This window comes from Variovorax boronicumulans (assembly GCF_030812215.1).
In the GTDB taxonomy this organism is placed as follows: Bacteria; Pseudomonadota; Gammaproteobacteria; order Burkholderiales; family Burkholderiaceae_C; genus Variovorax; species Variovorax boronicumulans_C.
The window spans coordinates 110,912-166,398 of the sequence record NZ_JAUSSG010000010.1 but is presented as its reverse complement, the minus strand read 5'-3'; the positions used below and the strand labels follow the sequence as shown (position 1 = coordinate 166,398).

Sequence of the window (55,487 nt, the reverse complement as noted above, 5' to 3'; positions counted from 1 at the left end):
CACGGCGAGCGTCATGCCCAGCCGGTCCGGCCATTTGTTGCGGTACACGGCAGAGACGATGCCGATGCCCATGCCGAAGATCACCGCCCACACCATGCTGGTGATGGTCAGCATCACCGTCGGGAAAAAGCGCTCGCCGATCTCCGTCGACACCGGCCGCCGCGTGCGGATCGAGGTGCCGAAGTCGCCCTGCAGCATGTGGGTGAAGAAATTCACGAACTGCTGGGGCAGCGGCTTGTCCAGGCCGAGCTCGGCGCGGACCATGGCCACGGTCTGCTCGTCGGCCTCCTGGCCGGCCGCAAGTCGCGCCGGATCGCCGGGCAGCATGTGGACGAACAGGAACACCAGCACCGCCACGATGAGCAGCGTGGGGATCAGGCCCAACAGGCGTTTGAGAAAGTAATTCAGCATGGGGTGCGGATGTCGCGTGCGGGCGGGGGCACAGTGCCACCGCCCGCCGGACAGTCAGTCAGAAAACAAGAAACCAGCGATTAGTTCGACACGGCAATCGCGTCGATGTTGATGTTCGCGTCCGGCATCACGTACACACCCGAGAGGCGCTTGGCGTGCGCCGACAGGTTCTGCTCCGTGACGAGCGGCACGCGCGGCAGGTCCTTGCGGATCTCGTCCTGCGCGGTCTTGTACAGCGCGGCCTTTTCCTTGTCGTCCACCGTGACCAGCGCCTTGGCCAGCGCGTTGTCCACCACGTCGCTCTTGTAGAACGACATGTTGTTCAGCTTCGGTGCCCACGACTCGGAGGCGAACAGCGGGCGCAGGCCCCAGTCGGCTTCACCCGTGGACGACGACCAGCCCGTGTAGTACATGCGCACCTTGGCCGTCTTCGGATCGGGCCATGCATCCACCTGCTCGGTGCGCTGGCCCACTTCGAGCGCCTGAACCTGCAGCTTGATGCCCACCTGCGCGAGCTGCTGCTGCACGAACTGGATGGTCTTCTGGCTGGTCGTGTTGTTGTAGGCGCTCCAGAGCACCGACTCGAAACCGTTCGGGTAGCCCGCTTCGGCCAGCAGGGCCTTGGCCTTCTTCACGTCGTAGGGAATCGGCGCCATCTTCTCGGCGAACTTCACGCCCTGGGGCATCACGCCTTGCGCGGGGAAGGCATAGCCGCCGAACGCGACCTTGGACAGCGCTTCCTTGTTGATCGCGTAGCCGATGGCTTCGCGCACCTTCGGGTTGTCATACGGCTTCACCAGCATGTTGAAGGCCAGGAAGCGCGTGATGATCGAAGGCGAGGCCACCACTTCGAGCTTGTCGCTCTTCTTGAGCAGCTCGGCCTGTTCGTAGGGAATGGGGAATGCGAAATCGGCTTCGCCGGTCTGCAGCATCGCGGCGCGCGTGTTGTTCTCGAGCACCGGCTTCCACTGCAGGTTGTCGATCTTCGGGAAGCCCTTCTTCCAGTAGCCGTCGAACTTCTTGGCCTTCACGGCTTCGGTCTGCTTCCACTCGACGAATTCGAAGGGGCCCGTGCCCACCGGGTGGAAGGCGATGTCCTTGTTGCCCCACTTCTTGAGCGCGGTGGGCGAAATCATCGCGGCCGATGCGTGGGCCAGCGAATTGATGAAGGGGCCGAAGGGTTCCTTCAGCGTGATGCGCACGGTCGTCGGGTTTACCGCTTCGACCTTGCTCACGCGGTTGAACTGGTTGTAGCGCAGCAGCTTGTTGTCCTGGTTCAGCACCCGGTCGAGCGTGAACTTCACGGCGTCGGCGTTGAAGTCGGTGCCGTCGTGGAACTTGACGCCACTGCGCAGCTTGATGGTGTACACCAGGCCGTCCTTGGACACGTCGTAGCTCTCGGCGAGCACGTTCTGCACCTTCAGGTCCTTGTCGAACTGGAAGAGGCCTTCATAGAAGGTCTTGGTCACCGCCGTGGTGATGGTGGTGTTGGTGTTGTACGGGTCCAGCGTTTCCGGCTGGTAGCCGATGGACAGCACCACGTCTTTGGCGGCCAGTGCCGTGCCCGAGGCGGCGAGCGCGGCCAGGCCCAGCAGTGCGGATGCCCATCGCAGGGAGGAAGAAGATTGCTTCATGGAAGAACTCCAGTCGGTTCGTGGATAAAAAAGCAGGAGGGCCTGCGGGTAGAAAACAGTTTGGGAATCAGAAGGTCAGAAGGCGCCGCCGATGGCGTGCCGCGCAACGAAATGCCCCGGCGCAACCTGCACCAGCGGCGGCACGTCGGGCTCGTCGCCCACCGCGCGAATCGGGCTCGGGATTTCGCCTTCGAGCAGCGCGCGCGGCTTGTGGCGGCGCGACGGGTCGGCCACCGGCACCGCGGCCATCAGCTTGCGGGTGTAGGCGTGCTGCGGCGCTTCGAACACGGCGCGGCGCGGGCCGATTTCCACGATCTGTCCGAGGTACATCACGGCCACGCGGTGGCTGATGCGCTCGACCACGGCCATGTCGTGCGAGATGAAGAGAAACGCCACGCCCAGCTCGCGCTGCAGGTCGAGCATGAGGTTGACGATCTGCGCCTGGATCGACACGTCCAGCGCCGACACCGACTCATCGGCCACGACCACCTTGGGGTTCAAGGCGAGCGCGCGCGCAATCGCGATGCGTTGGCGCTGTCCGCCCGAGAACTCGTGCGGATAGCGCTGTGCCACTTCAGGCGGCAAGCCGACTTTCTGCAGCAGCCAGTCGACGCGCTGCTGCGCCTCGGCGCCCTTGGCGATGCCGTGGATCAGCAGCGGCTCCATGATCGAGAAGCCCACCGTCACGCGCGGATCGAGCGAGGCGAACGGGTCCTGGAAGATGAACTGGATGTTCCTGCGCAGCGCCTGCAGCTCGCGCGTGGGCAGCTCGCGGATGTTCTGGCCGCCGAATTCGATCGCGCCGCTCTGGCTCTCGACCAGGCGCAGCAGCGAGCGGCCGGTGGTCGACTTGCCGCAGCCCGATTCGCCGACCAGCGCCAGCGTTTCACCGGGGTACAGGTCGAAGCTGATCTTTTCCACCGCATGCACGCGGCGCTTCACGCGGCCGAAGATGCCGCTGCGCACGTCGAAGCGCGTCACGAGGTCGCGCACGCGCAGGATCGGGCCGGCGTCTTCGCGCACCGTGGTTTGCGGCGTGGTGTTCGTGCAGGGCGCGGTTTCGGGCGTGCCTTCGGTGCGCAGCAGTTCGAACTTGGCCGGCAGGTCGGTGCCCTGCATCGCGCCGAGCTTCGGCACCGCCGACAGCAGCGCCTTCGTGTAGGGGTGCTGCGGCGAGGCGAACACGGTTTCGGAGGCGCCTGCTTCCACCTTGTCGCCGCGGTACATCACGAGCACGCGGTCGGCAATTTCGGCCACCACGCCCATGTCGTGCGTGATGAAGAGCACGCCCATGCGCATCTCCTTCTGCAGCTCGCGGATGAGCTGCAGGATCTGCGCCTGGATCGTCACGTCGAGCGCGGTGGTGGGCTCGTCGGCGATCAGCAGTTGCGGTTTGCACGAGAGGGCCATCGCGATCATCACGCGCTGGCGCATGCCGCCCGAGAGCTGGTGCGGAAAGCGGTCGAGCACGTTGCGCGCTTCGGGAATGCGCACGAGTTCGAGCATGCGCAGCGCCTCGGCACGCGCGGCCGCGTTGCTCTTGCCCTGGTGGATGCGGATGGCCTCGGCGATCTGGTCGCCCGCGGTGAACACCGGGTTCAGCGAGGTCATCGGCTCCTGGAAGATCATCGCGATGTCCGCACCGCGGATGCCGCGCATCGTGCCGTCGCGCGCCTGTGCGAGGTCGAGCACCTCGCCGTTGCGGCGGCGAAACGCCATGCGTCCGCCGAGGATGCGCCCGCCGCCGTGTTCCACCAGCCGCATCAGCGCGAGCGAAGTCACCGACTTGCCCGAGCCCGATTCGCCCACCACCGCGAGCGTTTCGCCATGGTCGACGTGGAAGGAAAGGTTCTTGACGGCATCGACGGTGCGCTCGGAGGTCGAGAAACGCACGGTGAGGTCGTCGACGGCGAGAACGCGGCCGTCCGGCAGGGCGAGGGCAGGGGTGGACATGGGAATGCGAGGGAAAGAGGGGGCGCGCGTCAGGCGAAGATGGCAGTCACGGGGGCTTCGTCGCCGCGCGCGTGGCCGCGATACATGCCTTCGGTGTTGAAGGCGAGGCTCAGGTTGCCGTGGCGGTCGACGGCGATCAGCCCGCCGGTGCCGCCGATGGCGGGCAGCGACTGGTGCACCACCGCGTGCGTGGCCGCTTCGAGCGTCGCGCCGCCGTAGGCCATGCGCGCGCAGATGTCGTGGGCGGCGGCCACGCGGATGAACATTTCGCCGCTGCCGGTGCAAGAGATGGCGGCCGTGCGGTCGTCGGCATAGGTGCCCGAGCCGATCAGGGGCGAATCGCCGATGCGGCCGACGCGCTTGTTGGTCATGCCGCCGGTCGAGGTGGCGGCGGCGAGGTGGCCGTGCATGTCGAGCGCGACCGCGCCGACGGTGCCGAACTTCTTGTCTTCGTCCAGCGGAGGCGTCATGGCCGCGCCTTCGTGGTCGGTGACCACACGGCCAGTGTCGCGCACACGGTAGAGCTGTTGGCGACGCGCCTCGGTCGAGAAGAAGAAGGGCTCGACCATCTCGAGCCCGCGTTCGCGCGCGAAGGCTTCGGCACCCGCGCCGGCCAGCAGCACGTGCGCGCCGTCTTCGAGCACGGCACGCGCGGCGCGCACCGGGCGGCGAACATGGCACACGCCGGCGATGGCGCCGGCGGCGAGCGTCGCACCGTCCATCACGGCGGCATCGAGCTCGTGGGTTTCCTCGTGCGTGAAGACCGCACCGTGGCCCGCGTTGAAGAGCGGGCACTCTTCGAGCAGTTCGACTGCGAGGCAGGTGGCGTCGAGTGCAGATGCGCCCTTGAGCAGCGCAGCTTGCGCGGCACGCACGATGTGCTGCAGCGCGTCGTGGTACGCCTGCGCCTGCGCGGTGCTGGTCGTGGCTGCGCTGATGGTGCCGGCACCGCCGTGGATGGCGATGACGGGCGTGGTGTTCTTCATCGGGGAGCTTTCTTCTTTTTCTTGGCCGTGCCGTTCAGGGCCGCGGCGTCGGATGTGCCGGCGGTGCGCGCGGCGATGCCGTCGATGCGCGGCAGCCCGTTCGCGCCGTGCAGCCAGGGCCGCAGCACCTGCAGCGTGCGGCGGGCGGACTGCACCGGGTCGGGCGCCCGCAGCGCGACGGCGCTGGTCAGCGCCTCGACCAGCGCGAGCACGCTGGTCTCGCAATTCGGGCGGTAGTTGGTTTCGGTCTGGCAATAGAGCGCTACGTCGGCCAGCGGCGCCATCGGCGAGGTTGGCCGGTCGGTCAGCGCGATCACGCTGCAGCCTTGTTCGCGCGCGATCTGGGCGAGCATCACTGTGTCGGTCAGGTAGCGCGGAAAAGTGAGGCCGATGAAAACGTCCTCCGGCCCCGCGTGCATCAGCGCGCGGGCCGCGTGCGTGACGCCGCTCACGCCCGGCAGCAGGCGCACGTCGCGGCAGCTGCTGTCCAGCCCGTGCTGCAGCAGGCCCGCGAGCCAGCCGCTCGCGCCGAAGCCCGCGATGTAGATCGAGCGCGCCTTGCCGATGTGCGTCACCGCGGCCTCGCAGGCGGCGTAGTCCAGCGTCTGTCGCGTCGCCTCGATGTTGCGGCGGCTCTCGTCGAGCGCGGTCGCAAACACTTCGGCCACCGTGCTCGGGTGTTCGAGGTTGCCGCGCAGCCGCTCCACCGGCGCCACCAGCGATTCGAAACCGCGCACGAGCTCGGCGCGGAAGGTGGCGTAGCCGTCGAAGTCCAGCGCGCGGGCGAACCGGTTGGCCGTGGCCACGGAGACGCCCGCGGCAGCCGCGAGCTCGTCGATGGGCAGCGTGGCGACCTGCAGCGGGTGCTCCAGCACGTAGTCGGCCACCTGCCGATGCGAACGCGTCAGCCGCGGCAGGGCCTGCGCAATGCGCTGGGCCACGGTGGTGCCTGGGGTATCGACAGGGGTGCTCATGAAGGTGCGGAAGAGCCCGAAAGTGTGCGGTTTTTGAAAACTGGTTTACAAATATAAGTCAGGACGGAAAATTTTCTGTCATTTTTGATCGGGTTTGCAAGGAACGGGCCAGCGGCGAAGGGGTTTGCAAAAGTGGTGAATGCGCGGTTTTCCCTCTGGGGCGCGCGTTCGACGTTCGCGGCGGGGGCTGCTTCTAGGTGTTTCCCCGAAGGTGTCGCGCTTGCCCATCGGTGCGCGCCATCAGAATCGGGTGATTCGAGGGGGAAGGCGATGACAGAGGAAAAGACGCTTGATCGCGATTCGGCATTGGGCGCACGAATCCTGAAGGTTGATCACGCCGGCGAGCAGGGCGCTGTGAACATCTACAGGACACAGATATTCATGGCGCGATGGACCGCGCCTTCGTTGGTGCCCGAATTGCGCGAGTTCAAGTCCCACGAAGAGGGGCACAGGGCTTTGTTCGCGGCAGAACTGCGGCGCCGAGGTGTTCGCCGCTGCCGCAGCTATTGGCTATGCGGTATCGGCGGTTGGGTACTTGGCCTGCTTACGGGGCTTCTTGGCCGGCATGCGATTTCGGCGACCACTGTGGCTGTCGAGCGCGTGGTGCTCGGGCATCTGAAGGCCCAGCTGCATGAGCTGGCGGGGAAGGACGACGCGGCTGTCCGGGTCATTTCGCAGATCGTCGAGGAAGAGCAGTTGCACCACGACCAATCCGCATCGCACATGCGGTCGAGCCATGTCTGGACGCGCGTGCTGAGTCCGGTGGTTGCGCTATCGACGGAGACCGTTATATGGCTGGGGATGCGTCTCTGACGAGCGTGCGAGCGCGCCGAGAGGTGCCAGACGAGTCGGAGATAAACTCCCCGCCGCACGCCGAAAAACGGCATGCGCGGGATTGGCGTCCCTGAACACCTCTGCGTCATTTCATGGAAGCCAATCATGGTCAGGACTACTCCTTCTCGCACGACATCGTCGGTCGCATTTCCCTATTCCGAAACTGATCCCGAGGTGCTTGTCTTGCGGGCCTGCGACGACACCGACAGTCTTCGAGAGGTGCACAGCGCTTACGCCTGCCTCGAGAAGCTCATCGTGCCGCTCGAACTGGGCGATACCGAAGAACTGAATCCGACACGCAGTGAACTGAGCGCATTGGTGCGCGTGATCAACGACGAACTGAATCGCCGCATCGAGGCGGTCGACAAGGCCGTCCATGCGGTGCATGCGGCGATGGTCCCGAGCGTGTTTGCGCCAAGCCCATCCGGCTCATAAGGCGCAGCGCTACCGGCACATCGAATAGCCGCCGGTCTCCAGATGAAAGTGGTCGCTATGCGCCGCGTTGTAGTCGGGACCCAGCACGCCATCGAAGAACCGGCAGGCGCCGCGATGCGCATCGCGCAAAAACAGGTCTTCTGGATCGCCCCTGCCGGACCAGTCGCGCCGCACCGTGATGCGGCGGCCATCGGCAAGCGTCAGGCCAGCCGCGTCGAACGCATCCGCCGTCGCGTGCCGGCTGCGCGAGGTGCCCGGCACCGCGCCTTCGCCGCGGTTCACATTGCGGCACGCATAGCTGCCCAGATGCTCGATGGCCACCACCGGCTGGCCGAAGCGCTGCTTCGCGGCCGGCTGCAGCGTGTGCTTCTCCCACATGAAGAAGGACAGCGCCATCGGGCAGCTCAGCGAGGGCGATGTGCCCAGGCGCACACCAGCCGAGCGCAGTCGCACGGCGTTTTCGAAGCCGCAACCCTCGCCGGTCACGCGGTCGGGCAGCAGGTCGTATTGCATGCCGGTTCGTGCCAGCGCCGCGAGGCAGCGCGTGGGATCGCGGCGGGCGCGTGCGAGCTTGAAGCCGGTGAGCCAGTCGGGCTCGGCCGCCACGTCTAGCGGCACCCACGGATTGAGGCGCTCCGGCACTTCGACGGTGCCGCTGATCACGGCCCAGGCGCCCGCGGCGAGCACGGCGCAGAACCCAGCCCCGACCCAGAGGCCGCGGCGCGATGACGCGGCAGGAGTCGGAGTCATCGCGTTGCCTTCAGGCGCGCCTCAGCCAGCGTCCTTCTGCATGAAAACACTCAATGGATCTTCCGGATAGCGGCCGAACCTTTCGCGCCGGGCGTATCCCGAGCGCGCATAGAACGACAGCGCTTCGGGCTGGCTCACACCCGTCTCCAGCCTGAACATCGCGCAGCCCTTGGCCATCGCTTCGCCTTCGAGAAAGGCAAGCACCTTGGCCGCAACGCCTTGCCCGCGGTTCTCCGGCCGCACATACATCCGCTTGAGTTCGCCGTACCCCGGTTCCATGACGATGGCCCCGCAGCCGACCGCCGCGCCGTTCTCATCGCGCGCAACGGCGAACAGCACATTCGCTGCAGACAGCGCTGCAATGTCGATGCCGTAGTGGCTCTCCGGCGGATAAAGCGGCTTCTGGTACGCATCGAGGTCGTCGATGAGCTGGATCACGTCGGGCTGGTTGGGGTTTTCAATGGCGATCTGCATCGGGCGATATTACTTAGCCGAATTCGACAAAGCCCGACCTGCAAAGGGGGTTCAACGCCCCGGCCAACAATGGCCCAACGGCGCGCCGGTCGGCTCGCCGCTTCATTCATCGAAGGAGTAGCACTTTGGAATACCGTCATCTGGGCAAATCGGGCCTCAAGGTCCCCGTGTTGAGTTTTGGCACCGGCACGTTCGGCGGCAAGGGCGAGTTCTTCAGCGCCTGGGGCAGCACCGACGTGGCCGAGGCGCGCAAGCTCATCGACATCTGCATCGACGCGGGCGTCAACATGTTCGACAGCGCCGACATCTATTCCGACGGCGCCGCCGAATCAGTGCTCGGCGAGGCCATCAAGGGCCGGCCGCGCGACAAGCTCATCATCTCGACCAAGGCCACGTTCCGCAGCGGCCCGGGCGCGAACGAGGTGGGGTCGTCGCGCCATCACCTGGTGCAGGCGGTCGACAGTGCGTTGAAGCGCCTGGGCACCGACTACATCGATCTCTTCCAGCTGCACGGCTTCGATGCGAGCACGCCCGTCGAAGAGACGGTCTCCACGCTCGACGACCTCGTGCGCGCGGGCAAGCTGCGCTATGTGGGCGCATCGAACTTCTCGGGCTGGCACCTGATGAAGTCGCTGGCGGTGTCGGAGCGCTACGGTTACGCACGCTACGTGGCGCACCAGGCGTACTACTCGCTGATCGGCCGCGAGTACGAGTGGGAGCTGATGCCGCTCGCGCAGGACCAGGGCGTGGGCGCCGTGGTCTGGAGCCCGCTGGGCTGGGGCCGCCTCACGGGCAAGATCCGCCGCGGCCAGCCGCTGCCCGCCAACAGCCGCCTGCACGTGACGGCCGACATGGGCCCGCCGGTGGCCGACGAGCTGCTGTACCGCGTGGTCGATGCGCTGGAGAAGGTCGCGGCAGACATCGGCAAGACCGTGCCGCAGGTCGCGCTCAACTGGCTGCTGCAAAGGCCGACGGTGTCGAGCGTGGTCGTTGGTGCGCGCGACGAAACGCAACTGCGCCAGAACCTCGGCGCGGTGGGCTGGAACCTCACGCCCGCGCAGGTCGCCGAGCTCGATGCGGCCAGCGCGGTGACGCGAACCTATCCCTACTGGCACCAGCAGGGGTTTCTCGAGCGCAACCCGAACCCGGTCTAGGCAGGATTCAAACCGAGCACCCACTGTTTGAAGTGCTCGAGCGCCCCGGAGGCCGGACGGCCTTCGGGGTACGCGAAGTAGTAGCCCTGCGGCACGTCGAGGTGCCGGTCCACGGGAATCACCAGCTCGCCGGTGCGCAGCTCGTGCTCGATGAGGATGCGCGGCGCCAGGCCGACGCCCATGCCGGCCGCGGTAGCCCCGACCACCATCGTGAAGAGCTCGTAGCGCGGCCCGCGCGAGGCATGCACCGTGTAGTCCCACCCCTGCTGCGCATACCAGTCGCGCCATGCATGCGCGCGCGTGCTCAGGTGCACATGGCGGCAGCGCTCGAAGCCCGCTTCGTCCCACGGCCCGTTGGCATCGCGAAACGCCGGGCTGCAGATCGGCACCATCTCGCCCTCAGAAAAGATCAGCCCGCCGCGCGTGTTGGGCCAGAACTGGTCGCCGAAATAGATGGCCGCGTCGTACGCGTTTTCCTGGAAGGAGAAGGGCTGCGAGCGCGCCGACAGGTTCACCGTGATGTTCGGATGCAGCCGGCTGAAATCGGGCAGCCGCGGAATGAGCCATTGCGTCGCGAAGGTCGGCACCACGGCCAGCTCGAGCACGAAGCCCATGTCGTGGCCCGCGCTGATCTCCAGCGTGTCGCGGCGGATCTGGTCGAGGTGCCGGCGGATGCGCGCCGCGTACTCGCGCCCCACGTCGGTGAGCGTGAGTCGCCTGCGCACGCGCGAGAAGAGGGGCACGCCGAGCCGCTGCTCCAGCATCGCCACCTGCCGCCCGACCGCGCTCTGCGTCAGCGCCAGCTCGGCCGCTGCGCGGGTGAAGCTCCCCAGCCGCGCCGAGGCCTCGAAGGCCTGCAGCGCGCCCAGGTTGGGAATGTCTTTTCTCATCGAATGTCTGTTGTCTCGTCTGTCCTGCTGCCGCAAGCACCTGCCGTGCCCGGTGTCTTGTTGTCTCGTTCCTTCCGGCGCTGCACAACGTTGTGCGTATTTAGCGTTTGTTCCGCATGCCGCCGCGATCCTATTCTGCGTCTCGACCCCCTGCCAACGATATGAGGAGACTTCCGATGATTGTCTTGCGCACCCGTCGCACTGCCCGGTCCACTGTTCCGTGCATTGCGCTGGCCTCCGTCCTTGGACTGCCCGCCGTCGCACTCGCACAGGCCGAGCAGACCGTCACCATCGGCCATGCCGGCCCGCTGACCGGCGGCGCGGCCCATTGGGGCAAGGACAACGACAACGGCGCGCGGCTCGCGGTCGAAGACCTCAACAAGCAGGGCCTCGTCATCGGCGGCAAGAAGATCAAGTTCGTGCTCCAGTCCGAAGACGACCAGGCCGACCCGAAGCAGGCCATGGTGGTGGCGAACAAGCTGGTGGACACGGGCGTGAAGGGCATCCTGGGCCACTTCAACTCGGGCGCCGCGATCCCGGCCTCGGCCGTCTACAGCCGCGCAGGCCTGCCCGACGTGTCGACCGCCACCAACCCCACCTTCACCAAGCAGGGCTACGGCAACGTCTTTCGCATCCTGGCGAGCGACGACGACGTGGGCATGGCCATCGCCGACTTCACGGTGAAGGACCTCAAGGCGAAGAAGATCGCGGTGATCGACGACCGCACCGCCTACGGCCAGGGCGCCGCCGAGGTCTTCACGCGCGGCGTGAAGGGCTTGGGCGGCACCATCGTCGCGCAGGAGTTCGGCAGCGACAAGGCGACCGACTTCATGGCCATCCTCACCAGCATCAAGGCCAAGCAGCCCGACGTGGTGTTCTACGGCGGCATGGACGCGCAGGGCGGCCTCATCGCGCGGCAAATGAAGCAGCTGGGCATCACCGCCAAGCTGCTCGGCACCGATGGCCTGTGCACCAACGAGGTCGCCAAGATCAGCGGCGGCGCGGTCGACGACCTCCTGTACTGCACGCGCGGCGGCAAGGAGATCGAGAAGACCAGCAAGGGCGCCGAGTTCGAGCAGCGTTACAAGGCCCGCTTCGGCGTCGAGGTGCTGACCTACGCGCCGTACCTCTACGACGCCATGATGGCGCTGGCCGCGGGCATGCGCGCCGCCAACTCGGTCGAGCCCGAGGCGTACCTCCCGGCGATGCGCAAGGTGAAGTTCGACGGCGTCACCGGCGCCATCAGCTTCGATGCCAAGGGCAACCTGCAGAAGCCGGACTTCACCGTCTTCACCTACAAGGACGGCAAGCGCGTCCGCGTGGCCGGCTCCTGAGCGCGCGGCACGCATGCGGACGCTGAACGCGGCGGAAACGGCGGCGGCGCTGCCGTATGGCGCGCTGGTCGAGGCGCTGCTGCAGATGTTCGAGCGCGAGCGCCGGGGCGAGGCGCATGCCGCGGCCCGGACCTCGGTGCCGCTCGCGGGCGGCGGCGTGCTGCTGCTGATGCCCGCGGCGGACGCGCGCTTCGCGGCGCTCAAGACCGTGACCGTGCACGCCGGCAACGCCGGCCTCGGGTTGCCGGTGGTGCAGGGCGAAGTCACGTTGATGGACGCCGCCACCGGCACCCGGCTGCTCGCGATGGACGGCAATGTGCTGACCGCCCGACGCACCGCGGCGCTTTCGCTGGCCGGGGCTGCAAGGGCAGGGCGCCATGTCGGTGGCCGCATGCTGCTGATCGGCGCGGGCGTGCAGGCGCGTTCGCATGCGGAGGCGTTCGCGGAAATCGCGGGCTTACGTCGTCTGTGGATTCACGCGCGCACGCCAGCCCATGCCGAACAGCTGGCGCAACACATGCGCACGCTCGGCGTGGACGCCGACACGATCGATGATCCGGCGCAGGTTTCCGAAGAGGCCGACGTGATCGTCGCCACCACCAATTCATCGGTGCCCGTCGTTCCATCGAGGGTGCGGCCGGACGCCACCGTCATCGCCGTGGGCGCCTACCGCGCCGACATGGCCGAGGTGCCGCCCGAACTCGTGCGCCGCTGCGCCGTGTTTGTGGATACGCTGGAGGGTGCGCGCAGCGAGGCGGGCGACCTGATCCAGGCGGGCATCGACTGGTCCGATGTGCAGGCTTTCACGAACGCGAAGGCGGAGTTGGCAATGCACGAGCGGCCGGTGCTCATCAAGACCGTGGGTCATGCGCTGTGGGACCTCGCGGCGGCGCAACTGGCGTACACGCATCAACAGCAACGATGAAGCAAGGAATGCATTCATGCGTCGAGTGGTGATCATCGGCGGCGGGGCCATCGGTTCGGCCATCGCCTATTTCCTGACCCGGGACCGGGAGGCCGAGCCCTTCGAGGTCACGGTGGTCGAGCGCGACTTCTCGTACAGGCAGGCGTCGTCGGCGTTGTCGGCGAGTTCGATCCGCCAGCAGTTTTCCACTGCCATCAACATCGAGATGTCGCTCTACGGCATCGATTTCTTCCGGCATCTCGGCGAGACCTTGCGCGTCGGCGACGACGTGCCGGACATCGGCCTGGTCGAGCCCGGCTACCTGTACCTGGCTTCGCCGGCGGGTGTCGACGTGCTGCGCGAGAACCATGCGATGCAGAAGGCGCACGCGGTGGATGTGGCACTGCTGGCGCCCGAAGAACTGAAGGCGCGCTTCCCGTGGATCTCGACCGAAGGGGTCGAACTCGCCTCGCTGGGCCTCTCGGGCGAAGGCTGGTACGACGGCTACAGCCTGCTGCAGGCCTTTCGCAAGAAGGCCGCATCGCAGGGCGCGCGGTACGTGCAGGCGCATGCGACGGGGCTGCATCGCAACGGCAGCACCGTGACCGGCGTGCAGCTGGACACCGGCGAAACGCTCGAAGCCGACATCGTCGTCAACGCCGCCGGCGCCTGGGCCGCGAAGGTGGCCGATTGGGCCGGCATCGACCTGCCGGTGCGCGGCCGCCGCCGCAGCGTGTTCAGCTTTTCGTGCCCCGAAACGCTGCCCGGCTGCCCGCTGGTCATCGACACCTCGGGCATCTGGCTGCGTCCCGAGGGCCGCCAGTTCATCTGCGGCTTCGCGCCACCCGAAGACCAGGACCATGACGACGCACCGCTCGACGTCGAATACGGCGCGTTCGACGATCTCATCTGGCCCGCGCTTGCCGAGCGCATTCCCGCCTTCGAAGCCATCCGCATGACCGGCGCCTGGGCCGGCTACTACGAGATGAACGTGTTCGACCACAACGCGATCCTCGGCCTGCACCCGGACTGCGACAACCTGTTCTTTGCCAACGGCTTCTCGGGCCACGGCCTGCAGCAGTGCCCGGCGGCGGGGCGCGGCATCGCGGAGCTGATCCGCTTCGGCGAGTACCGCAGCCTCGACCTTTCGCCGGTTGCGTTCACGCGGATTCTTGAGAACCGGCCGCTGCTCGAGAAGAACGTGATCTAGCTGCGAGCGGGGCGCGGGCGTACCATGCCCGCCAGAAAGGTGCCCCAATGACTGCACAGACACTGATCGATACCGCACAGGCGCTGATCGCCGGCGACAAAGGCCTGCTCGCGATGGACGAGAGCAACGCCACCTGCAACAAGCGCTTCGCCGCCTTGAACATCCCGCAGACCGAGAACGCGCGACGCGACTGGCGCGAACTGATCGTCACCGCGCCGGGCCTGGCGGACAGCATCAGCGGCGCGATCCTGTTCGACGAAACCATCCGCCAGGCAACCAACGCTGGCAAGCCGTTCGCCAAGGCGCTGGCCGATGCGGGAATCATCCCCGGCATCAAGGTCGACATGGGCGCGAAGGCGCTGGCGGGCCATCCGGGCGAGACGGTCACCGAAGGGCTCGACGGCCTGCGCGAGCGGCTGGCGGAATACGTCGGCATGGGGGCGCGTTTTGCGAAGTGGCGCGGCGTGATCGCCATCGGCGACGGCTTGCCCACGCGGGCCTGCATCGACGTCAACGCCCATGCGCTCGCGCGCTATGCGGCGTTGTGCCAGGAGGCGGGCGTGGTGCCGATCGTCGAGCCCGAGGTGCTGATGGACGGTGGCCATTCGCTCGCGCGATGCGCCGAGGTGACCGAAGAAGTCCTGCGCGAAGTGTTCGTCCAACTGAATGCGCAAGGCGTGCTGCTCGAAGGCATGCTGCTCAAGCCGAACATGGTGCTGCCGGGGCAGGGCAGCCCGACGCAGGACAGCGTCGATGCGGTGGCTGATGCCACGGTGAATTGCCTGCTGCGCACGGTGCCTGCGGCGGTGCCGGGCGTGGCATTTCTCTCGGGCGGGCAATCGGCGCAACTGGCCTCCGCGCGGCTCCATGCGATGAACGTGAAGTTCAAGTCGCGCATGCCCTGGGCGCTGACTTTCTCGTTCTCTCGCGCGGTGCAGCAGCCTGCACTCGATCTCTGGAAAGGCCAGGCTGCCAACGTCGCAAAGGCGCAGCAGGCGCTCGTGTTCCGTACGGGCTGCAACAAGGCGGCGCGCCGCGGCACTTACGACGTGCAGGCCGACGCGCCGCGATAAAGATGAAGAGAAGGCACGAATGACCGTCCAGGACCTCTACGCGAAGAAGCGCGTTTCCCCCGCCGATGCCGTGCGCCTCGTGCGCAATGGCGATCTCATCATCGTGCCGACCGGTGTCGGCGAGCCGCCATCGTTGCTCACGGCGCTCTCCGAGCAGCGCCGCGATTTCCGTGACGTCAAGGTCGCGCAGATCCTCGCGATGCGCAAGTACGCCTACATCGACCCAGAGACCGTGGAGCACGTGCGCCACGTCGCGCTGTTCTTCGGCGGCGCCACGCGCGCGGGCGGACAGGAGGGGTGGATCGATTTCATCCCCAACTACTTCTCCGAGATTCCGGCGCAGATCGAGCGCGGCCAGATCCCCGCCGAGGTGGTCTTCAGCATGGCCTCGCCGATGGATGCGCACGGCTATTTCGCCGTGAGCCTGGGCGCCGACTACACGATGGCCGCCATCGCCAAGGCGCGCGCCGTGGTGCTGGAGGTGAACCCGAACGTGCCCTTCGCGCACGGCAACTGCCACGTGCACATCTCGCAGGTGGCCGCGCTGGTCGAGAGCGATGCGCCGGTCATGGAAGTGGGCCTGCCCAAGATCGGCCCGGTGCAGGAAGCCATCGGCAAGCACGTGGCCGACCTGATCGACGACGGCTCGACGCTGCAGATCGGCTACGGCGGCATTCCCGATGCGGTGGTGATGCAGCTCACGCACAAGCACGACCTGGGCATCCACACCGAAATGATCGGCGACGGCATCCTCACGCTGGTGGAGAGCGGCGCCGTCACCAACCGGCGCAAGAACTACCTGCCGGGCAAATCCGTCGCGACCTTCGCGCTGGGGTCGGGCAAGCTCTACCGCTTCATGGACCGCAACCCGTCGCTGGAAATGCATCCGGTGAACTTCACCAACGACCCGGCGCTCGCCGGGCTCAACGACAACCTCATCGCGATCAACGCGACCATGCAGATCGACCTGCTGGGCCAGTGCGGCTCCGAGAGCCTCGGGCATGCGCCGTATTCGGGCACGGGCGGGCAGTCGGACTTCGTGCGCGCGGCCAACCGTTCGCGCGGCGGCAAGGCCTTCATCGTGCTGCCTTCGACGGCCAAGGGCGACACCATCTCGCGCATCGTGCCGTCGCTGTCGCCGGGCACCCATGTGAGCACGAGCAAGAACGACATCAACTACGTGGTCACCGAATATGGCGTGGCGCAGTTGCGCGGCAAGTCGGCCAGGCAGCGGGCGCAGGAGTTGATTGCGATCGCGCACCCGGATTTCAGGGCGGAGCTTGCCGAGCAGGCCAGGCGCGCGAAGCTGCTTTGATCAACTGGCCTTCGCCGCTCGCACCAGCGAAGGCGTCGCCTTGTAGCTCTCCGGGAACAGCTTCTTCAGGTCGTCGATCTTGGGCATGTCGTTGATCGCGATGTAGGGCTGGCTCGGGTTGAGCGTGAGGTAGTCCTGGTGATAGTCCTCGGCCGCATAGAAGGGTTTGGCCATCTCGATGGTGGTCGCGAGCGGCTTGCCGAAGGTCTTGGCCTGGTTCAGCTGCGCGATGTATTCCCTGGCGATGCGGGCCTGCTCCGCGTTTTCGGCGAACACCGTGGAGCGGTATTGCGTGCCGGTGTCGGGGCCCTGGCGATTCAGCTCGGTCGGGTCGTGCGCCACCGAAAAGTAGATCTGCAGCAGCTTGCCGTAGCTGATCTGTTTCGGGTCATAGGTGATGCGCACCGATTCGGCATGGCCGGTGCGGCCCGAGCCCACTTCGTCGTAGCGCGCGGTTTTCGCGTCGCCGCCGGCGTAGCCCGACACCGCGTTGCTCACGCCCTTGACGCGCTGGAACACGCCCTGCACGCCCCAGAAGCAGCCGCCGGCGAACACGGCGGTTTCTGTTTTCGCGGTAGCGGGGGCCACCAGGTCGGCGGTGGGGGCGGGGACGCGCCTGGCCGGTTCGGCGAACGAAGGCACCGCATACCAGACCAGGGCCGCGGCAGCCAGTGCGCCAGCAGTGAGTGCAAGGGATTTCATGTGTAGTCCTTCAAGGAGGTTTCGGTCCTGGAGCCGGTGGCGGCGACCTTGCCGCCGAATCCACCGGCCGTCAATCGCGCGCGCCTTACTTCTTCATCTCGTCCTTGCCCATGCTGTCCTTCTTCATGGCGTCCTTGGACATCGAGTCCTTGGCCATCGAATCCTTCTTCATGCCGTCCTTGGACATGGAATCCTTGGCCATCGAGTCCTTCTTCATTGCGTCTTTCGACATCGAATCCTTGGCCATGCTGTCTTTCGCCATGGTGTCTGCGGCGAATGCCGAGGCGCCGGCAAAAGCCATGCAGGTGGCGAGCAGGGTTGCGGTGAGCTTGTTCATTGGAAGTCCTTGAGTTGAGGGTTGGGTTTTTTGCTTTCGCGCTTTTCATCGGCAGTTCAGGCGTCGCGAAGACGCCTCAGCTCCCTCCGAACCAGTTGTAGCCCTGGTCTTCCCAGTAGCCACCTGTGTAGGTGTTGGTGACGAACATCGCCTTGATGTGCTTGGGGTTCTTGTAGCCAAGCTTGGTGGGCATGCGCAGCTTCATCGGGAAGCCGTACTTGGGCGGCAGCGGCTGGCCGTCGTAGGTGAGGGCGAGCAGCGTCTGCGGGTGCAGCGCGGTGGGCATGTCGATGCTGGTGTAGTAGTCGTCGGCGCACTTGAAGCCGACGTACTTGGCCGTGGTGTCCGCGCCGATGTGGCGCAGGAAATCCGCAAAGCGCACGCCGCCCCATTTGCCGATGGCGCTCCAGCCTTCCACGCAGATGTGCCGCGTGACCTGGTCGTGCTGCGGCATGGCGCGCAACTCGGCGAGCGTCCAGCTGCGCTTGTCGGCGACCATGCCGGTCACTTCGAGCTTGTAGGTGGCTTCGTCGACTTCGCGGATCTCGTCCTCGCCGTAGTAGGCGTTGAACGGAAAGGGCCGCGTGATCATCGACTCGGGGAAGGTCTCCGCGAGCTGCGTGGGGCTGAAGATCAGGCCCTGCACCTTGTCGTTGAAGCGCGAGATCTTCGAGAGCGCGGCCTCGACATGGCTGTCGTCGCTGATGCTGCAGCCCGTGAGCAGCGAGAGGCCGCCCAGCGTGAGCGAGCGCTGAAGAAAGGCGCGGCGCGCGGGCTGGTCGAGGTTCTTCGCGATCAGCGTGCGGGCTTCGCGCACCACGGCATCGCCGTCGATGCCGGTCATCTTGGGGGCCTTGAAGATTCTCATGTCAGGCTTTGTCAGGCGTTGGGCGCGCGGCCGCGGATCATGGTCAGAAGGGTGCGGGGCACGAGCGCCACCATCACCAGGTGCAAGACGACGAAAGCAACGAGCGTGGCCATGCCGAAGAAGTGGATGCGGCGCGCGAACTCGTAGCCGCCCAGCAGGTCGCGCAGCGCGGCGAACTGCACCGACTTCCACAGCACCAGCCCCGAGAGCACGATCACCACGATGTCGAGCATCACGAACAGGTAGGCCAGGCGCTGCACGTTGTTGTAGCGGCGCGGGTCGGCATGCGAGAGCTTGCCCTTGAGCGCGGCAAGCGCGTCATGCCAGATGCCGGCCGGCGTGACCGGGAAGAACTTGGCAGCGAGCCGGCCGCTGGCGATGTTGATGGCGAGGTATACGACGCCGTTGAACACCAGCAGCCACATCGCCGCAAAGTGCCATTGCAGGGCGCCGCCGAGCCAGCCGCCGAGCGTGATCCCGTTCGGAAAGCTGAACGGAAAGAACGGCGCCGCGTTGTAGATGCGCCAGCCGCTGGTCACCAGCACGAGGATGGCCAGTGCGTTGAGCCAGTGCGTGATGCGCATCCACAGTGGGTGGATGGGTCGGGCATCGGGGGCAATGCTTGCGAGGGCGGTGCTGTTCATGGGCTGGATTCTTGGGCGCACCCCATGGCCGATTCATCACGCAAAGTTCAATTAATCGTGATAACTCGGGAATCCGTATCGCGGGACAATCGCGGGCATGGACACCCCCAAACGCGTGCTGATCGTCGAGGACGACGCCCACATCGCCGAGCTGCTGCGCATGCACCTGCGCGACGAAGGCTATGCCATCGAACACGCCGCCGACGGCCATGCGGGCCTGCGCGAACTGGAACGCGGCAACTGGGATGCGCTGGTGCTCGACCTGATGCTGCCCGGCGTCGATGGCCTCGAGATCTGCCGCCGCGCGCGGGCCATGGCGCGCTACACGCCGATCATCATCATCAGCGCGCGCTCGAGCGAAGTGCATCGCATCCTCGGGCTGGAGCTGGGTGCGGACGACTATCTGGCCAAGCCCTTTTCGGTGCTGGAACTGGTGGCGCGCGTGAAGGCGCTGATGCGGCGCACCGACGCGCTGGCGCGCAATGCGCGCATGGAGTCGGGCAGCCTCACGCTGGGCAACCTGGACATCGAGCCGCTGGCGCGCGAGGTGCGCGTGGACGGCAAGCTCATCGAACTCACGCCGCGCGAGTTCGACCTGCTGTATTTCTTTGCGCGCAACCCGGGCAAGGTGTTCTCGCGGCTCGATCTGCTCAACCAGGTGTGGGGCTACCAGCACGACGGGTACGAGCACACGGTCAACACGCACATCAACCGGCTGCGCACGAAGGTCGAGGCTGATCCGGCCGAGCCGCGGCGCATCCTCACCGTGTGGGGGCGGGGCTATAAGTTGTCGCCGACGGGAACGGGCGACGAGGGCGGTGCGTGATGGCTTGGGCCACGCTTTCTCGCCGTCTCTCGATGGTGTTCGCGGTGCTGCTGCTGGCCTGCTATGGCGCTTCGGCCTGGCTGCAGATGCGATCGAGCGGGCTGCACGAACAGGAGGTGGTGCAGCGCCTCTCGGGCGGGCTCGCCGCGCACATCGCGGAGAACTCCGAACTGATGCAACCCGGCGGCCTGAACCAGGCCGCGGTGAAGGACCTGTTCGACAAGCTGATGGCGGTGAACCCCAGCGTGGAGGTCTATCTGCTGGGCCTCGACGGCCGCATCGAGGCGCAGGCCGCGCCGCCCGGGCACATGAAGCGCGAGCGCGTCGCGCTGGAGCCGATCCGCAAGCTGCTGTCGGGCGCGCCGCTGCCCATCCTGGGCGACGACCCGCGCAGCGCCGATGCGGCCAAGGTGTTCAGCGCCGCGCCGCTGAAGATGGGCGGGCGCGATGCCGGCTATGTGTACGTGGTGCTGCAGGGCGAGGACTACGACGCGCTCGCGGCCAACGTCGCGACCGACAACGTGCTGCGCACCACGCTGTGGTCGATGGCGCTGGTCGCGCTGCTCGGGCTCATCGCGGGGCTGGCGGCTTTCCGGCTCATTACCCGGCCGCTGCGCGAGTTGACGAAGGCGGTCAAGCGTTTCGAGACCGAAGGCATCGCCTCGCTCGAAAGCGAAGCGCCCACGCTGGAAAGGCTGTCTCAAGGCCACGACGAGATCGCGTTGCTGGGCCAGGCCTTCACGCAGATGACGCGCCGCATCGCCGAGCAATGGCGCGAGCTCACGCTTTCGGACCAGCAGCGCCGCGAGCTCTTCGCCAACATCTCGCACGACCTGCGCACGCCGCTCACTTCGCTGCACGGTTATCTCGAAACGCTGCTGCTCAAGGCCGGCACGCTCAGCGACGAAGAGCGCCGGCGCTACCTGGAAATCGCGCTCGGCCAGAGCCGCAAGGTGGGCCGGCTCGCGCAGGAGCTGTTCGAGCTCGCACGGCTCGAATACGGCGTCGTCAAGCCCGAGAAGGAGAACTTCGCGCTCGCCGACCTGGTGCAGGACGTGTTCCAGAAATTCGAGCTCGCGGCCGAGGCGCGGCACCAGCAGCTCAAACCCGACATCGCGCCGGGCCTGCCGGTGGTGTCGGCCGACCTCGGGATGATCGAGCGCGTGCTGACCAACCTGCTGGACAACGCCATCCGCCACACGCCGCCCGGCGGCGAGATCGAGGTGCAGCTGCGGCCCGCAACTACCGGTGTGGCCGGCGTCGCGGTGCAGGTGAGCGACACGGGGCCGGGCATTCCGGGCGAGCTGCAGAAGGGGCTCTTCGTGCGGCCCGTGTTCATGAGCGGTGCGCGCAGCGACGGCTCCAGCAGCGGCGGGCTGGGGTTGGTGATCGTGCAGCGCATCCTGCAACTGCATGGCAGCGACATCCGGCTGGTGCCGCAGGCGGGCAAGGGCGCGGTGTTCCGCTTTCAGTTGAGCGGCGCACAGGGCGGCTGAAACGCTTCTTTCAGGTCTCCGGGCCGACGTGGCGGTCCAGCCGCTCGACGAGCGCGGCCACATCGAAGCCTTGCGCCGCTACCGATTTGGGCAGCACATGAAAGAGGCGCGGCATCAGGTAGAGCAGCACGAAGCGCTCGTCCTGGCGCCACTTGAGCAGGTTCGTCCAGATGATCCGGCTCTCGCCATGCGGGGCCCAGAGGCGCAGGGCATCGTCTTGCAGCTCGACCGAGAACTCGTCCTGGATCGCCTTGTACTTGCGGTAGTGGCGGCGTGCGCTCATCGGCAGCGCCACGTAGCGCATGGCCAGCAGCACCAGCGTGCCGCCGACGAGGCCGCCCAGCGCGCCCGACTGGATCTGCCGCGAACCGAAGATCGCGGCCAGCAGCAGCCCGACGGCGATCGCGATCACCATCCATTTCGCCAGGCGTGGCAGCCGTCCGTAGAGCCGCATCGCATCGACGTAGTCGTCTTCGGAAATCCTGAATGTCGCGGTCATCGCGTGGTGCTCCCCCGTGGTTTGCCTGTGCCGGTTGGTCCGGGGGCGATGCTACAAGAGCATCGCGCCCCAACCCCAGGAGACACAAGACCATGCCCGCCTTCAAGACCGTCCTGATCGACAAGGACCCGCAGCATCCGCGCATCGCGCGCCTCGTGCTCAACCGCCCCGAGAAGCTCAACGCCATCGGCGACACCACGCCCGCGGAAATCCGCCAGGCGGTCGAGTGGGCCGAGGCGGACGACGAGGTGCATGTCATCGTGGTCGAAGGCGCGGGCCGTGCCTTCTGTGCCGGCTACGACCTCGGCGACTACGCCGAAGGGCACGGCCGCGAAGGCGAGGGCGATCACCCGTGCCGGCAGGAGAAAACGCCCTGGGACCCGATGCTCGACTACGCCGCCATGAAGCGCAACACCGACGACTTCATGGCCCTGTGGCGCTGCCGCAAGCCCACCATCGCCAAGGTGCACGGCTACGCGGTGGCCGGCGGCAGCGACATCGCGCTGTGCTGCGACCTGCTGACCATGGCCGACGACGCGCGCATCGGCTATATGCCCACACGCGTGTGGGGCTGCCCGACCACGGCGATGTGGACCTACCGGCTCGGTGCCATGCGCGCCAAGCAACTGATGTTCACCGGCGACACCATCGACGGCGCGCAGGCGGCCGAATGGGGCCTTGCCAATTTCTCGGTGCCGGCCGACCGACTCGACGACGCCACGCTGAAGCTCGCACAGCGCATCGCAGGCGTGCCGCGTTCCCATTTGATGATGCACAAGCTGGTCGTCAACCAGGTGTGGCATTCGATGGGGTTGGAGCAGACGCAGATGTTCGCCACCGTATTCGACGGCATCACGCGGCACAACCCCGAGGGGATGTGGTTTCGCCGGCAGGCGGAGGCTGAGGGGTTCAAGAGCGCTGTCGCATGGCGCGACAGCGGCAGGGACATTCCGGAAGGCGACGAGGCGAGGACGCTTGTCGCGGAGCTGGAAGCGAAGCTTGCAGCGGCGCGGGCGGTGGTGCCGCCCGGCCGATGATTCGCCAGCTCAGGTGCGAAGTCCGCTCACGGTGGCAGGCAGCTCCTGGCGACGGCCAGTTGGGCGCGCACATCCTTGATTGACTGGCTGTCGTCGGGGCTCGACGCATTCCGTGTGAACGCGCAACCGTAGAGCGGATTCGCCACCGTGCCCGGCGTCACCACGTCGTCGCCCGCCGGCTTCACCTTGTCCAGCTCCCACTGCACCATCGCGGCGAAGGCTTCCTCCTGCTCCTTGATGGTGAAGTCGCAGTGGGTGATGCCGCGGATTGCGCGCTGCACGAGCCAGTCGCTGTTGCCCTTGGCCGCCACGCGCTTGTTGTAGATCTGTTCCATGCTGAAGGGAACGTAGAGATCCCCGAGCGTGTGCAGCGTGACCACCGGAACCTTGAACTCCCCGGCCGTCTTGGGGATCCAGCGCAAGCCGTCGGTGCGCAGGCGGTTGGCGTCTGCCACCGTCGTCAGCTTCTGCACCGAGGCGTTCAGCGCTTCCGTGCTCACGGGGTCGCCGTTGATGACGTAGGTGAAGCGATTGGTGTCGAGCGTGCTCTTGTTGAGGATGCCGTTGACCGTGCCGTCGCTGCCGAACACACCCCACACCGCCTGGAAGGAGCGACCGATGCCCAGGCCCAGATCGAACAGAGGACGCGGGCCCCCGGTCAGGTTCATGACAACAAGGGCGTACTTGTCTCCCGCCGGTGTGCTGGGATCGATCGATGCTGCCGTGAACGTGTCGAACAGCGCCGGCGTGACCTGGCCCACGATCTCGGCCCATTTCGGCGTCGGGTAGCTCGCTTGGCCCGCCAGCGCCTGTGCCGTCACCTGCGCGCCGGCGAAGTAGTCGAACAACTCGGTGTCGCCGAGCACACCGCACATCGGCACCGCGCCGTCGTACTTCACCTTGTGGTTGGCAGTGGCGTAGGTTTCGTCCTCGATGGCCGCCGCGGTGATGTGGCCACCCATCGAATGGCCCGTGATGAAGGTCTTGCCCGGGGCGGCCAGTTCGCGGCCATTGGCCTTGGCGATGGCGTTGAACTGCAGCGCGAGGGCGTTGGTGTCTTCCACGCCGGCACGCACGTCGTAGAAGTTCTTGCTGTAGCTCGATGCGGCCCAGGCGTAGCCGTTCTGGATCAGGTAGCGGCGGATCGACGGGTCGCTCACCGACAGCACGTTGGTTTCACCCGCATAGCCGTGCGCGTACATCACGAGCTTGCCGTTCCAGGCGGCCGGCACTTCGATGTGGTACTGCGCGCCGCCCAGCATGCCAGCCCAGCGGCTGGTGGTGGCGTTGTCGATTTTGTCGCTGGCGTCGGCCTTGAGGGCCGCGAAGGTGGTGGCCGATGGGTCGGCGGGCGCGAAGGAATTGCGCCCATCCTGCAGGCGGGTTTCTTCCGCGATCGGTCCGGGCGGTGGTGCGGGAGGGGGCGGACCCGACGGGGCCGGCGCTGGAGCCGGCGGCAGCGGCGTGAAGGAAAAACCGTTTCCACCGCCACCACCGCCGCAGGATGCGACGGCGAGGCTGGCGGCGAGGGCAAGGAGTGTCAGGCGCGCGGAATGCATGGGGTGTCTCTCTCCGTTCTTATGGGTCTTGGTTGGGAAGATCACCGGCGCAGCGACACGCGGGCCGCCATGAAGAACGACCGTGCTATTTCGCTGGACCGGCGGCGCAGCGTAGGGGCGATGCCGGGCGCATCGGCCCGGGCTTTCCCGTACCTGCTATCTCCTGCGCGACACCCCCGCAGAACCTCTGGGAGAGATCAGCCCTTGCGGCGGGTGACCACCACCGTCGCCTCCAGGCCTTCGTAGGCCTCGGCGTCCCCATACCAACTGCCCGAGATCGGCGCGGCCTGCGCCGGATCGCGCGTGACGCCCACGCGGATGAGCTGCCCGCTGCCCATGAGGTTGTTGGTCGGATCGAACGCCAGCCAGCCGATGCCCGGCAGGTACGCCTGCAGCCAGGCGTGCGTGGTGCCGGCGCCGGTCATCGACTCGCCCGGGGACTGCGCCGCGCGGTCGAGTGCGGCGTCGTAGAGGTAGCCGGAGACAAAACGGGTCGCGATGCCCAGGCGGCGCGCGGCTTCCATCATCAGCAGCGCGTAGTCGCGGCAACTGCCGCTGCCCAGCGCCAGCGTGGCCAGCGGCGTTTGCGTGCCTTCTTCGTCGCGCGCCTTGTATTCGAGGCTCTGGCCGATGTGCGCGTTCATGCGCGTGAGCACTTCGCGCGTGTTGTTGGGCTTGTCGCTGTGCAGGAACTGGTGCGCCCAGCGGATCAGCGTGCCGCTGGCGTCGTCTTCATGGTGCGGACGCAGGTAATGTTCGAGGTCCAGGCGCTCCTGCACCGAGTAGGCGAAGGGCAGGAATTCGGCGGCCGGATCGAGCGCGAGCTGGTCTTGCTGGGCAGGCACATGCTCGATGGTGAACGAGCACACGATGCGCAGCTCGGTCGCTTCGCCCATCGGCTGCACCAGCGCGACGGAGTTGGAATGCGGGTCTTGAATGAGCCGTGTGAAGGCCTGGGGGCTCACCTGCAGGTCGGTGGCGAGCACGCGCAGGTCGTGGCTGTCGCGGGGCCGGAACATCACCCGGTGCAAACCGAAGGTGACCGGCTTGTTGTAGCGATAGATGGTGGTGTGCGTGATGTCGTACTGGATGGCCATGGGGCATTCTCACGCGTTCGCACGGCAAGTGGTGGTTTGTCGGGCCGCATGCCGCAGAATCGGCGCCCGCTCGATCTTTCGTGTCCTCCATCCAGTTCATCCAGGGGATTCCGGCTGCCATGTATTCCGCCACCTTCATCTTCGCCAAGAAGCAGTTCGACGACGAGTTCCACCGCCTCGACCAGACCATCGCCGCAGCCGCGAAATCGCTGCCCGGCTACCTGGGCGAGGAGACCTGGGAGAACACGGGCAACGGGCTGGTGTCGAACGTCTATTACTGGGATTCCCTGGACAACCTGCAGGCACTGATCCGTCATCCGGTGCACCAGCAAGCCAAGGCGGCCCAGTCGAACTGGCTCGATGGCTACAAGGTGGTGATCTCCGAGGTGGTGCGCACCTATGGAGACAGCCGGATCGACCACCTGCTGGCGCCTTCGGGGCAGGCCGGCGCCTGACTGGCCTTCGATGCTCGAATCGTTCAGCGTCCTCCAGTGGCTGGGCGGCCTGGCGATCGGTGTGTTTTCGGGCGCGGTGGCAGGGCTGCTGGGCGTGAGTCCTGGCGGGGCGCTGGTGCCCGCGCTGGCGCTCATGCCGGGGCTGGGCCAGCACGATGCGCAGGCGATCTCGCTCGCGGCGCAGCTGGTGCCGACCAGTCTTGCGGGGTTCCTGCGCTATCGCGTGTCGGGGCACGGGGCGTCGTGGCGCACGGTGGTCTGGATCTCGCTGGGCTTCCTGGCTGGCGCGTACCTCGGGGCGCGCGGCGCCAACCAACTGGCGGATGCGACGCTGCGCTGGATGTTCGTGGGCTACCTGCTGGTGCTGGTGGCGCTCGTCGTGCTGAAGTCGCCTGCGCCGCAAGGCGTGGACGCGGTCCTGCCCGCGGAGCCGCGCGGGTCTGTGGTCGCGCTGGCACTGGTGGGCGTGGTGGCCGGCGCATCGTCGGGCCTGCTCGGCATCGGCGGCGGGCTCGCCATCACGGCGCTGCTGACGGTGGCGCTGCGCTATTCGCAGCACCGGGCGCAGGCGGTAAGCCTCGCGGTCAACGTGCTTCCGCTGGCGCTACCGGCAGTGTTCGTCTATGCGAGCGTGGGGGATGGGCTGCCGTGGGTGTTGCTGGGGGTTGTCGTCGTCGGGCTGTGGATCGGCACGGCGGCGGGGGCGCGGCTTGCCACGCGGCTCGAGGAGCGGGCGCTGCGCAAATACTTCCTCGTGCTGGTGATCTGCATGGCGCTACTGATGGCTTGGCGGGCTGCGGGCTCGGCCTGAGCGGATCGCTCAGAGGCGCTGCGTGCCGAGCGCCTTGGCCAGCGTGGCGGGCAATGGCAGCGGCTCGCCATGCCATTGGGCGGCCAGCAGTTCGGCGCACAGGGCCGCGAAGCTGAGGCCGCGCGAACCCAAGGCGGTGCAGGCCCAGAGGCCGCTCGCCGCTTCGCTCAACGGGCCGACCAGCGGGCGCCGGTCGCCCGAGGCGCAGCGCACACCGACCCAGGTGTTGACTTCGCCGCGCTCGAAGGCGGGCGCCAGTGCGGCGGCCGCTGCGGGGTGCAGCCGGGCGAGGCGGTCGCGGTTCGCGGTGCTGTCGTCGGTGTTCGCGGCGAGGTCCGTGCTGTCGCGGTCGAAGGTGGCACCGGCCAGCCAGAGCAGGGGGCCTTCTTCGGCATCGGGCACACGGGCGATCAGGTGGCCGTCACCGTTGAGCGGGGTGGACGGAAGGGCGCCAGCGTTGAGATGGCCCCACGCGACCTGGCCGCGCACCGGCTGCAGCGGCAGCTCCGGGGCGAAGCGGCCCGACTCGAATCCGGCGGCGACGACCACGCGGTCCGCTGCGATCAGCAACTGGTCTGCCGCGTCGAACAGCTGCCAGCCGTCGGCGTTTCGGGCTGCCCGCGCCACCGAGGCATTGCCGCGGAACTCGACACCCGGCTCACGCAACCAGGCGTCGATCAACCGCGACGGACGCACCCAGCCGGCACGGCCATGCCAGATTGCAGGCGCGTCGGCCGGCAGGCCGGCTGCGGCCAACTGCCCGGTACTCGCGGACCACGATTCGTTGGGGCCGCTGTCGCTCCAGCCGGCAGGCACGCGCGTGTCGCCTTCGGGCCGCCGTTCCAGCACGCCGCTGGCGCGCCAGTCGCGGCCTTCTTGCAGCAGTCGTTCCAGTTCGATCCAGGTGGCGCGGATGCCCGCGCGCGTGAGGCGCGAGAGCAGGGCGTCGTCGGGCGACACATGGGGCGCCAGCACGCCGACCGGCAGGCCGGAAGCGCCGGAGGCAGGACGCGAGGCCGCATCGAGCACCGTGACCCGCCATCCGCGCCGCGCAAGGCTCGCGGCCACCGCAGCACCCGCGAGACCGGCACCGATCACTGCACAGCGGCCCGGCGTCGCGATCCGCTCGGGCACTGGCCCGCGACGCCGCACCGTCCAGGCCGGCGCGAACACGCCGCCGAGGCAGTCGCGTTTGGGCGGCAGGCCTTGGCGCCGTTCGAGCTGGAAACCGTTCTGCGAGAGCGCATCCCGCACCGCGCGCGCATAGGTCCAGGTGGCGAGGCCCGTGCCTTGGCGGGCAAAGCGCGACACCGCCTTCAGCGTGTCGGGCGACCACATCGCCGGGTTCTGCTGCGGGCTGAAGCCATCGAGAAAAAGGCTGTCGGCCTCGAAGCGCTGGGCGCGCAGCATGGCCTGCACGTCGCCGATGCACAGGGTGAGCAGGACGCGGCCTTCGTCGAAGGCGAGGCGATGAAAGCCCGGCAGCAGCCCATGCCACTGCCCGACCAGTTCCTGGGCCAGCGACGCCAGTTCCGGATACGCCTCGGCGGCCCGCAAGAGATCGCCGGCGCCGACCGGATGCGCCTCGACCGAGACGAAATGCAGCATCCGCGGCCGATCGGCGTCCGCACGCCAGGCCTGCCAGGTTGTCAGGAAATTGAGGCCCAGCCCGAAGCCGGTCTCGAGAATCCGCCATTGCGGCTGCCCGGCCCAGGCTTGCGGCAGGCCACAGCCGCCCAAGAATACATGGCGAGCCTGCGCCAGTGCCCCGGTTTCGGTGTGATAGATGTCGTCGAAGCGTTCGCTGCGAGGGACGCCGTCGGAACGCCAGGCCACTGGCTCAGCGGTCACGGCGGGCAGTGAAGCTCAGGCCGCTGGAGGGGGCACGTAGCCCTGGGCCACGTCGGCGCCTTCGCCGAAGAAGTGCTTTTCCATCTGTCGCGCCAGGTACTGGCGGGCGCGCAGATCGGCCAGGTTCAGCCGGTTTTCATTGACCAGCATGGTCTGTTGCTTGAGCCAGGCGGCCCAGGCTTCCTTGCTGACGTTTTCCCACAGGCGCTTGCCCAGGTCGCCGGGATAGGGCGGGAAGTCGAGCCCTTCGGCCTCTTTGCCGAGCTTGATGCACTGAACCATGCGTGCCATTTTTTTGCCTCTTGAGTGGGTAAGCGTGTCCGCTTAGTTGATTTCGCTATTTAGAACTGAAAACTTGGTCGTTCCAGTTTCTATATGTCGTATTGAGAATACGCAGCTTCATTGATATGCCTTTTTAGAGCAAGACACCATGAGCCTTCGCCGCGACTTTATCAAGCTTTCCCTGGGTGCCGGCGTGGCCGGCGCCATGGCCCTCTCGGCGTTGCCGACGTTCGCCCAGCAAGGCGCGGCCGCCGCCAAGGGGCCCGTGACGCTGCTGAACGTGTCGTACGACCCGACGCGCGAGCTCTACGTGGACTACAACCAGGCCTTCGCCAAGTACTGGAAGGCCAAGACCGGCCAGGATGTCACCGTCAAGCAGTCGCACGGCGGCTCGGGCAAGCAGGCCCGCTCGATCATCGACGGCATCGATGCCGACGTGGCGACGCTGGCACTGGGTGGCGACATCGATGCGCTCGTTACCCACGGCGGCCTGGTCAAGGCCGACTGGCAGAAGCGCCTGCCGCTCAATTCGGCCCCCTACACCTCGACCATCGTGTTCCTGGTGAAGAAGGGCAACCCCAAGGGCCTGAAGGACTGGGACGACCTGGTCAAGCCCGGCGTGCAGGTGATCACCCCCAACCCCAAGACCTCGGGCGGCGCCCGCTGGAACTACCTGGCCGCCTGGGAATTCGCCAAGCGCAAGTACGGCGGCGATGCCAAGGCCAAGGAATACATCGGCAACCTGTTCAAGAATGTGCCCGTGCTGGACACCGGCGCGCGAGGCTCGACCATCACCTTCGTGCAGCGCGGCGTGGGCGACGTGCTGCTGGCCTGGGAAAACGAAGCCTTCCTGGCGCTGAAGGAATTCGGTCCGGACAAGTTCGAGATCGTCGTGCCGTCCATCTCCATCCTGGCCGAGCCCAGCGTGTCGGTGATCGACAAGGTCGTCGACAAGAAGGGCACACGCGCCGTGGCCGAGGAGTACCTGAAGTACCTGTACTCCGACGAAGGCCAGGACATCGCAGGCCGCAACTTCTACCGCCCGACGTCGGAGAAGGCCAAGGCCAAGTACGACAAGCAGTTCCCCAAGCTCACGCTGGTGACCATCGACCAGGCCTTCGGCGGCTGGGCGAAGGCCGACAAGGAGCACTTTGCAGACGGTGCCTCCTTCGACCAGATCTACACGACAAAACAAAAGTAACCCGCGCTGCCAGGCCGGCTCTCGGGGTGCCCATTTCGTGGGCGCCGTGACCCGGCACGCCCTGAATTTCCGAAGAAAACCGAAAGCCTCCAGTGTCCGTTCTCCTGATCGCCGGCAGCCCCTCGGCCCCGTCCCGCTCCACCGCCTTGCTGGAGGCCGTGGGCGACCGACTGGCCAAACGCCATGCCCGCATCGAACGGCTCTTTATCCGCGACTTGCCCGCGCAGGCGCTGCTGCTCGCCGAATGGACCCATCCGGCCATCGAACGCGCCATTGCGCAGGTGGCGGCGGCCCGCGTGATCGTGGTGGCCACGCCCGTCTACAAGGCGGCCTACAGCGGCGTGCTGAAGGTCTTTCTGGACCTGCTCGCGCAGAACGCGCTCAAGGGCAAGACCGTGTTGCCGCTGGCCACCGGCGGCAGCCCCCACCACATGCTTGCGCTCGACTACGCGCTGCGGCCCGTGCTGCAGTCGCTGGCGGCGCGCCACATCCTGCCGGGCGTCTACGCGAGCGACTCGCAGATCGCATTGACGCCCGAGAACGCCTACCAGGTGCACAACGACCTGGCCGAGCGACTCAACGAGGCCGTCGAGGTGCTTGCGACCGAAGGCCTGAAGCTGCCAGCGACACACGGCTTCGAGCCCGTGCCGTTCTCCCGCGTGCGATGTAGTGTTTGAGGGCTCGCCCCCAGGCTGCGCGCACTTCGTGTCGCTTCGCCAACCCCCTACCGGGGGCAACACCTGAGGCCCGGCAAAGCCGGTTCCTCGGTGTTTCTCGAAAGACTCCAAAGCTGCCTGTTGGCCGCTGAGGGATAGCTTTGTCCGAAGTTTTGCACCAAGGAACTCCCGCATGAACCCCGTTGCCACCGAAGACTCCGCGTTCGACGCACCGCCCCGCTCGATCTGGCAGGCCTTGCGCGATCTCGCCATCAGCACCGTCGTGGTTGCCGCCATCGCGCTGATCGTGAGCTTCATTTCCGTCGCCTCGGCGCATGCCCAGGGCAAGCCCAAGGGCGAGCTGCGCATCGGCTATCAGAAATCCGCCAGCCTCTTCGTGCTGCAGAAGGCGCAGGGCACGCTCGAGAAGAAGCTCGCGCCGCTGGGCTTTGGAGTGAAGTGGGTCGAGTTTCCGGCCGGCCCGCAGCTGCTCGAAGGCCTGAACGTCGGCGCGGTCGACGTGGGCTATGTCGGCGAGGCGCCACCCATCTTCGCGCAGGCCGCGGGGGCCAAGTTCGTCTACTTCGGCTACGACCCGGCGGCGCCGCGCGCCGAGGCGATCCTGGTCACGAAAGATTCGCCCATCAGGTCCGTCGCCGACCTGAAGGGCAAGAAGGTCGCGCTCAACAAGGGCAGCAACGTGCACTACCTGCTCGTGAAGCAGCTAGAGAAGAACGGCCTGAAGCTCTCCGACATCCAGCCCGTGTACCTCGCGCCGGCCGACGGCCGCGCCGCCTTCGAGAGCAGGAACGTCGATGCGTGGGTGATCTGGGATCCGTTCCAGGCCGCTGCCGAAAAAGCCACCGGCGCCCGTGTGCTGGCGGATGGCACGGGTGGCACCACCGACGTGGTCAACAACTACCAGTTCTACCTGGGCGAGCGCGGCTTCGTGAAGAACAACCCGAAGGTCATCGACGCGCTCTTCGCCGATTCGGTGGAGCAGGGCATCTGGCTCAAGAAGAACCTGCGCCAGGCGGCCGAGCAGATCGCGCCGCTGCAGGGCCTGCCGGTCGACGTGGTCGAGCTGGCGCTGCGCCGCTACGAGTTCAACGTGAAGCCGATCACGCCCGCCGTGGCGGCCGGCCAGCAGCAGATCGCCGACACCTTCTTCGCGCTGAAGCTCATTCCCAAGCCCATCAAGGTCAGCGACGCCGTCGTCGCGGCCCAGCCCTGAACCTCATTTTTCGAGCACCACGCCATGACCCGCATCTCCATTCCCCGACGACGCCTGATCCAGGGCGCCGCAGCCGCCGCAGCCATCGCGCTGCCTTCGTTCGCCGCGCTGGCCCAGGCGCCCGCACGCCAATTCCGCATCGGCAACCAGAAGGGCACGCTCAACATCCTCAAGGGCCGCGGCACGCTCGAGAAGCGGCTTGCGCCGCTGGGCGTCACGGTCAAGTGGACCGAGTTCACGGCCGGCCCGGTGCAGCTCGAAGCGCTCAATGTCGGCTCGATCGACTTCGGCGATGTCGGCGAAGCGCCGCCCATCTTCGCGCAGGCCGCCGGTGCGCCGCTGGCCTACGTGGCCGCCACGCAGCACCGTCCGCAGGCCGAGGCCGTGCTGGTGCCCAAGGGCTCCGCCATCAAGACCGTTGCCGACCTCAAGGGCAAGAAGATCGCGCTCAACAAGGGCTCGAACGTCCACTACTTCATCGTCAAGCTGTTCGAGAAGCACGGCCTCTCGTATGCCGACCTGAACGTGGCTTTTCTGCCGCCGGCCGATGCACGCGCCGCCTTCGAAAAGGGCTCGGTCGATGCCTGGGTGATCTGGGACCCGTTCCTGGCCGCCGCGGAGAAGGCGCTCGATGCGCGCATCCTCGCCGACGCCACGGGCGTGGTGGGCAACCGGGCCTACTACTTCTCGTCGCTCGACTACGTGGCGAAGAATGCCGACGTGATCGCCATCGCGGTCGAAGAGATCAACAAGATCGAAGCCTGGGGCTCCGCGAACAAGGGCGAACTCGCTGCCGAACTGGCTGCCTTGTGGGGCCTGCCCAAGCCGGTGGCCGATATCACCACGGCCCGCACGCCTTACGGCATCACACCGATCACCAAGGCCATCCTGGCCGAGCAGCAAAAGATCGCCGATACCTTCTTCGAACTCAAGCTGATCCCCAGGAAGATCAACGTGCTCGAAGCCGCCGGCGCGGGAGTCGCGTGATGCAGATCTTCTGGTTCCTCCCCACGCACGGCGACAGCCGCTACCTCGGCACGAGCGAAGGCGCGCGCCCCGTCGACCTGGCCTACCTGCAGCAGATCGCCGGCGCGGCCGACAACCTCGGCTACGAAGGTGTGCTGATTCCCACCGGCCGTTCTTGCGAAGACCCGTGGGTGATCGCCTCCAGCCTCATCGGCTCGACGAAGAAGCTCAAGTTCCTGGTCGCCGTGCGCCCGGGCCTGCACCAGCCGAGCCTGGCTGCGCGCATGGCCGCAACCTTCGACCGCCTCTCGGGCGGACGCCTGCTCGTGAACCTCGTGACCGGTGGTGACCAGGCCGAGCTCGAAGGCGACGGCGTGTACCTGGACCACGCATCGCGCTACGAGCAGTCGGCGGAATTCATCCGAATCTGGCGCGAGATCCTCGCGCGCAGCCACGACGGCCAGGGCTACGACTTCGAAGGCAGGCACCTGAGCGTGAAGGGGGCCAAGCTGCTGTATCCGCCGGTGCAGACGCCGTACCCACCCGTGTGGTTCGGCGGCTCGTCGGCTGCCGCGCACGACCTCGCGGCAGAGCAGGTCGATGCATACCTGACGTGGGGCGAGCCGCCGGCCGAAGTGTCGAAGAAGATCGCCGACGTGCGCGCCCGTGCCGAGAAGCAAGGCCGCCGTGTCGAGTTCGGCATTCGCCTGCACGTGATCGTGCGCGAGACCGAAGACGCCGCCTGGAAGGCCGCCGAGGAACTGATCAGCCGCGTGGACGACGACACCGTCATCCGCGCCCAGGCCGCCTTCGCGCGCATGGACTCCGAAGGCCAGCGCCGCATGGCCGCGCTGCATGCGGGTGGTGCGAAGCGCTCGCGCGCCGAGCTGGAAATTTCCCCGAACCTGTGGGCCGGCGTGGGGCTCGTGCGCGGCGGTGCCGGCACGGCGCTCGTGGGCGACGCCAAGACCGTCGCTGCGCGCATCGAGGAGTACGCGGCGCTCGGCCTCGACAAATTCATTCTTTCGGGCTACCCGCACCTCGAAGAGGCCTATCGCTTCGCCGAGTTGGTGTTCCCGCTGCTTTCGCGCAAGGCGCAGGCGCGGCTGGCCGGCGGTTCGTTGAGCGGTCCGTTCGGCGAGGTCGTCGCCAACCTCGACGCACCTTCGCGCCTCGTCTCGCAAAGCTGAACAAGGAATCCTCATGACTGAACAAGTGCAGGAGCTTCCTGTGGCTTCGACCGCTTCCGATGCCGCGACCGGCAACGCTTTCAAGGCCTTCGGCCTCAACGTCGCGGGCCGCCTCGTTCCCTGGCTCGTGCCGGTGGGGCTTATCGTGTTCTGGCAGATCGCCTCGTCGCTCGGCTGGCTGTCGACGCGCGTGCTGCCGGCACCGGTGGACGTGGTCAAGGCCGCGTGGTCTCTCACCGTGTCCGGCGAACTCTGGACGCATGTGAAGGTCAGTGCGGGCCGTGCGCTCGCGGGCCTGGCCATCGGTGGCGGCGCCGGACTGGCGCTGGGCCTGCTCACGGGCTCGGTGAAGTTCGCCGAGACGCTGCTCGACTCGACCATCCAGATGGTGCGCAACATCCCCGCGCTCGCGCTGATTCCGCTCGTCATCCTGTGGTTCGGCATCGATGAATCGGCCAAGCTGTTCCTGATCTCGGTGTCGGTGTTCTTTCCGATCTACCTCAACACCTTCCACGGCATCCGCAACGTCGATCCGCAACTGATCGAGATGGGCCGCACCTACGGCCTCAGCCGTTGGCAGTTGTACCGCGAGGTGATCCTGCCGGGCGCGCTGTCGTCGATCCTCGTGGGGCTGCGCTTCTCGCTGGGCCTCATGTGGGTGATCCTGATCGTGGCCGAGACCATCTCGGCGCAGGCCGGCATCGGGTACCTCACGATGAACGCCCGCGAGTTCCTGCAGACCGACATCGTGCTGGTGGGCATCCTCCTGTATGCGCTGCTCGGCAAGCTGGCCGACCTGTTCGCGCGCGGCCTGGAGCAATGGTGGCTGCGCTGGCATCCCGGCTACCAGAAGAAGCCGAAGTGAGGGCAGGGCAGATGAACAACCACTCCATTTCCCGCCGCGCGGTCATCGCCACGCTGGGTGCGCTCGGCGCCGGTGCCGTGTGGGCACAGGGCGTTGCGCCGCGACCCGTCGCCGTGCGCTTCGGCTACCAGAAGTCGTCGACGCTGACGGCGTTGCTGAAGGCCCAGGGCACGCTGGAGAAGCAGCTCGCGCCGCTCAACGCCACGCTGAGTTGGCACGAGTTCACCAGCGGCCTGCCGCTGCTCGAAGCGCTGAACCTGGACAACCTCGACATCAGCGCCGACGTGGCCGACACGGTGCCCGTGTTCGCACAGGCCGCTGGTGCCGAACTGACCTTCATCGCGCAGGAAGCGCCGTCGCCCGCTGCGCAGGCCATCGTCGTGCGCGAAGACTCGCCGATCAAGACCGTGGCCGACCTGAAGGGCAAGAAGGTCGGCTTCGCGAAGGCGGCCGGCGCGCATTACCTGCTGATCGCCGCACTGGAGAAGGCCGGGCTTTCGTTCAAGGACATCGTGCCCGCCTACCTCACGCCCGCAGACGGGCGCGCCGCTTTCGAGAAGGGCGCGATCGACGCATGGGTCGTGTGGGACCCGTTCCTCGCCGCGGCGCAGCACCAGTCGAAGGTGCGCGTGCTGGCCGACGGCGCAGGCATCGCGTCGTACCAGCGCTACTACCTTGCGAGCACCAAGTTCGCGAAGGCGCGGCCCGATGTGCTGCGCGTGGTCTACGCCGAACTCGAGAAGACCGGCAAGTGGGTCAAGCAGAACCCGAAGGAGGCCGCCGCGCTGCTGTCCCCGGTGTGGGGCCTGGACGCCGCCACCATCGAACAAGCCAACAGCCGCCGCAGCTACGCGGTGCGCCCGGTCGTGGCCGACGGCCTGACCGAGCAGCAGCGCATCGCCGATGCCTTCTTCGGCGAGAAGCTGCTGCCCCGAAAACTCAATGCGCTCGACGTCGCGCTGTTCAAACCCGGAGCCTGAAGCCATGAGTGCCGTTCTGAAAGACATCCAACCCCAGGCCCAGGCCATCGCTGGCGGCGTGCGCCTCGAAGCGCGCGGCCTGCACAAGCGCTACGGCACGCGGGACGTGCTGCGCAACACCAAGCTCACCATCGAGCCCGGCCAGTTCATCGCCATCGTGGGGCGCAGCGGTTGCGGCAAGAGCACGCTGCTGCGGCTGATTGCCGGCCTGGAAGAAGCGACCTCCGGTGGTCTCTACACCGATGGCAAGGCCGTGAACGGCCTGCACGACGACACCCGCATCATGTTTCAGGAGGCGCGCCTGCTGCCCTGGCGCCGCGTGCTCGACAACGTGACGCTGGGCCTGTCGAACGACGCCAAGCCGCGCGGCAAGGAAGTGCTCGCGCAGGTGGGTCTGGCCGACCGCGAGAACGAATGGCCGGCGCGCCTGTCGGGCGGACAGCGCCAGCGCGTGTCGCTCGCACGGGCGCTGGTGCACCACCCGCGCCTCCTGCTGCTGGACGAGCCGCTGGGCGCGCTCGACGCGCTCACCCGCATCGAGATGCACCGGCTCATCGAGAACCTCTGGCAGCGCCATCGCTTCACCGCCTTGCTGGTGACGCACGACGTGCAGGAAGCCGTGGCGCTGGCGGACCGCGTGATCCTGATCGAAGACGGCCGTATCGCGCTCGACGAAAACATCGCTCTCGCACGCCCGCGCTCGCAGGGCGACCCGGCCTTCGCGGCCATCGAAAAACGCATCCTCGACAGGGTGCTGCAAAAGCCCGGAACTCCCGAAGAGGCCGAAAGCAGCGCCGACGCCAGCTGGCTCGGAACACCCGCGCACGCACTGCGCTGGGCGATCTGAGTCTTCCTTCCTCTTTTCCCGAAAGGCAGTCCCCATGTCGCAGAACTGGAAATTCGAAACCCTGTCGGTGCACGCCGGCTACTCGCCCGAGCCGACCACCCGCGCCGTCGCGCCGCCGATCTACCAGACCGTGGCCTACGCCTTCGACAGCGCGCAGCACGGCGCAGACCTGTTCGACCTGAAGGTGCCGGGCAACATCTACACCCGCATCAACAACCCGACGCAGGACGTGCTGGAGCAGCGCGTGGCTGCGCTCGAAGGCGGCATCGCGGCGCTCGCGCTGGCCTCGGGCCAGGCGGCCGTGACCTATGCGATCCAGACCATCGCGGAAGCCGGCGACAACATCGTGAGCAGCACCGCGCTCTACGGGGGCACCTACAACCTCTTTGCGCACACGCTGCCGCAGTTCGGCATCACCACGCGCTTTGCGGACCACCGCGATCCGAGCAGCTTCGAAAAGCTCTTCGACGACAAGACCAAGGCGGTGTTCGTCGAGTCGCTCGGCAACCCCGCGGGCAACGTGACCGACATTGCGGCCATCGCCGAGATCGCCCACCGCCACGGCGTGCCGCTGATCGTGGACAACACCGTGCCTTCGCCGTACCTGAGCCGGCCCATCGCGCATGGCGCCGACATCGTGGTGCACTCGCTCACCAAGTACCTGGGCGGCCACGGCACCAGCATCGGCGGTGCCATCGTCGATTCGGGCAAGTTCCCGTGGGCCGAGCACAAGGCGCGCTTCAAGCGCCTGAACGAGCCCGACGTGAGTTATCACGGCGTGGTCTACACCGAGGCGCTGGGCCCGGCCGCGTATATCGGCCGTGCGCGCGTGGTGCCGCTGCGCAACACGGGCGCGGCCATCTCGCCGTTCAACGCCTTCCTGATCCTGCAGGGCATCGAGACGCTGGCGCTGCGCATGGACCGCATCAGCAGCAATGCGCTCAAGGTGGCGCAGCACTTGAAGGCGCACAAGGCCGTGAACTGGGTCAACTACGCAGCGCTCGAAGACCACCCGGACTACGCGTTGGCGCAGAAGTACTTCGGCGGCAAGTCCAGCGGCGTGCTGACTTTCGGCATCGGCAGCGGCCGTGAAGGCGGCGCGAAATTCCTCGATGCGTTGAAGCTCTTCACGCGGCTCGTGAACATCGGCGACGTGCGCTCGCTGGCGACGCACCCGGCTTCGACCACGCACCGGCAGTTGTCGCCCGAAGAACTGGCGAAGGCCGGGGTGACGGAAGACACGGTGCGGCTGTCGGTCGGCATCGAGCACATCGACGACCTGATCGCAGACCTCGACCTCGCGCTGGCCGCCGCGTCCTGAACGCTTCGACGGAACGTAAAGCCATGACAACACTCAACGCCATTCCCGAAGCGGCACTCGACCAGCTGTTCCGCAAGGCGCGCACCGTGCACGCCTTCAAGCCGGTGCCCGTCACCGACGAGCTGATCCACAAGCTCTACGACCTCGTGAAGTGGGGTCCGACCGCCTACAACGCGCAGCCCGGGCGCTATGTGTTCGTGCGCAGCGAGGAGGGCAAGGCGAAGCTCAAGCCCGCGGTTTCGTCAGGCAACACGGCGCAGACGCTGGCGGCCGGCGTGACGGTGATCGTGGCGCACGACACGCGTTTCTATGAGCACCTGCCTACGCAGTTCCCGGCCTACGACGCCAAGCCCTTCTTCGAGAAAAGCGCCGAGGCCGCACAGGCCACGGCCTTTCGCAACAGCAGCCTGCAGGGCGCCTATCTGATCCTGGCGGCGCGCTCGCTCGGCCTGGACGCCGGGCCGCAGTCGGGCTTCAACGCGGAGCTGGTCGACAAGGCCTTCTTCCCCGACGGCCGCTATCGGGCCAACTTCCTCGTGAATCTCGGCGTGGCCGATCACGCCGGCACCTTCGAGCGTGGGCCACGGCTCGCCTTCGACGACGTGGCGGAGATCGTCTGATCTCCTCATTCCTCATTGCTTCATTTATTCAACCTGAAAGAGAAACCATCATGTCCATCCAAGCCATCAACGTGCGCAACCAGTTCAAGGGCAAGGTCCGCGAAATCATCCGCGGCGACGTCGTCTCCGAAGTCGATGTCGAAACCGCCTGGGGCATCGTGACCTCGGTCATCACCACGCGCTCGATCGATGAGCTGCAACTGAAGGTCGGCTCCGACGTGGTCGCGCTCGTGAAGTCGACCGAGGTTTCGATCGCGAAGCTCTGAAGGACCCTCGGGCGATTGCGACCAACCCGGCGTCCTTGTGGCGCCGGGTTTTTTTACGTCACTGCAGCTTGGGCAAGAACGACGTTTCCATGTGATAGCGCTTCGGGTTGTTCCGATCGATGTAGACCGGAATCCATTCCTGCACGTAGTCCGTCGGATCGAACCAGAGGTTGGCGCTGCGGAACACGTGCAGCCGGTTGTTCGAGGTGTCGTGCCATCTGGCGACGATGCGGTAGGGGTGCTCGCCGTTCACCTCGAGGCTGCCATTGAGTTCGACCTCCTGGAACTCGGCCTCGATGAGCTGGCCGTTCTGGCGCAGGTCGGCTTCCTTCTGCGCGCTCCAGCGGCCGAAGGCGATGATGCCGCCGCCGATGCCCGCGAAGATCACGCCCATGATCGTCAGGGCGAGCTTGGCCTCGGGGTCCACGAAGATGGCGCCGACCAGGAGCAGGAGCCCGATGGCCAGGAAGAGCCACTTGATGAGGGTGATGACTTTGTGATCCATCGCGCGACTGTGCCTTTGTTTCGCGCAGGCCGATATAGCCAACATGGCTTAGTCGAATGGCGCATGAGGAGCTGCGAACAGCTTCCTTCCGGCCCGGGAAGGCGCCTCACAGAATCTTTGGAATCAACCCCAAAGAGGACCCTTCGATGAGCGCTGTTCTTTCTCCCCCGGCCGTTGCACAAGACAACGAACTCGACATCGTCCGGCAGGCCGGCCACATCGGCGCCGAGGTGCGCGGCGTGCGGCTCTCGGGCGAACTGCAGCCGGAGGTGTTCCGGTCGATCAAGGCAGCGCTCCTCAAGCACAAGGTGCTGTTCTTCCGCGGTCAGCAGCACCTGGACGATGCCCAGCAACAGGCTTTCGGCCGGCTCTGGGGCGAGCTGGTGCCGCACCCGACCGTGCCCTCGAGGGACGGCACCAAGCTGCTGGAGCTCGATTCGCGCCACGGCGGACGCGCCAATTCATGGCACACCGACGTGACCTTCGAGGTGGCTTACCCGCAGGTGTCGATCCTGCGTGCGGTCGTGATCCCGCCCTATGGCGGCGACACCGTCTGGGCCAACACCGTGGCCGCCTACGAGAGCCTGTCGGACGACCTGAAGGCGCTGGCCGATCGTCTCCGCGCGGTGCATGGCAACGACTACGACTACGCCGCCTCGCGGCAGCCCGCCGACCTGGCCGACGAGGGCGTGAAGCGCTACAAGGAGGTGTTCACCCGGCGCCTCCTCGAAGCCGAGCATCCGGTGGTGCGCGTGCACCCCGAGACCGGCGAGCGCAGCCTCGTGCTGGGCCACTTCGTGAAGCGGCTGCTCGGCCATTCGACTTATGACTCCAATCACTTGCTGAGCGTGCTGCAAAGCCATGTGCATCGCCTCGAGAACACGGTGCGTTGGCGCTGGACGCAGGGCGACGTCGCGATCTGGGACAACCGTGCCACGCAGCACTACGCGATCAACGACTACGGCGATCAGCACCGGGTGGTGCGCCGGGTGACAGTTGCGGGCGACGTGCCGTACGGCGTGGACGGTGCGAAGAGCGTCGACTTGACGGCGCCCGCCGTACGCGCGGCCGAAGCCGCAACCGCCTCATAGAACACACAACATCGCGCTATACAACGCCCGGTTGTTAGGAATCGACTTTTCAGTCGTTTGAGCTTCCGGACGGCGCTCCTAAAGTGGTGGTTATCGCCATCAAAGGCGAATTCCAACGCACAACAGGAGCCGCACAGCATGTCAGTGGAAGTTGAAGAACTCGCAGAAGTCGTCTTGCCCGAAGCACTTGAACAGGCGCGCGCCAAAGCCGCCGAGAACAACTGGCCCTATGCCGGCGGCGTGACGCCGACGGTGGCCTGGGACCTGGTCCAGAAGGGCCAGGCCGTGCTGGTCGACGTGCGCTCGGGCGAGGAACGCAAGTTCGTCGGCCATGTGCCCGAGAGCCTGCACGTGGCCTGGGCCACCGGCACCGCGCTCACCCGCAATCCCCGTTTCGTGCGCGAGCTCGAAGCCAAGCTCGCCAAGGAGGGCGGCAAGGACGCCGTCGCGCTGCTGCTGTGCCGCAGCGGCAAGCGCTCCGCGCTGGCCGCGGAGGCGGCCGCAAAGGCCGGCTTCACCCACGTTTTCAACGTGCTCGAAGGCTTCGAGGGCGAGATCGATGCGCATCAGCACCGCGGTGGTGCGGACGGTTGGCGATTCCACAAACTGCCCTGGGTGCAGGACTGAGTCATACCCGGCAGAAGAATTCGCACAAGACATTCAAGGGAGGAAAAAACACATGGCCCATTTCGAGGTAAGCGACATCGTGCGCGCGCTGCATGGCGTGCGTGACGAGTGGCGCGATTCACAACGGCGCTCGCGAGAGCCCGGGGCGCGCGAGTTTCCGTCGCGCGATGCGCTCACGCAGATCGTGGAGTCGCTGAAAGGCGCGCTCTTTCCGATGCGGCTCGGTCCGCCGGATCTGCGCCACGAGAGCGAAGACTTCTACGTCGGACACACGCTCGACGCCGCGTTGCAGGCGCTCCTGGTGCAGGCACGGCTGGAACTCAATTTCAATGCGCGCCTCGAGCCGCGCCCCGCGAGCGAGATCGACGACGCGGCCACCGAAGCCGTGCGCCAGTTCGCGAACGCACTGCCGGGCCTGCGCCGCCTGCTCGACAGCGACGTGCTAGCCGCCTACCAGGGCGACCCGGCCGCGCGTAGCGTCGACGAGGTGCTGCTGTGCTATCCGGGCGTGCTCGCGATGATCCATCACCGCCTCGCGCACGCGCTCTACAAGCTGGGCCTGCCGCTGCTCGCGCGCATCGTTGCCGAACTCGCGCACGGGCAGACGGGCATCGACATCCATCCCGGCGCGCAGATCGACGCGGGCTTCTTCATCGACCACGGCACGGGCGTCGTGATCGGCGAGACGGCGGTCATCGGCAAGCGCGTGCGGCTCTACCAGGCCGTGACGCTCGGGGCCAAGCGCTTTCCCACCGACACCGAGGGCAACCTGCAGAAGGGCCTGCCGCGGCATCCGGTGGTGGAGGACGACGTGGTCATCTATGCGGGCGCAACCATCCTCGGGCGCGTGACGCTGGGGAAAGGCGCCGTCATCGGCGGCAATGTGTGGATCACCGACGACGTGAAGCCGGGCGCGAGCGTGACCCAGGCCAGTTTGCAGAACGCACCGAAAGCGAGCGCACCATGAAAGCCTTTGTCGAAGATTTCGGCGTGACCGTGCGCCAGCTGCGCGAGGCGAACGGCTGGTCGCAGGAGCAGCTCGCAGAGCGCTCGGACCTCAATCGCTCGTATGTGGGCGAGGTCGAACGCGGCCGCGTGATTCCGTCGATCGTCACCGCGCAGAAGCTCGCGACCGCGCTCGGCATCAACATCGTGAACCTGCTCGCGCGCTGTGAGCAGCTGGAGCAATCGCGCCTTGCAAGGCGGATCAACTTGGCGGCTATAGCCTGTTGAGGGGAAACCCTTGGCGCCCGGACACTGGCGACCAGTTTCTTCTTATCCCCTGCCTACCTTTTCACGGAGCTTGAATACATGAGCGCAACAGTCGGTGGTACCACCGCCCTTGGCGACAACGCCGCACGCCAGCTAGCCAACGCCACCAAGACAGTTCCCCAGCTCGAGACCATCAGCCCGCGCTGGCTGACGCACCTCCTGCAATGGGTGCCGGTGGAAGCGGGCATCTACCGTGTCAACAAGGTCAAGAACCCCGAGTCGATCAAGGTCACCTGCACTTCGCGCGAAGAAGAAAACCAGCTGCCGCGCACCTTCGTGGATTACGAAGAAAACCCGCGCGAGCACTACCTCAATGCCGTGAGCACCGTGCTCGACGTGCACACCCGAATCTCCGACCTCTACAGCAGCCCGCACGACCAGATCAAGGAGCAGCTGCGCCTCACGATCGAGACGATCAAGGAGAACCAGGAGAGCGAGCTCATCAACAACCCCGACTACGGCCTGCTGGCCCAGGTGAGCGAAGAGCAGCGCATCTTCCCGCTGACTGGCGCGCCCACGCCTGACGACCTCGACGAACTGCTGACCAAGGTGTGGAAGGAGCCCGCGTTCTTCCTCACGCACCCGCTCGCCATTGCCGCTTTCGGCCGTGAGGCCACGCGCCGCGGCACGCCGCCGCCGACCGTGAGCCTCTTCGGTTCGCAATTCATCACCTGGCGCGGCATTCCGCTGATTCCGTCGAACAAGGTGCCGGTGGCCGATGGCAAGAGCAAGATCCTCCTGCTGCGCGTGGGCGACAAGCGCCAGGGCGTGGTGGGCCTGTTCCAGCCGGGCCTCTCGGGCGAACAGAGTCCGGGGCTGTCGGTGCGTTTCATGGGCATCAACAACCATGCGATTGCGTCGTACCTGATCTCCTTGTATTGCTCGCTCGCGGTGCTGACCACCGATGCGCTGGCGGTGCTCGACGACGTCGAGATCGGCAAGTACCACGACTATCCCGACACCTACAAGTAAGCCGCGGTGAGCACACCCACGACTCCGGGCGAGGCGCCGTTCGATCCGGCCATCCTCGCTCGCATGGCGAGCGCCATGTTCTCCGCGTTGCCGGGCACGGCACCTGCCTATTTGCCGGGCACGCCGCCGACCTCGTTGCCCGGCGTGGCGAGCGGGCTGGTGCCGGGCGCGCAGTTCCCGTCCAACATCGCACCGCCGGGCTCGCCCCTCGTGAGTCCCGCCGGCTTCGGACCCAGCGTGCCGGGCACGCCGATTCCGCAAGGGCAGATTCCGGGCGCCAACGTGCTGCCCGCATCGCCGACGCAATTGCCTTCTCTCGCGAACCGCGCGCCGGCCTTGCTGCCGCATGCGGTGGCGGGCAACGGCGTGCCGGACACGGTGTTCTCGGTCGCGCCGGCTTTCGAGCCGCGTTCGGGCGGCACGGTGCTCGGTGTGCCACAGCAGCTGGGCGCACCGGCATCGCCGCAGACGGCAGCATCGCCGTTCTACTTTCTGAACAACAGCTACGGGCATCCGACGGCCGGTGCCAGCGATGGCTTCGCGGTTCACGACCCGTTCGCGGGGCTGGCGGCGCCGGCCGCTCAACCCGCATTGCCACCTAGCCCGCCGTCTGCACCGGCAGGTCGCGACGCGCAGTTCTACTTCGTCGATGCGGTGCGCTTGCCCAGTGGCTTCGTCACGCCGGCCAAGCCGGACCCGCGCGGCCCTGACGCCGTGCCGCTCGCTGGCAGCGGCCAGCATCCGCCGTTCGACGTCAACGCCGTGCGCCGCGATTTCCCGATCCTGCAGGAGCGCGTCAACGGCAAGCAGCTCGTGTGGTTCGACAACGCGGCCACCACGCACAAGCCGCAGTCGGTCATCGACCGCATCGCGTACTTCTACGAACACGAGAACTCGAACATCCATCGCGCGGCGCATGAACTCGCTGCGCGTGCCACCGATGCGTACGAAGGCGCACGGGAGCGTGTGCGCAAGTTCATCAACGCACCCGAAGTCGAAGAGGTGATCTTCGTGCGCGGCACCACCGAGGCGATCAACCTCGTGGCCAAGAGCTGGGGCGGCCAGCACGTGGGCGAGGGCGACGAGATCATCGTCTCCAACCTCGAGCACCACGCCAACATCGTGCCTTGGCAGCAGCTTGCCGCCGCCAAGGGCGCGAAGCTGCGCGTGATCCCGGTGGACGACTCCGGCCAGGTGCTGCTCGACGAATACCGCAAGCTGCTGAACGATCGCACGAAGATCGTTACCGTCACGCAGGTCTCCAACGCGCTGGGCACGGTCGTGCCGGTGAAGGAGATCGTCGAGCTGGCCCATCGTGCCGGCGCCAAGGCGCTGGTCGATGGCGCGCAGTCGGTCTCGCACATGCGGGTGGACGTGCAGGACATCGGCGCCGACTTCTTCGTGTTCTCCGGCCACAAGGTGTTCGGCCCGACCGGCATCGGCGTGGTCTGGGGCAAACGCGAAGTGCTCGAAGACATGCCCCCGTGGCAGGGCGGCGGCAACATGATTGCCGATGTGACCTTCGAGAAGACCGTGTTCCAGCCGATCCCGAACAAGTTCGAGGCCGGTACCGGCAACATCGCCGATGCCGTTGGCCTGGGCGCCGCAATCGATTACGTCAACAAGGTCGGCATCGAGAACATCGCGCGCTACGAGCACGACCTGCTCGTGTACGGCATGCAGCAGCTCGGTGCGATCCCGGGCGTGCGACTGATCGGCACCGCGGCCGACAAGGCGAGCGTGATGTCCTTCGTGCTCGACGGCTACACCACCGAAGAGGTGGGCCATGCGCTGAACGACGAAGGCATCGCGGTGCGCACCGGTCACCACTGCGCGCAGCCGATCCTGCGGCGCTTCGGTGTCGAGACGACGGTGCGGCCGTCGCTCGCGTTCTACAACACCTTCGACGAGGTGGACCGCCTGGTGACGGTGGTGCGGCGTCTTGCCGGGCAGCGGCGCGCAGGTTGACCTGACCTGCGTTCTTCGACACGGCGGCCTTCGGGCCGCCGTTCTTTTTTGTTGCTCTGCCAACGCTGTGTTTCGTCCGGGAAATCACAAGCGCATTTGCACGAAGGCCGTACATACACTGCGGCCGTTTGGCGCCCGACCGTGGGCGATGTGCAAGCAGCAAGGGAGACAACGTGGAAAAGAAAAATGCAAGCAAGGGCGTCGTGACGGCATTGGCCGTCGCGTCCGTGTTGGTGGGTTGCGGCGGTGGCAGCTCGGGGGGCTTCGCAACGCCGACGTTACCGCCGACGGCAATCGATACGACAACGGGTGTGACACCGACGAGCACGACGCCGACCGGAACGACGCCGACCGGCACGACGCCGACCGGCACGACGCCGACCAGCACGACGCCGCCTGAAGTCGCGCCGGAGCAGCGGGTCGATATCGCGCTGACACCGTATGTGAACCTCTTCGTCGGAACGAAGATTTCCGACACCGGCAGCGGCCATTCCGGCAACGTCAACCCGGGTGCGCAGGCACCTTTCGGCATGGTGAGCTTCGGCCCCGATACGCGGGGCAGCGGACAGCCCTGGGGCTATGGCTCCGGCGGCTACTACTACGACGACACCAGCATCCGCTACTTCAGCATGACCCACCTCAACGGTCCCGGCTGCAGGGGGCAGGGCGCGGTGGCCATCCTGCCGAACAACGCGAGCGGTGGCATCCCTTCGGGCGGCCTGCGCTACACGAAGGCGAACCAGTCGGCCGCACCCGGCTACTACAAGGTGAAGTTCGACAACGGCATCACGAGCGAGCTGACCGCGACCACGCGCACCGGCATGGCGAAGATCAGCTATGCGGACAAGGACAAGGCCTACCTCGTCATCGATTCCGCCCGCAACAACCCCAACCAGGGATCCAGCCAGAGCCCGGGCGGCGTGCCCTATCCCGAGCTGACCGACATCGTGTTGAGCGCGGACCGCAAGTCGGTCTCCGGCAAGGCGGTCGCGAACGAGTTCTGCGGGGGCACGTGGAAGCAACCCGTCTATTACTACGCGACCTTCGACAAACCGCTGAAGGTCAGCTCCGCCATCGCGGGCAAGGCGGCGATCCTGCAGTTCGATCTGGCCGATGCGGACCTGGCGGTGCAGGTCAAGGTGGGGATCTCCTCGGTCAGCGTGGCCAACGCGCAGAAGAACCTCGAAGCAGAGAACGCGGACGGGTCGTTCGCCACGGTGCAGGCCGCGGCCGGGAAGAACTGGAACAGCCGGCTGAACGTGGTGCAGCTCGATCTCGCGAAGGAAGGCGAGCTCGACAAGCTCGATGCGAAGAAGAAGGACGCGGCCCTCGCGAACCTGAAGAAGTTCTACACGGCCCTCTACCGCGTCTACAGCGGCCCGACCGTGTACAGCGACGTCAACGGCGACTACCGCAGCATGAAGCAGGTCGACATCGCGCAGCCCAACAGCGTGTTGCCCGACCGCGCCATCGAGAACGTCGCCAGCTACAAGTTCAAGGTCGACGGCAAGGACGCGGGCTACAAGACCCACTACTCGGGCTTTTCGATGTGGGACACCTACCGCAGCCAGGCCCAGCTGCTCGCGCTGATCGCACCCGACGAAGCCAGCGAGATGATGCAGTCGCTGGTGGCCGACGCGCAGCAGTGCGGCGCCTTTCCGCACTGGGTGGACGGCAGCGAGGACACGGTGCCGATGAATGGCGACCATGCGCCGACAGTCGTGGCCGGCTCCTACCTGTTCGGCGCGAAGAAATTCGATCTGGCGAACGCGCGCAAATACATGCTGCAGTCGGTGGGTGACGCCAACAGCCGGTGCAACAACATCTATGCGATCGGCAAGGCGGGCGACAGCCGTGCCGACTACCTCCGCCTCGGCTGGATTCCGTCCGACAGGAACTATGACCATCCCTCGTCGACGACCCTCGAGGCGATCACCACGGACCGCTCGGTCGGCGCCTTCCTCGATGCGCTGCCCGATACGCGAGCAGCAGACCAGGGCGTGATCGCCAAGGTGTTCAACCGGGCCGGCAACTGGCAGAACATCTTCAACGACACCAGCAAGTCGCTGGCATCGAAAGCCGCCGACGGCACGTGGGACGGGGCGGGCGATTTCCATGAGTCGACCGAAGAGAACTACATCTGGACCTTCGCCCACGACTGGACCCGCCTCGCCGACAAGCTCGGCGGCAAGGACGGCGCCCTCAAGCGGCTCGGCCGGCTGTTCGTTCTGGACGACAAGAACCCGTTCACCGGCCGCGAACCCACCGGGCAGGACCTGAACGGCGGCGAACGCTCCAGCCGCTACTACATCGGCAACGAGCCGGCCTTCCAGACGCCATGGGCCTACAACTGGCTCGGCTCGGCGAAGTACGCGCAGTACATCATCCCGGTCATCCTGAAGAAGAACTTCTCCCTCGAGCCAGGCGGCCTGCCGGGCAACGACGACATGGGGGCGACCTCGGGCTGGTTCGTGTGGGCGGCGATGGGGCTCTACCCGGCGATTCCGTCGGCACCGGGCCTGGCCGTCTCGACACCGCAGTTCTCGGGCATGACCCTGTGGCTGGGCAACGGCAAGAAGCTGCGCATCGAAGCCGACCAGCAGGCGCTGCTCGACGACGTGCGCTACATCAGCGAGATGAAGTTCAACGGCACCGCCTACGCAGGTTCGTGGCTGCCGGTGGACAAGATCAAGGACGGTGGAACGCTGACCTACAAGCTGTCGCCGACGCCCACCGACTGGGCCTCCGATGCGGCGCTGACGCCGCCTTCGGGGCCTGCTGCGGACTACACCAAGGCGACCGCCTCGCTGGCATCGCCGGGCTGAGCATCGTCGCCAGGTCGAGCGGCACGGGCGCGGCTCTCGCGCCTTCTTCCATCAACGGTCAGGGAGACACGGTCATGAAGAACCAATGGGTGAGGGCGCTCGGCATTGCCCTGAGCGCAACTTCGCTGCTCGCCGGTTGTGGCGGCGGCGGTGGTGGCGGAACCGTGTTCTCGCTGCCCGCATTCCAGGGAGGCGGAGGTGGCGATACAGGCACGCCCGCGGTGCCACCGGTCGATACCGGAACGACGCCGCCCCCCTTCGGCGGGGGCGATGAGGTCTTCGTCAAGCAGGTGTTGACCGGCTACGTGAATCCCTTCGTCGGCACGGCGGATTCCGTGGTGCCCGCCGACGATCCCGTGCCTTCGGGTGCGCGCGGCGGCACTTTCCCGGGCGCGACCACGCCTTTCGGCATGGTGCAGTGGACCCCGATGACGCCCAGCGCCGGCGGCTCGGACAAGCCAGTGGGCTACATCTACAAGGAGAAGACCATCGTCGGCTTCCCGCTCACGCAGATGAGCGGTTCCGGTTGCAGCGGCAACGGGGGCGAGTTTCCGATCATGCCGACGTTCGACCCGGCCACGGTGGGCCCCAGATCGCCCGAAAACTTCGACCACAAGAACGAGGAAGCTTCGCCGGGCTACTACAAGGTCACGCTCAACGACGGCATCACCACGGAGCTGACCACGACCACCCGGACCGGTGCGGGCCGCTTCACCTTTCCGGCCCAGTCGGCGCTCGCGGCCGACAGGAAGACGCCATTCCTGGTGATCGACGCCACCCGTTCCAACCAGCAGGCGCGGACCACAGGCGTCATCGAGGCCGTGGGCAAGGATGCCTTGTGGGGATCCACGCGCGCCGTGCGCTTCTGCGCCTGGCAGAACAACAGCTTCGACATGCACGACGTGTACTTCTACGCCAAGTTCGACCGCGATATCACGGCCGACACCAAGACCAGCGGAAAGGCCGTTGTCAGTTTCGATGCCAGTGCCAGGCCGGCCGTGCTGATGAAGATCGGCTTGTCCTATGTGAGCAGGGAGAACGCACGCAAGAACCTCGAACAGGAAAACCCGGGCTGGGATTTCGATGGCGTGCGCAAGGCCGCATCGCAAGCCTGGAACGACCGGCTCAACGTCGTCCAGACGCGCGGGGGCACGGAAGCCGAGAAGCGCAAGTTCTACACCGCGCTCTACCACTCGCTGCTGTCTCCCAACATCAACAACGACGTGACGGGCGAATACAGGGGCTTCGACAGGCAGGTGCACCAGGTGGAAGCCGGCCGCACCCACTACATCAACTTCTCGAGCTGGGACACCTACCGCAGCCTGATTCCGATGACCGGCATGCTGTTCCCCAAAGAGACGGGGGACATGATGCAGTCGCTGGTCGTCGATGCCGACCAGTGCGGCGGCATACCGCGCTGGGGCACGGCCTCGACCGATGGCGCGATCATGCCGGGCGATTCCGGCGTGCCGAGCGTCGGGAGTGCCTATGCATTCGGCGCCACGAACTTCGATGCCAAAAAGGCGCTCGGCTACATGACGCTGGTCGGCAGCAAGACCGACCTGACGTGCAACGGCGGCGGATTGCGCGATGGCAAGGAGCGCATGAACGATTACCTCGTGCAGGGCTACTCGGCGATGGACAACGGCCATTGGGCCGGCGCGCTGACATTCGAATTTGCCGTGGCCGACTTTGCGACCGCTCAACTCGCGAAGGCGCTGGGCGATACGACGAACCACCAGATGTTCCTTGGTCGCTCGGCCAACTGGAAGAACCAGTTCAACACCGGCGCCAGGACGGTTCTGCCGCGCTGGCGCGACGGCAGCTGGAAGGCGCTGGATTCCGTCGCGGGAGGCGACGACATGGTGGAAGGCAACCCCGAGCAGTACACCTGGATGGCGGCCTACGACACGCGCGCCTTGTTCCATCTGGCTGGCGGCAACGGCGAAGTCGTCAAGCGGCTGGACAAGTTCTTTCAGAAACTCAACGCTGGAACGCATCTGCCGAACTACTACGCCGGCAACGAACCGAGCTTCAACACGCCGTGGCTCTACAACTGGGCCGGCGCGCCCTGGCGCACGCAGAAAGTAACGCGCGACGTGGTCAACACCGTGTTCTTCGATGAGCCGGGCGGCCTGCCGGGCAATGACGACCTGGGCGCGGTGTCGTCGTGGTACGCGTGGGCTGCCATGGGGCTGTACCCGGCGGTGCAATCGGTCGGCGGCCTGACCATCGGCAGCCCGATGTTCGACCAGGTGGTCATCCGCTGGGCCGATGGCACGAAGAAGCTCTCGCTCAACGCGACCGGCGCCGGCACCCACGCACCCTACATCCAGAGCTTGAAGCTGAATGGCCAGGCCATCGATACGCCCTGGGTGTCGCTGAAGGACCTCGGACAGGACTCGAAGCTGGACTTCGTGCTGGGAACCACCGAATCGCAGTGGGGAAAAGATTCCGCCCCGCGCATGCCGTCCTTCGGGCTCGATGGCTTCGACAGTCTCGGCGCAGCGCTGAACAACCGCGGCATCGGCACCGACGGCACGCCCACCGAGCGTGGTCTGGAGGGCTACACCTTCGACATGGGGGGCTGGAGCTATTCCGCGCAAGCCTTGGCCACGGCCGGCGCAGCGGCGGGTGGCACGGTGTCTTTCAACGGCATGGATTTCCAATGGCCCGATGGCAAGGCGGGCCTCGACAACATGGTCACGCAAGGGCAGACCATCACTTTTGCCGCACCGCAGGCCGCAGGGACGCTGGCACTGCTCGGCAGTGCCACAGGCGCCGCAGCGGCACCGACCGGCAAGTTGACCGTGACCTACGACGACGGCACTTCCGAGCGCTTCGACCTGCGCTTCGATGAATGGACTTTGGGTGGCGGAGGCACCCCGGTCGGCAGCTACAACAAGGTGGCACTGACCACGGACCATCGCGTCGGCAAGGATGGGAAGGTCGACGCCACCAAGGCCTATGTCTATTACTGGGATGCAGCGCTCGACCGGCGGCGCAAGGTCAGGAGCGTGACCTTGCCGTTCCAGACCGACAACGGCGGACTGCTGCACGTGTTCGCGATGGCGCTGAAGTAAAGCCGGCCGGAGGGGGCGCTCGACGAGGAGCGTTATGCTGTACATCGTCATCAATCAACGTTGTACCGCCTGAATGTCTTCGACCGAAGCCTCCCTTGCCAGCCCGCATGTCAACGAAGCGTCCTGCGACGTGCTCGTGATCGGCGGCGGCCCCGCCGGATCGACCGTTGCGGCGCTGCTGGCGCAGCAAGGCCGCAAGGTGGTGCTGCTGGAGAAGGCACACCACCCGCGCTTTCACATCGGCGAATCGCTGCTGCCGGCGAACGTCGAGCTCTTCGAGAGGCTCGGCGTGCGCGACCAGGTCGAGAAAATCGGCATGCCCAAGTTCGGCATCGAGTTCGTCTCGCCGGAGCATGAGCACCGCAGCTATGTCGAATTTGCCGAGGGCTGGGACAAGTCGCTCGACTCCGCCTGGCAGGTGCGCCGCTCGGAGCTCGACGAACTGCTGTTCCGCAACGCCGCCACGCGCGGCGCGGAGGCCATCGAAGGCTGCAAGGTGCGCGACGTGGCGTTCGATGCCGACGGAGCCACCGTCAAGGCCGAGATGGACGATGGCGCGAAGCGCAGCTGGCGCGCCCGCTTCGTGGTCGATGCCACCGGCCGCGACACGCTGCTGGCCAACAAATTCCGCTGCAAGGAAAAGAACCCCGACCACAACAGCACCGCCGTCTTCGGCCACTTCACCAACGCCGAGCGGCTCGAAGGCAAGAAGGAAGGCAACATCAGCATCTGCTGGTTTCCGCACGGCTGGTTCTGGTTCATTCCGCTGGCTGACGGCACCACCAGCGTGGGTGCGGTCTGCTGGCCGTATTACCTGAAGACGCGCGACAAGCCGCTGAAGGATTTCTTCTACGACACCATCGCGCTGTGCCCCGTGCTCGCGGACCGGCTGAAAAACGCCACGCTGGTGGACGACGCGGTGCACGCCACCGGCAACTTCTCGTACTCGAGCACGCACGCGACGGGCGACCGCTACCTCTTGCTGGGCGACGCCTTCACCTTCATCGACCCGATGTTTTCGTCAGGCGTGTACCTGGCGATGCACAGCGCCTTCGACGGCGCCGAACTCGTGGCCACCGCGCTGGACCAGCCGGCCGAACTGGCCGCTGCGCGCAAAGGCTTCGAGGCCATGATGCGCAAGGGCCCGCGCGAGTATTCGTGGTTCATCTACCGCGTGACCAACCCGACCATCCGCGACATGTTCATGTACCCGGGCAATCCGTTCCGGGTGAAGGAAGCGCTGATGTCGCTGCTGGCCGGCGACATCTACAAGGGCACGCCGATGTGGGGCGCGCTGCGGATGTTCAAGGTGCTGTACTACGGCATCTCGATCGCGAACTTCCGCCGCACCTGGGCGGGGTGGAAGCGGCATCGCTTCAACACGCGGGACATGGGGATGCTGAAGGGGGAGACGATCCTCAAGTCGGAGTAGTTCGCAGGGATCTGAATAGCAAAGTGAATAGATAAATCCAAATCCCTGCGGCCCTCATTGGGGATTTCCTCCCCGATGAATATCTATGTGAATAGATATTCGACCTTGTTGGCATCTCGCGCCAAGGCCGAAAATCGGCTCAGCGTTGCGGCTCCGGCCGCATGCTCATGCCCCGGCGGTCCACGCCGTCCCCGACGCCCGCAGCGTCGCCACCGCATGCGCAACGCCCAGCCCCGGGCTGCTGAGCACGTCGATCCCGAGGTCGGCGAGCAGCGGCGTCACCGGCGCCATCGAGGCCTGCGCCAGCACGACCACATCGGCCCTGCTGACCGCGCCGCGGATCGCCGTGGCCAGCGTCTCCACGTAGCGTCCGGTGTCGCCGGCCTGGAAATGCGCCCACGCCTCTTCGACGAGCAGCGCGCTCGGCCGCGTGCCAACGCCGGCCTGCGTCGCCGCCGAGAGGATCAGCGCCGTCGTCGGTTCCAGCGTGCTTGCGACGGCCGCGACGATCAGCACGCGCGGGCCGGTGCGCACCGCGCGGTCGGCCATGGCGCGGTCGATGCGCAGGGCCGAGAAGGCGCCGCCGGTGGCGGTTTTTTCCGCGATGCCGCCGATGGTCGAGCAGGTGCACACGACGACCGCGGCGCCGTCCGATGCCGCCTCGCGCATGGCTTCCTGCACGCGCCTGACCAGCGCCGCGTTGTCGACGCCCACGACGCGGGCATCGTCCAGCAGCTCTTCCATCACCAGATGGCGCACTTCCAGTTCGGGCGCCATCTCGTGGACCAGGCGCCCGAAGGTCTGCACATGCGACTTTGCCGTGTGGAGGAAGGCGAGCGCGTCGGCCATGTTGATGTCGGGTTCAGCCGGCTTCGCGGGCGCGGCGGGCCTCGTAGGCCTTGAGGTGGACGTACGCGGTGCGCAGCACCGTGGGCACGGGCGAACCGCTCCTGGGCGCGCGGCTGAGGAGATCGCCCACGATGTGGTCGGCCTCGACCGCCGCGCCGCGGACCATGTCCTTGTACATCGATGCCGTCATCGGCGAGCCGGCCGTCGTCACCACCGCGCGGCCGCGCTGGATGGCTGCGGGGCGCGGCGCGAAGCCGTTGTGCGCGGCGATGGCGCAGCATTCGTCGAAGATCGAGAGCGCCACGTCCTGGCCGCCGGCCGCGACGATATCGCCGATGGAGGCGCGCATCAGGCTCGTGAGGCCCGCCGCCGAGGCGATGAAGACCCACTTCTCCCACATGTCCTGCGCGATGGTCTCGCTCGCGGCGGCGTCGAATTTCGCGCCGGCGAACTGGGCCGCGATGGCATCGACGCGCGCCGAGCGTCCACCGGCGCGCTCGCCGTAGCTCAGGCCGTGCATGTCGTTCAGGTGCAGCACGCGGCCTTCGTCGTCCAGCGTGGCCGAGATCATGCAAAGGCCGCCGAGCACGCGCTCGTCGCCGAAGCGTTCGACCAGCCGGTCGATGTGCTTCATGCCATTGAGGAGCGGGAGGATCACGGTGTTGGGGCCGACCGCGGGCGCGAACGAATCCATCGTCGAGTCGAGGTCGTAGGCCTTGCTGCCGACGACGACCACGTCATAGGGGGCGTCGATGCTCTCGGCCAGCACGTGCTTCGGTGCGGGGAGTTCGAGGTTGCCGAAAGGGCTCTGCACCACGAGCCCGGTTTTCGCGAGCTGCGCAGCCCGGCGCGGACGAAGAAGAAAGGTCACGTCGCGCCCAGCTTCCAGCAAACGGCCGCCGAAATAACCACCGAGTGCACCGGCACCCACCACCAGGAATCTCATCGCGCATCGCTCCAGAAATCAAAAGGATCGGCAGCGATGATGCCCGCGTTCGCGCCGGGCTGCTCTAGGCAGTTTCCTTCTCCTCCAGCAGCCGCCGGCGGGCAAAGGGGCGCAGGTCGAGGCCGTGGGACATCGCTCGGCCGAGCACCTGGTCGGCAATGGCTTCGCCGAGGCCGGCCGAATGCTTGAAGCCGTGGCCCGAGCAGGCCGAGGCGATCAGCACGTGCGGCAGGCCGTCGAGCGCGTCGATGACGAAGCGGCGGTCGGGCGTCACGGTGTACATGCAGGCGCGCGCCTTGAGGGCGCGACCGCCGATCTGCGGGAAGCGGCCGGCGACACGGTCGCGGTACATCGCGGCGGTTTCCTCGGGGCTCACGGTGCGGTCGATGGTGTCGGGCGTGGTGGCCGCCACGTACTGTTCGGTCGCGACCTTGAGCGCGGGCTGTGCGGGGTCGGAGGAAGGAAAGCCGTACATGTAGTCTTCCTGCCCGTCGCCGAACATCCAGATGAAGATGGGAAAGCGGCCGGGCGAGAAGTCGGCCGATGCGCTGCCGGTGTCGAACCAGTGCATCACCTGCCGATGCACCGAAAAGTTCGCCTGCCAGTCGGTGCGGGCCTGCCGGCCGAGGAATTCGGGCAGCCACGCGCCTGCCGCAACCACGACGCGGTCGGCCGTGAAGCTGGCCGAATCGGTGCGCACGCGAACCGTGTCCCCGTTGGCCACCGGCTCGACCGACTGCACGCGCTCGCCGGTGCGCGTCTGCGCACCCGAAGCCCGGGCCACCGCGAGCTGGGCGCCGATGGCGGCCTCGGGCCGCACGAAGCCGGCATCGCGCTCGTGGTAGCCGATCTCGTTGCCCTGCAGGTGGAACTGCGGAAAGCGCGCGCGGATGCCGGCCGCATCGAGCACCTCGTGCGCGATGCCGAAGCGCTCGGCGCACGCGATGGTGCGGCGCACGAAATCCGACTTGCCGTG

The 55,487-nt window shown here is 66.7% G+C and carries 54 protein-coding genes (2 of these 54 running past the window's edge); 33 read left to right on the top strand and 21 right to left on the bottom strand.

The annotated features are described in order from the left end of the window. From gsiC to J2W23_RS24905, 5 genes are all read right to left on the bottom strand, one after another. Positions 1–411, bottom strand: partial view of a glutathione ABC transporter permease GsiC gene (gene gsiC / locus J2W23_RS24925; RefSeq protein ID WP_307650652.1) — the 5' portion only. The gene continues 510 nt to the left of window position 1, outside the view; only the first 411 of its 921 coding nucleotides appear in the window; its start codon is at positions 409–411; its stop codon lies off the left edge, out of view. Between the two features lie 80 nt (positions 412–491). Continuing rightward, the gene (gsiB, locus tag J2W23_RS24920; RefSeq protein ID WP_307650651.1) at positions 492–2,045 is read right to left on the bottom strand and encodes a glutathione ABC transporter substrate-binding protein GsiB; all 1,554 of its coding nucleotides are present in this window, start codon (positions 2,043–2,045) and stop codon (positions 492–494) included. Positions 2,046–2,120: 75 nt separating this feature from the next. Then, on the bottom strand, positions 2,121–3,998 hold the full coding sequence (locus J2W23_RS24915) for a dipeptide ABC transporter ATP-binding protein (protein ID WP_307650650.1): 1,878 nt from the start codon (positions 3,996–3,998) through the stop codon (positions 2,121–2,123). A gap of 29 nt (positions 3,999–4,027) precedes the next feature. Next, positions 4,028–4,984 carry an isoaspartyl peptidase/L-asparaginase family protein gene (locus tag J2W23_RS24910; RefSeq protein WP_176657178.1) on the bottom strand — a complete coding sequence of 319 codons (957 nt, stop codon included), beginning with the start codon at positions 4,982–4,984 and terminating at the stop codon, positions 4,028–4,030. Further along, positions 4,981–5,958, bottom strand: coding sequence for a MurR/RpiR family transcriptional regulator (locus J2W23_RS24905; protein ID WP_307650649.1), 978 nt, complete (start codon positions 5,956–5,958; stop codon positions 4,981–4,983). The genes J2W23_RS24910 and J2W23_RS24905 overlap by 4 nt, the downstream gene beginning before the upstream one ends. 270 nt (positions 5,959–6,228) lie before the next feature. On the opposite strand from J2W23_RS24905, the gene J2W23_RS24900 reads away from it, so the two are divergent. Continuing rightward, positions 6,229–6,771, top strand: a complete 543-nt coding sequence (locus tag J2W23_RS24900; RefSeq protein WP_307650648.1) for a demethoxyubiquinone hydroxylase family protein — start codon at positions 6,229–6,231, stop codon at positions 6,769–6,771. Positions 6,772–6,897: 126 nt separating this feature from the next. After that, positions 6,898–7,227, top strand: a complete 330-nt coding sequence (locus J2W23_RS24895; RefSeq protein WP_307650647.1) for a hypothetical protein — start codon at positions 6,898–6,900, stop codon at positions 7,225–7,227. Positions 7,228–7,236: 9 nt separating this feature from the next. Here J2W23_RS24895 and J2W23_RS24890 read toward each other — a convergent pair whose 3' ends face one another. Both J2W23_RS24890 and J2W23_RS24885 read right to left on the bottom strand, forming a co-directional pair. Next, a complete protein-coding gene (locus J2W23_RS24890; protein WP_307650646.1) occupies positions 7,237–7,977 on the bottom strand; it encodes an extensin-like domain-containing protein in 741 nt (246 codons plus the stop codon). A gap of 21 nt (positions 7,978–7,998) precedes the next feature. Continuing rightward, positions 7,999–8,451: a GNAT family N-acetyltransferase gene (locus J2W23_RS24885; protein ID WP_307650645.1), complete on the bottom strand. Its 453-nt coding sequence runs from the start codon at positions 8,449–8,451 to the stop codon at positions 7,999–8,001. 125 nt (positions 8,452–8,576) lie between these two features. Between J2W23_RS24885 and J2W23_RS24880 the strand changes: the two genes are divergently transcribed. Beyond that, positions 8,577–9,605: an aldo/keto reductase gene (locus J2W23_RS24880; RefSeq protein ID WP_307650644.1), complete on the top strand. Its 1,029-nt coding sequence runs from the start codon at positions 8,577–8,579 to the stop codon at positions 9,603–9,605. On the opposite strand, the gene J2W23_RS24875 is transcribed toward J2W23_RS24880, so the two are convergent. Next, on the bottom strand, positions 9,602–10,495 hold the full coding sequence (locus tag J2W23_RS24875; protein WP_307650643.1) for a LysR substrate-binding domain-containing protein: 894 nt from the start codon (positions 10,493–10,495) through the stop codon (positions 9,602–9,604). The two genes, J2W23_RS24880 and J2W23_RS24875, sit on opposite strands and share 4 nt — an antisense overlap. Positions 10,496–10,671: 176 nt before the next feature. Between J2W23_RS24875 and J2W23_RS24870 the strand changes: the two genes are divergently transcribed. From J2W23_RS24870 to J2W23_RS24850, 5 genes are read left to right on the top strand one after another with little or no spacing between them, the layout of a single operon-like run. Then, complete coding sequence (locus J2W23_RS24870; RefSeq protein ID WP_176657186.1) at positions 10,672–11,829, top strand: branched-chain amino acid ABC transporter substrate-binding protein; 1,158 nt, start codon at positions 10,672–10,674, stop codon at positions 11,827–11,829. A 13-nt stretch (positions 11,830–11,842) separates the two neighbouring features. Continuing rightward, positions 11,843–12,754 carry a delta(1)-pyrroline-2-carboxylate reductase family protein gene (locus J2W23_RS24865; protein WP_307650642.1) on the top strand — a complete coding sequence of 304 codons (912 nt, stop codon included), beginning with the start codon at positions 11,843–11,845 and terminating at the stop codon, positions 12,752–12,754. 16 nt (positions 12,755–12,770) lie between these two features. After that, on the top strand, positions 12,771–13,943 hold the full coding sequence (locus J2W23_RS24860) for an NAD(P)/FAD-dependent oxidoreductase (protein WP_307650641.1): 1,173 nt from the start codon (positions 12,771–12,773) through the stop codon (positions 13,941–13,943). A gap of 47 nt (positions 13,944–13,990) precedes the next feature. Continuing rightward, positions 13,991–15,016 carry a class I fructose-bisphosphate aldolase gene (locus J2W23_RS24855; RefSeq protein WP_307650640.1) on the top strand — a complete coding sequence of 342 codons (1,026 nt, stop codon included), beginning with the start codon at positions 13,991–13,993 and terminating at the stop codon, positions 15,014–15,016. Between the two features lie 19 nt (positions 15,017–15,035). Then, positions 15,036–16,331 carry an acetyl-CoA hydrolase/transferase family protein gene (locus tag J2W23_RS24850; RefSeq protein ID WP_176657190.1) on the top strand — a complete coding sequence of 432 codons (1,296 nt, stop codon included), beginning with the start codon at positions 15,036–15,038 and terminating at the stop codon, positions 16,329–16,331. Here J2W23_RS24850 and msrA read toward each other — a convergent pair whose 3' ends face one another. From msrA to J2W23_RS24830, 4 genes are all read right to left on the bottom strand, one after another. After that, positions 16,332–17,033, bottom strand: coding sequence for a peptide-methionine (S)-S-oxide reductase MsrA (msrA, locus tag J2W23_RS24845; RefSeq protein ID WP_176657191.1), 702 nt, complete (start codon positions 17,031–17,033; stop codon positions 16,332–16,334). An 85-nt stretch (positions 17,034–17,118) separates the two neighbouring features. After that, positions 17,119–17,370, bottom strand: a complete 252-nt coding sequence (locus tag J2W23_RS24840; RefSeq protein ID WP_176657192.1) for a pentapeptide MXKDX repeat protein — start codon at positions 17,368–17,370, stop codon at positions 17,119–17,121. A gap of 76 nt (positions 17,371–17,446) precedes the next feature. Then, positions 17,447–18,238, bottom strand: coding sequence for a molybdopterin-binding protein (locus J2W23_RS24835; protein WP_176657193.1), 792 nt, complete (start codon positions 18,236–18,238; stop codon positions 17,447–17,449). Between the two features lie 11 nt (positions 18,239–18,249). Beyond that, entirely contained in the window at positions 18,250–18,882 is a 633-nt protein-coding gene (locus J2W23_RS24830) for a cytochrome b/b6 domain-containing protein (RefSeq protein WP_176657194.1), read from the bottom strand. A gap of 97 nt (positions 18,883–18,979) precedes the next feature. On the opposite strand from J2W23_RS24830, the gene J2W23_RS24825 reads away from it, so the two are divergent. Together J2W23_RS24825 and J2W23_RS24820 are read left to right on the top strand one after the other, a co-directional pair. Then, positions 18,980–19,708: a response regulator transcription factor gene (locus J2W23_RS24825; protein WP_307650639.1), complete on the top strand. Its 729-nt coding sequence runs from the start codon at positions 18,980–18,982 to the stop codon at positions 19,706–19,708. Next, complete coding sequence (locus J2W23_RS24820; RefSeq protein WP_307650638.1) at positions 19,708–21,204, top strand: sensor histidine kinase; 1,497 nt, start codon at positions 19,708–19,710, stop codon at positions 21,202–21,204. Before J2W23_RS24825 ends, J2W23_RS24820 begins: the two co-directional genes overlap by 1 nt. A gap of 10 nt (positions 21,205–21,214) precedes the next feature. Here the strand turns inward: J2W23_RS24820 and J2W23_RS24815 are convergent, their stop codons facing one another. Continuing rightward, positions 21,215–21,703 carry a YcxB family protein gene (locus tag J2W23_RS24815; RefSeq protein WP_307650637.1) on the bottom strand — a complete coding sequence of 163 codons (489 nt, stop codon included), beginning with the start codon at positions 21,701–21,703 and terminating at the stop codon, positions 21,215–21,217. Positions 21,704–21,795: 92 nt separating this feature from the next. On the opposite strand from J2W23_RS24815, the gene J2W23_RS24810 reads away from it, so the two are divergent. Then, entirely contained in the window at positions 21,796–22,740 is a 945-nt protein-coding gene (locus tag J2W23_RS24810; protein ID WP_307650636.1) for a crotonase/enoyl-CoA hydratase family protein, read from the top strand. 26 nt (positions 22,741–22,766) lie between these two features. Here J2W23_RS24810 and J2W23_RS24805 read toward each other — a convergent pair whose 3' ends face one another. Both J2W23_RS24805 and J2W23_RS24800 read right to left on the bottom strand, forming a co-directional pair. Continuing rightward, positions 22,767–24,299 carry an alpha/beta hydrolase family protein gene (locus J2W23_RS24805; protein ID WP_307650635.1) on the bottom strand — a complete coding sequence of 511 codons (1,533 nt, stop codon included), beginning with the start codon at positions 24,297–24,299 and terminating at the stop codon, positions 22,767–22,769. A gap of 197 nt (positions 24,300–24,496) precedes the next feature. Continuing rightward, entirely contained in the window at positions 24,497–25,396 is a 900-nt protein-coding gene (locus J2W23_RS24800; protein WP_176657200.1) for a transglutaminase family protein, read from the bottom strand. Between the two features lie 119 nt (positions 25,397–25,515). On the opposite strand from J2W23_RS24800, the gene J2W23_RS24795 reads away from it, so the two are divergent. Together J2W23_RS24795 and J2W23_RS24790 are read left to right on the top strand one after the other, a co-directional pair. Next, positions 25,516–25,851 carry an antibiotic biosynthesis monooxygenase family protein gene (locus J2W23_RS24795; protein ID WP_307650768.1) on the top strand — a complete coding sequence of 112 codons (336 nt, stop codon included), beginning with the start codon at positions 25,516–25,518 and terminating at the stop codon, positions 25,849–25,851. After that, entirely contained in the window at positions 25,796–26,662 is an 867-nt protein-coding gene (locus J2W23_RS24790) for a sulfite exporter TauE/SafE family protein (protein ID WP_307650634.1), read from the top strand. The genes J2W23_RS24795 and J2W23_RS24790 overlap by 56 nt, the downstream gene beginning before the upstream one ends. 9 nt (positions 26,663–26,671) lie before the next feature. Here J2W23_RS24790 and mnmC read toward each other — a convergent pair whose 3' ends face one another. Both mnmC and J2W23_RS24780 read right to left on the bottom strand, forming a co-directional pair. Continuing rightward, positions 26,672–28,513: an FAD-dependent 5-carboxymethylaminomethyl-2-thiouridine(34) oxidoreductase MnmC gene (mnmC, locus tag J2W23_RS24785; RefSeq protein WP_307650633.1), complete on the bottom strand. Its 1,842-nt coding sequence runs from the start codon at positions 28,511–28,513 to the stop codon at positions 26,672–26,674. 15 nt (positions 28,514–28,528) lie between these two features. Next, positions 28,529–28,804 (bottom strand): oxidative damage protection protein, encoded by a 276-nt coding sequence (locus tag J2W23_RS24780; protein WP_013541095.1) that lies wholly within the window; start codon positions 28,802–28,804, stop codon positions 28,529–28,531. Positions 28,805–28,943: 139 nt separating this feature from the next. Here J2W23_RS24780 and J2W23_RS24775 point away from each other — a divergent pair, with 139 nt between their 5' ends. From J2W23_RS24775 to J2W23_RS24725, 11 genes are all read left to right on the top strand, one after another. Then, positions 28,944–29,996 carry a sulfate ABC transporter substrate-binding protein gene (locus tag J2W23_RS24775; RefSeq protein ID WP_307650632.1) on the top strand — a complete coding sequence of 351 codons (1,053 nt, stop codon included), beginning with the start codon at positions 28,944–28,946 and terminating at the stop codon, positions 29,994–29,996. Positions 29,997–30,088: 92 nt separating this feature from the next. Then, on the top strand, positions 30,089–30,673 hold the full coding sequence (ssuE, locus tag J2W23_RS24770) for an NADPH-dependent FMN reductase (protein ID WP_307650631.1): 585 nt from the start codon (positions 30,089–30,091) through the stop codon (positions 30,671–30,673). Positions 30,674–30,845: 172 nt separating this feature from the next. After that, on the top strand, positions 30,846–31,886 hold the full coding sequence (locus tag J2W23_RS24765) for a sulfonate ABC transporter substrate-binding protein (protein WP_307650630.1): 1,041 nt from the start codon (positions 30,846–30,848) through the stop codon (positions 31,884–31,886). Between the two features lie 24 nt (positions 31,887–31,910). Further along, on the top strand, positions 31,911–32,873 hold the full coding sequence (locus J2W23_RS24760; RefSeq protein ID WP_307650629.1) for a sulfonate ABC transporter substrate-binding protein: 963 nt from the start codon (positions 31,911–31,913) through the stop codon (positions 32,871–32,873). After that, complete coding sequence (gene ssuD / locus J2W23_RS24755) at positions 32,873–34,042, top strand: FMNH2-dependent alkanesulfonate monooxygenase (RefSeq protein ID WP_307650628.1); 1,170 nt, start codon at positions 32,873–32,875, stop codon at positions 34,040–34,042. The genes J2W23_RS24760 and ssuD overlap by 1 nt, the downstream gene beginning before the upstream one ends. A gap of 13 nt (positions 34,043–34,055) precedes the next feature. Continuing rightward, positions 34,056–34,907, top strand: a complete 852-nt coding sequence (gene ssuC, locus J2W23_RS24750; protein ID WP_176657208.1) for an aliphatic sulfonate ABC transporter permease SsuC — start codon at positions 34,056–34,058, stop codon at positions 34,905–34,907. Positions 34,908–34,918: 11 nt separating this feature from the next. Further along, complete coding sequence (locus J2W23_RS24745; RefSeq protein WP_307650627.1) at positions 34,919–35,887, top strand: aliphatic sulfonate ABC transporter substrate-binding protein; 969 nt, start codon at positions 34,919–34,921, stop codon at positions 35,885–35,887. Positions 35,888–35,891: 4 nt separating this feature from the next. Continuing rightward, positions 35,892–36,734: an ATP-binding cassette domain-containing protein gene (locus J2W23_RS24740; RefSeq protein ID WP_176657210.1), complete on the top strand. Its 843-nt coding sequence runs from the start codon at positions 35,892–35,894 to the stop codon at positions 36,732–36,734. 34 nt (positions 36,735–36,768) lie between these two features. After that, complete coding sequence (locus J2W23_RS24735; RefSeq protein WP_307650626.1) at positions 36,769–38,055, top strand: O-acetylhomoserine aminocarboxypropyltransferase/cysteine synthase family protein; 1,287 nt, start codon at positions 36,769–36,771, stop codon at positions 38,053–38,055. Between the two features lie 23 nt (positions 38,056–38,078). Then, complete coding sequence (locus J2W23_RS24730) at positions 38,079–38,675, top strand: malonic semialdehyde reductase (RefSeq protein ID WP_307650625.1); 597 nt, start codon at positions 38,079–38,081, stop codon at positions 38,673–38,675. A 50-nt stretch (positions 38,676–38,725) separates the two neighbouring features. Next, positions 38,726–38,941 (top strand): TOBE domain-containing protein, encoded by a 216-nt coding sequence (locus J2W23_RS24725; protein ID WP_042579699.1) that lies wholly within the window; start codon positions 38,726–38,728, stop codon positions 38,939–38,941. Positions 38,942–38,999: 58 nt separating this feature from the next. On the opposite strand, the gene J2W23_RS24720 is transcribed toward J2W23_RS24725, so the two are convergent. Further along, entirely contained in the window at positions 39,000–39,446 is a 447-nt protein-coding gene (locus J2W23_RS24720) for a hypothetical protein (protein WP_176657213.1), read from the bottom strand. A 146-nt stretch (positions 39,447–39,592) separates the two neighbouring features. Here J2W23_RS24720 and J2W23_RS24715 point away from each other — a divergent pair, with 146 nt between their 5' ends. The 9 genes from J2W23_RS24715 to J2W23_RS24675 all read left to right on the top strand — a co-directional run bounded on the left by J2W23_RS24715 (position 39,593) and on the right by J2W23_RS24675 (position 52,716). Next, a complete protein-coding gene (locus J2W23_RS24715) occupies positions 39,593–40,537 on the top strand; it encodes a TauD/TfdA dioxygenase family protein (RefSeq protein ID WP_176657214.1) in 945 nt (314 codons plus the stop codon). Positions 40,538–40,675: 138 nt separating this feature from the next. After that, complete coding sequence (locus tag J2W23_RS24710; RefSeq protein WP_307650624.1) at positions 40,676–41,164, top strand: rhodanese-like domain-containing protein; 489 nt, start codon at positions 40,676–40,678, stop codon at positions 41,162–41,164. A gap of 52 nt (positions 41,165–41,216) precedes the next feature. Beyond that, the gene (gene epsC / locus J2W23_RS24705; protein WP_176657216.1) at positions 41,217–42,131 is read left to right on the top strand and encodes a serine O-acetyltransferase EpsC; all 915 of its coding nucleotides are present in this window, start codon (positions 41,217–41,219) and stop codon (positions 42,129–42,131) included. Then, positions 42,128–42,397, top strand: a complete 270-nt coding sequence (locus J2W23_RS24700; RefSeq protein ID WP_013541111.1) for a helix-turn-helix domain-containing protein — start codon at positions 42,128–42,130, stop codon at positions 42,395–42,397. Before epsC ends, J2W23_RS24700 begins: the two co-directional genes overlap by 4 nt. Before the next feature lie 78 nt (positions 42,398–42,475). Then, positions 42,476–43,408: a family 2A encapsulin nanocompartment shell protein gene (locus J2W23_RS24695; RefSeq protein ID WP_042579703.1), complete on the top strand. Its 933-nt coding sequence runs from the start codon at positions 42,476–42,478 to the stop codon at positions 43,406–43,408. A 63-nt stretch (positions 43,409–43,471) separates the two neighbouring features. Then, entirely contained in the window at positions 43,472–45,376 is a 1,905-nt protein-coding gene (locus J2W23_RS24690; RefSeq protein ID WP_373423986.1) for a family 2A encapsulin nanocompartment cargo protein cysteine desulfurase, read from the top strand. 311 nt (positions 45,377–45,687) lie between these two features. Beyond that, on the top strand, positions 45,688–48,201 hold the full coding sequence (locus tag J2W23_RS24685) for a GH92 family glycosyl hydrolase (RefSeq protein ID WP_307650622.1): 2,514 nt from the start codon (positions 45,688–45,690) through the stop codon (positions 48,199–48,201). A 74-nt stretch (positions 48,202–48,275) separates the two neighbouring features. Then, on the top strand, positions 48,276–51,284 hold the full coding sequence (locus tag J2W23_RS24680; RefSeq protein WP_307650621.1) for a GH92 family glycosyl hydrolase: 3,009 nt from the start codon (positions 48,276–48,278) through the stop codon (positions 51,282–51,284). A gap of 73 nt (positions 51,285–51,357) precedes the next feature. Next, positions 51,358–52,716: an NAD(P)/FAD-dependent oxidoreductase gene (locus J2W23_RS24675; RefSeq protein ID WP_176657219.1), complete on the top strand. Its 1,359-nt coding sequence runs from the start codon at positions 51,358–51,360 to the stop codon at positions 52,714–52,716. A 165-nt stretch (positions 52,717–52,881) separates the two neighbouring features. Here J2W23_RS24675 and J2W23_RS24670 read toward each other — a convergent pair whose 3' ends face one another. From J2W23_RS24670 to solA, 3 genes are all read right to left on the bottom strand, one after another. After that, positions 52,882–53,565 (bottom strand): aspartate/glutamate racemase family protein, encoded by a 684-nt coding sequence (locus J2W23_RS24670; RefSeq protein WP_307650620.1) that lies wholly within the window; start codon positions 53,563–53,565, stop codon positions 52,882–52,884. A gap of 13 nt (positions 53,566–53,578) precedes the next feature. Next, complete coding sequence (gene panE, locus J2W23_RS24665; protein WP_307650619.1) at positions 53,579–54,511, bottom strand: 2-dehydropantoate 2-reductase; 933 nt, start codon at positions 54,509–54,511, stop codon at positions 53,579–53,581. A 64-nt stretch (positions 54,512–54,575) separates the two neighbouring features. Next, positions 54,576–55,487: the 3' portion of an N-methyl-L-tryptophan oxidase gene (solA, locus tag J2W23_RS24660; protein WP_307650618.1), read on the bottom strand. 327 nt of this gene lie beyond the right edge of the window; only the last 912 of its 1,239 coding nucleotides appear in the window; the start codon falls outside the window, past its right edge; it ends in the stop codon at positions 54,576–54,578.

What these genes read in the sequence shown, in the direction of transcription:
- gsiB (WP_307650651.1), bottom strand. Translation starts at nt 2,045, where the DNA reads ATGAAGCAATCTTCTTCCTCCCTGCGATGGGCATCCGCACTGCTGGGC.
- J2W23_RS24915 (WP_307650650.1), bottom strand. Translation starts at nt 3,998, where the DNA reads ATGTCCACCCCTGCCCTCGCCCTGCCGGACGGCCGCGTTCTCGCCGTC.
- J2W23_RS24910 (WP_176657178.1), bottom strand. Translation starts at nt 4,984, where the DNA reads ATGAAGAACACCACGCCCGTCATCGCCATCCACGGCGGTGCCGGCACC.
- J2W23_RS24905 (WP_307650649.1), bottom strand. Translation starts at nt 5,958, where the DNA reads ATGAGCACCCCTGTCGATACCCCAGGCACCACCGTGGCCCAGCGCATT.
- J2W23_RS24900 (WP_307650648.1), top strand. Translation starts at nt 6,229, where the DNA reads ATGACAGAGGAAAAGACGCTTGATCGCGATTCGGCATTGGGCGCACGA.
- J2W23_RS24895 (WP_307650647.1), top strand. Translation starts at nt 6,898, where the DNA reads ATGGTCAGGACTACTCCTTCTCGCACGACATCGTCGGTCGCATTTCCC.
- J2W23_RS24890 (WP_307650646.1), bottom strand. Translation starts at nt 7,977, where the DNA reads ATGACTCCGACTCCTGCCGCGTCATCGCGCCGCGGCCTCTGGGTCGGG.
- J2W23_RS24885 (WP_307650645.1), bottom strand. Translation starts at nt 8,451, where the DNA reads ATGCAGATCGCCATTGAAAACCCCAACCAGCCCGACGTGATCCAGCTC.
- J2W23_RS24875 (WP_307650643.1), bottom strand. Translation starts at nt 10,495, where the DNA reads ATGAGAAAAGACATTCCCAACCTGGGCGCGCTGCAGGCCTTCGAGGCC.
- J2W23_RS24870 (WP_176657186.1), top strand. Translation starts at nt 10,672, where the DNA reads ATGATTGTCTTGCGCACCCGTCGCACTGCCCGGTCCACTGTTCCGTGC.
- J2W23_RS24865 (WP_307650642.1), top strand. Translation starts at nt 11,843, where the DNA reads ATGCGGACGCTGAACGCGGCGGAAACGGCGGCGGCGCTGCCGTATGGC.
- J2W23_RS24860 (WP_307650641.1), top strand. Translation starts at nt 12,771, where the DNA reads ATGCGTCGAGTGGTGATCATCGGCGGCGGGGCCATCGGTTCGGCCATC.
- J2W23_RS24855 (WP_307650640.1), top strand. Translation starts at nt 13,991, where the DNA reads ATGACTGCACAGACACTGATCGATACCGCACAGGCGCTGATCGCCGGC.
- J2W23_RS24850 (WP_176657190.1), top strand. Translation starts at nt 15,036, where the DNA reads ATGACCGTCCAGGACCTCTACGCGAAGAAGCGCGTTTCCCCCGCCGAT.
- msrA (WP_176657191.1), bottom strand. Translation starts at nt 17,033, where the DNA reads ATGAAATCCCTTGCACTCACTGCTGGCGCACTGGCTGCCGCGGCCCTG.
- J2W23_RS24840 (WP_176657192.1), bottom strand. Translation starts at nt 17,370, where the DNA reads ATGAACAAGCTCACCGCAACCCTGCTCGCCACCTGCATGGCTTTTGCC.
- J2W23_RS24835 (WP_176657193.1), bottom strand. Translation starts at nt 18,238, where the DNA reads ATGAGAATCTTCAAGGCCCCCAAGATGACCGGCATCGACGGCGATGCC.
- J2W23_RS24830 (WP_176657194.1), bottom strand. Translation starts at nt 18,882, where the DNA reads ATGAACAGCACCGCCCTCGCAAGCATTGCCCCCGATGCCCGACCCATC.
- J2W23_RS24825 (WP_307650639.1), top strand. Translation starts at nt 18,980, where the DNA reads ATGGACACCCCCAAACGCGTGCTGATCGTCGAGGACGACGCCCACATC.
- J2W23_RS24820 (WP_307650638.1), top strand. Translation starts at nt 19,708, where the DNA reads ATGGCTTGGGCCACGCTTTCTCGCCGTCTCTCGATGGTGTTCGCGGTG.
- J2W23_RS24815 (WP_307650637.1), bottom strand. Translation starts at nt 21,703, where the DNA reads ATGACCGCGACATTCAGGATTTCCGAAGACGACTACGTCGATGCGATG.
- J2W23_RS24810 (WP_307650636.1), top strand. Translation starts at nt 21,796, where the DNA reads ATGCCCGCCTTCAAGACCGTCCTGATCGACAAGGACCCGCAGCATCCG.
- J2W23_RS24805 (WP_307650635.1), bottom strand. Translation starts at nt 24,299, where the DNA reads ATGCATTCCGCGCGCCTGACACTCCTTGCCCTCGCCGCCAGCCTCGCC.
- J2W23_RS24800 (WP_176657200.1), bottom strand. Translation starts at nt 25,396, where the DNA reads ATGGCCATCCAGTACGACATCACGCACACCACCATCTATCGCTACAAC.
- J2W23_RS24795 (WP_307650768.1), top strand. Translation starts at nt 25,516, where the DNA reads ATGTATTCCGCCACCTTCATCTTCGCCAAGAAGCAGTTCGACGACGAG.
- J2W23_RS24790 (WP_307650634.1), top strand. Translation starts at nt 25,796, where the DNA reads ATGGAGACAGCCGGATCGACCACCTGCTGGCGCCTTCGGGGCAGGCCG.
- J2W23_RS24780 (WP_013541095.1), bottom strand. Translation starts at nt 28,804, where the DNA reads ATGGCACGCATGGTTCAGTGCATCAAGCTCGGCAAAGAGGCCGAAGGG.
- J2W23_RS24775 (WP_307650632.1), top strand. Translation starts at nt 28,944, where the DNA reads ATGAGCCTTCGCCGCGACTTTATCAAGCTTTCCCTGGGTGCCGGCGTG.
- J2W23_RS24765 (WP_307650630.1), top strand. Translation starts at nt 30,846, where the DNA reads ATGAACCCCGTTGCCACCGAAGACTCCGCGTTCGACGCACCGCCCCGC.
- J2W23_RS24760 (WP_307650629.1), top strand. Translation starts at nt 31,911, where the DNA reads ATGACCCGCATCTCCATTCCCCGACGACGCCTGATCCAGGGCGCCGCA.
- ssuD (WP_307650628.1), top strand. Translation starts at nt 32,873, where the DNA reads ATGCAGATCTTCTGGTTCCTCCCCACGCACGGCGACAGCCGCTACCTC.
- ssuC (WP_176657208.1), top strand. Translation starts at nt 34,056, where the DNA reads ATGACTGAACAAGTGCAGGAGCTTCCTGTGGCTTCGACCGCTTCCGAT.
- J2W23_RS24745 (WP_307650627.1), top strand. Translation starts at nt 34,919, where the DNA reads ATGAACAACCACTCCATTTCCCGCCGCGCGGTCATCGCCACGCTGGGT.
- J2W23_RS24740 (WP_176657210.1), top strand. Translation starts at nt 35,892, where the DNA reads ATGAGTGCCGTTCTGAAAGACATCCAACCCCAGGCCCAGGCCATCGCT.
- J2W23_RS24735 (WP_307650626.1), top strand. Translation starts at nt 36,769, where the DNA reads ATGTCGCAGAACTGGAAATTCGAAACCCTGTCGGTGCACGCCGGCTAC.
- J2W23_RS24730 (WP_307650625.1), top strand. Translation starts at nt 38,079, where the DNA reads ATGACAACACTCAACGCCATTCCCGAAGCGGCACTCGACCAGCTGTTC.
- J2W23_RS24725 (WP_042579699.1), top strand. Translation starts at nt 38,726, where the DNA reads ATGTCCATCCAAGCCATCAACGTGCGCAACCAGTTCAAGGGCAAGGTC.
- J2W23_RS24720 (WP_176657213.1), bottom strand. Translation starts at nt 39,446, where the DNA reads ATGGATCACAAAGTCATCACCCTCATCAAGTGGCTCTTCCTGGCCATC.
- J2W23_RS24715 (WP_176657214.1), top strand. Translation starts at nt 39,593, where the DNA reads ATGAGCGCTGTTCTTTCTCCCCCGGCCGTTGCACAAGACAACGAACTC.
- J2W23_RS24710 (WP_307650624.1), top strand. Translation starts at nt 40,676, where the DNA reads ATGTCAGTGGAAGTTGAAGAACTCGCAGAAGTCGTCTTGCCCGAAGCA.
- epsC (WP_176657216.1), top strand. Translation starts at nt 41,217, where the DNA reads ATGGCCCATTTCGAGGTAAGCGACATCGTGCGCGCGCTGCATGGCGTG.
- J2W23_RS24700 (WP_013541111.1), top strand. Translation starts at nt 42,128, where the DNA reads ATGAAAGCCTTTGTCGAAGATTTCGGCGTGACCGTGCGCCAGCTGCGC.
- J2W23_RS24695 (WP_042579703.1), top strand. Translation starts at nt 42,476, where the DNA reads ATGAGCGCAACAGTCGGTGGTACCACCGCCCTTGGCGACAACGCCGCA.
- J2W23_RS24690 (WP_373423986.1), top strand. Translation starts at nt 43,472, where the DNA reads ATGGCGAGCGCCATGTTCTCCGCGTTGCCGGGCACGGCACCTGCCTAT.
- J2W23_RS24680 (WP_307650621.1), top strand. Translation starts at nt 48,276, where the DNA reads ATGAAGAACCAATGGGTGAGGGCGCTCGGCATTGCCCTGAGCGCAACT.
- J2W23_RS24675 (WP_176657219.1), top strand. Translation starts at nt 51,358, where the DNA reads ATGTCTTCGACCGAAGCCTCCCTTGCCAGCCCGCATGTCAACGAAGCG.
- J2W23_RS24670 (WP_307650620.1), bottom strand. Translation starts at nt 53,565, where the DNA reads ATGGCCGACGCGCTCGCCTTCCTCCACACGGCAAAGTCGCATGTGCAG.
- panE (WP_307650619.1), bottom strand. Translation starts at nt 54,511, where the DNA reads ATGAGATTCCTGGTGGTGGGTGCCGGTGCACTCGGTGGTTATTTCGGC.